Annotated in this window: 50 protein-coding genes and 2 pseudogenes (2 of these 52 running past the window's edge); 30 read left to right on the forward strand and 22 right to left on the reverse strand. The window is 68.9% G+C overall.

Annotation, left to right across the window (positions count from 1 at the left end):
• The 3 genes from esxG to G6N48_RS17455 form a co-directional block, all read right to left on the reverse strand.
• On the reverse strand, positions 1–78 hold the 5' portion of the coding sequence (esxG, locus tag G6N48_RS17440) for a type VII secretion system protein EsxG (protein WP_085267136.1). It extends 216 nt beyond the left edge of the window; 78 of the gene's 294 nt are visible here — the first part of the coding sequence; its start codon is at positions 76–78; its stop codon lies beyond the left edge, outside the window.
• Between the two features lie 24 nt (positions 79–102).
• Entirely contained in the window at positions 103–1,902 is a 1,800-nt protein-coding gene (locus G6N48_RS28675) for a PPE family protein (protein WP_269475431.1), read from the reverse strand.
• A 329-nt stretch (positions 1,903–2,231) separates the two neighbouring features.
• Complete coding sequence (locus G6N48_RS17455; RefSeq protein ID WP_161494162.1) at positions 2,232–2,801, reverse strand: TetR-like C-terminal domain-containing protein; 570 nt, start codon at positions 2,799–2,801, stop codon at positions 2,232–2,234.
• A 197-nt stretch (positions 2,802–2,998) separates the two neighbouring features.
• Here G6N48_RS17455 and G6N48_RS17460 point away from each other — a divergent pair, with 197 nt between their 5' ends.
• Positions 2,999–4,294, forward strand: coding sequence for a diguanylate cyclase domain-containing protein (locus tag G6N48_RS17460; protein ID WP_139825591.1), 1,296 nt, complete (start codon positions 2,999–3,001; stop codon positions 4,292–4,294).
• On the opposite strand, the gene G6N48_RS17465 is transcribed toward G6N48_RS17460, so the two are convergent.
• A complete protein-coding gene (locus G6N48_RS17465; protein WP_085267374.1) occupies positions 4,291–5,187 on the reverse strand; it encodes an oxygenase MpaB family protein in 897 nt (298 codons plus the stop codon). The genes G6N48_RS17460 and G6N48_RS17465 overlap by 4 nt on opposite strands.
• 91 nt (positions 5,188–5,278) lie before the next feature.
• Here G6N48_RS17465 and G6N48_RS17470 point away from each other — a divergent pair, with 91 nt between their 5' ends.
• Positions 5,279–5,947, forward strand: a complete 669-nt coding sequence (locus tag G6N48_RS17470) for a TetR/AcrR family transcriptional regulator (RefSeq protein WP_372511388.1) — start codon at positions 5,279–5,281, stop codon at positions 5,945–5,947.
• On the opposite strand, the gene G6N48_RS17475 is transcribed toward G6N48_RS17470, so the two are convergent.
• Both G6N48_RS17475 and G6N48_RS17480 read right to left on the reverse strand, forming a co-directional pair.
• Positions 5,901–6,449 carry a hypothetical protein gene (locus G6N48_RS17475; protein WP_085267378.1) on the reverse strand — a complete coding sequence of 183 codons (549 nt, stop codon included), beginning with the start codon at positions 6,447–6,449 and terminating at the stop codon, positions 5,901–5,903. The two genes, G6N48_RS17470 and G6N48_RS17475, sit on opposite strands and share 47 nt — an antisense overlap.
• 7 nt (positions 6,450–6,456) lie before the next feature.
• Positions 6,457–7,038, reverse strand: coding sequence for a VOC family protein (locus G6N48_RS17480; protein WP_085267379.1), 582 nt, complete (start codon positions 7,036–7,038; stop codon positions 6,457–6,459).
• A 178-nt stretch (positions 7,039–7,216) separates the two neighbouring features.
• Between G6N48_RS17480 and G6N48_RS17485 the strand changes: the two genes are divergently transcribed.
• Entirely contained in the window at positions 7,217–8,350 is a 1,134-nt protein-coding gene (locus tag G6N48_RS17485) for an alpha/beta hydrolase (RefSeq protein WP_085267375.1), read from the forward strand.
• Between the two features lie 201 nt (positions 8,351–8,551).
• On the forward strand, positions 8,552–10,753 hold the full coding sequence (locus G6N48_RS17490) for an acyl-CoA dehydrogenase (RefSeq protein ID WP_085267376.1): 2,202 nt from the start codon (positions 8,552–8,554) through the stop codon (positions 10,751–10,753).
• 170 nt (positions 10,754–10,923) lie between these two features.
• Here the strand turns inward: G6N48_RS17490 and G6N48_RS28680 are convergent, their stop codons facing one another.
• On the reverse strand, positions 10,924–11,289 hold the full coding sequence (locus tag G6N48_RS28680; protein ID WP_179969883.1) for a hypothetical protein: 366 nt from the start codon (positions 11,287–11,289) through the stop codon (positions 10,924–10,926).
• Positions 11,290–11,908: 619 nt separating this feature from the next.
• On the opposite strand from G6N48_RS28680, the gene G6N48_RS17500 reads away from it, so the two are divergent.
• Positions 11,909–12,262, forward strand: coding sequence for an ATPase (locus tag G6N48_RS17500; protein ID WP_085271650.1), 354 nt, complete (start codon positions 11,909–11,911; stop codon positions 12,260–12,262).
• 235 nt (positions 12,263–12,497) lie between these two features.
• Here the strand turns inward: G6N48_RS17500 and fadD2 are convergent, their stop codons facing one another.
• Positions 12,498–14,180, reverse strand: a complete 1,683-nt coding sequence (gene fadD2, locus G6N48_RS17505; protein WP_085271652.1) for a long-chain-fatty-acid--CoA ligase FadD2 — start codon at positions 14,178–14,180, stop codon at positions 12,498–12,500.
• Between the two features lie 67 nt (positions 14,181–14,247).
• On the opposite strand from fadD2, the gene G6N48_RS17510 reads away from it, so the two are divergent.
• Together G6N48_RS17510 and G6N48_RS28975 are read left to right on the forward strand one after the other, a co-directional pair.
• Positions 14,248–15,501, forward strand: a complete 1,254-nt coding sequence (locus G6N48_RS17510) for a DNA polymerase domain-containing protein (protein WP_085271651.1) — start codon at positions 14,248–14,250, stop codon at positions 15,499–15,501.
• A 441-nt stretch (positions 15,502–15,942) separates the two neighbouring features.
• Positions 15,943–16,043: pseudogene (locus G6N48_RS28975) on the forward strand (2-isopropylmalate synthase); the annotation flags it as partial.
• Between the two features lie 62 nt (positions 16,044–16,105).
• Here G6N48_RS28975 and G6N48_RS17520 read toward each other — a convergent pair.
• A complete protein-coding gene (locus G6N48_RS17520; RefSeq protein ID WP_085271457.1) occupies positions 16,106–17,497 on the reverse strand; it encodes an MFS transporter in 1,392 nt (463 codons plus the stop codon).
• 196 nt (positions 17,498–17,693) lie between these two features.
• Between G6N48_RS17520 and G6N48_RS28685 the strand changes: the two genes are divergently transcribed.
• From G6N48_RS28685 to G6N48_RS17565, 9 genes are all read left to right on the forward strand, one after another.
• Positions 17,694–17,822 (forward strand): hypothetical protein, encoded by a 129-nt coding sequence (locus tag G6N48_RS28685; RefSeq protein ID WP_264051439.1) that lies wholly within the window; start codon positions 17,694–17,696, stop codon positions 17,820–17,822.
• Positions 17,823–17,983: 161 nt separating this feature from the next.
• Entirely contained in the window at positions 17,984–18,982 is a 999-nt protein-coding gene (locus tag G6N48_RS17530; protein ID WP_085271456.1) for an ABC transporter substrate-binding protein, read from the forward strand.
• Positions 18,983–19,094: 112 nt separating this feature from the next.
• Positions 19,095–19,757, forward strand: coding sequence for a 5-oxoprolinase subunit B family protein (locus tag G6N48_RS17535; RefSeq protein ID WP_085271455.1), 663 nt, complete (start codon positions 19,095–19,097; stop codon positions 19,755–19,757).
• 14 nt (positions 19,758–19,771) lie between these two features.
• Positions 19,772–20,689 (forward strand): 5-oxoprolinase/urea amidolyase family protein, encoded by a 918-nt coding sequence (locus G6N48_RS17540; RefSeq protein ID WP_085271454.1) that lies wholly within the window; start codon positions 19,772–19,774, stop codon positions 20,687–20,689.
• Positions 20,690–20,705: 16 nt separating this feature from the next.
• The gene (locus G6N48_RS17545; protein ID WP_085271453.1) at positions 20,706–21,251 is read left to right on the forward strand and encodes a GNAT family N-acetyltransferase; all 546 of its coding nucleotides are present in this window, start codon (positions 20,706–20,708) and stop codon (positions 21,249–21,251) included.
• A gap of 538 nt (positions 21,252–21,789) precedes the next feature.
• On the forward strand, positions 21,790–23,196 hold the full coding sequence (locus G6N48_RS17550; protein WP_085271452.1) for a nitrate/nitrite transporter: 1,407 nt from the start codon (positions 21,790–21,792) through the stop codon (positions 23,194–23,196).
• Between the two features lie 81 nt (positions 23,197–23,277).
• Positions 23,278–24,429, forward strand: a complete 1,152-nt coding sequence (locus G6N48_RS17555) for a uroporphyrinogen-III synthase (protein WP_085271451.1) — start codon at positions 23,278–23,280, stop codon at positions 24,427–24,429.
• The gene (locus tag G6N48_RS17560) at positions 24,420–25,115 is read left to right on the forward strand and encodes a sirohydrochlorin chelatase (RefSeq protein ID WP_085271450.1); all 696 of its coding nucleotides are present in this window, start codon (positions 24,420–24,422) and stop codon (positions 25,113–25,115) included. Before G6N48_RS17555 ends, G6N48_RS17560 begins: the two co-directional genes overlap by 10 nt.
• A gap of 86 nt (positions 25,116–25,201) precedes the next feature.
• Positions 25,202–25,651: a TetR/AcrR family transcriptional regulator gene (locus tag G6N48_RS17565; protein WP_085271449.1), complete on the forward strand. Its 450-nt coding sequence runs from the start codon at positions 25,202–25,204 to the stop codon at positions 25,649–25,651.
• Positions 25,652–25,667: 16 nt separating this feature from the next.
• On the opposite strand, the gene nirD is transcribed toward G6N48_RS17565, so the two are convergent.
• Both nirD and nirB read right to left on the reverse strand, forming a co-directional pair.
• On the reverse strand, positions 25,668–26,024 hold the full coding sequence (gene nirD / locus G6N48_RS17570; RefSeq protein WP_085271460.1) for a nitrite reductase small subunit NirD: 357 nt from the start codon (positions 26,022–26,024) through the stop codon (positions 25,668–25,670).
• Positions 26,024–28,603 (reverse strand): nitrite reductase large subunit NirB, encoded by a 2,580-nt coding sequence (gene nirB, locus G6N48_RS17575; RefSeq protein WP_085271448.1) that lies wholly within the window; start codon positions 28,601–28,603, stop codon positions 26,024–26,026. The genes nirD and nirB overlap by 1 nt, the downstream gene beginning before the upstream one ends.
• Positions 28,604–28,829: 226 nt before the next feature.
• On the opposite strand from nirB, the gene G6N48_RS17580 reads away from it, so the two are divergent.
• Positions 28,830–29,270 carry an Hsp20/alpha crystallin family protein gene (locus G6N48_RS17580; RefSeq protein ID WP_085271447.1) on the forward strand — a complete coding sequence of 147 codons (441 nt, stop codon included), beginning with the start codon at positions 28,830–28,832 and terminating at the stop codon, positions 29,268–29,270.
• A gap of 115 nt (positions 29,271–29,385) precedes the next feature.
• Here G6N48_RS17580 and G6N48_RS17585 read toward each other — a convergent pair whose 3' ends face one another.
• On the reverse strand, positions 29,386–30,147 hold the full coding sequence (locus G6N48_RS17585; protein WP_085271446.1) for an isocitrate lyase/PEP mutase family protein: 762 nt from the start codon (positions 30,145–30,147) through the stop codon (positions 29,386–29,388).
• Between the two features lie 80 nt (positions 30,148–30,227).
• Here G6N48_RS17585 and G6N48_RS17590 point away from each other — a divergent pair, with 80 nt between their 5' ends.
• The 5 genes from G6N48_RS17590 (at position 30,228) to G6N48_RS27710 (ending at position 34,391) form a co-directional block, all read left to right on the forward strand.
• Positions 30,228–30,533, forward strand: coding sequence for a hypothetical protein (locus G6N48_RS17590; RefSeq protein WP_085271459.1), 306 nt, complete (start codon positions 30,228–30,230; stop codon positions 30,531–30,533).
• A 79-nt stretch (positions 30,534–30,612) separates the two neighbouring features.
• Entirely contained in the window at positions 30,613–31,443 is an 831-nt protein-coding gene (locus tag G6N48_RS17595; RefSeq protein ID WP_085271445.1) for a hypothetical protein, read from the forward strand.
• Between the two features lie 45 nt (positions 31,444–31,488).
• Positions 31,489–33,405, forward strand: coding sequence for a fumarate reductase/succinate dehydrogenase flavoprotein subunit (locus G6N48_RS17600; protein WP_085271444.1), 1,917 nt, complete (start codon positions 31,489–31,491; stop codon positions 33,403–33,405).
• Positions 33,405–34,151, forward strand: coding sequence for a succinate dehydrogenase/fumarate reductase iron-sulfur subunit (locus tag G6N48_RS17605; protein WP_085271443.1), 747 nt, complete (start codon positions 33,405–33,407; stop codon positions 34,149–34,151). Before G6N48_RS17600 ends, G6N48_RS17605 begins: the two co-directional genes overlap by 1 nt.
• An 84-nt stretch (positions 34,152–34,235) precedes the next feature.
• A complete protein-coding gene (locus tag G6N48_RS27710; RefSeq protein WP_169718462.1) occupies positions 34,236–34,391 on the forward strand; it encodes a hypothetical protein in 156 nt (51 codons plus the stop codon).
• A 26-nt stretch (positions 34,392–34,417) separates the two neighbouring features.
• Here G6N48_RS27710 and G6N48_RS17610 read toward each other — a convergent pair whose 3' ends face one another.
• Entirely contained in the window at positions 34,418–34,906 is a 489-nt protein-coding gene (locus tag G6N48_RS17610; protein WP_085271442.1) for a flavin reductase family protein, read from the reverse strand.
• A 90-nt stretch (positions 34,907–34,996) separates the two neighbouring features.
• Entirely contained in the window at positions 34,997–35,995 is a 999-nt protein-coding gene (locus G6N48_RS17615) for an isopenicillin N synthase family dioxygenase (RefSeq protein ID WP_085271441.1), read from the reverse strand.
• 201 nt (positions 35,996–36,196) lie between these two features.
• Here G6N48_RS17615 and G6N48_RS17620 point away from each other — a divergent pair, with 201 nt between their 5' ends.
• Positions 36,197–38,032, forward strand: a complete 1,836-nt coding sequence (locus G6N48_RS17620) for an acyl-CoA dehydrogenase (protein WP_085271440.1) — start codon at positions 36,197–36,199, stop codon at positions 38,030–38,032.
• A gap of 284 nt (positions 38,033–38,316) precedes the next feature.
• Here G6N48_RS17620 and G6N48_RS17625 read toward each other — a convergent pair whose 3' ends face one another.
• Complete coding sequence (locus tag G6N48_RS17625) at positions 38,317–39,663, reverse strand: acetyl-CoA C-acetyltransferase (RefSeq protein ID WP_085271439.1); 1,347 nt, start codon at positions 39,661–39,663, stop codon at positions 38,317–38,319.
• Positions 39,664–39,800: 137 nt separating this feature from the next.
• Here G6N48_RS17625 and G6N48_RS17630 point away from each other — a divergent pair, with 137 nt between their 5' ends.
• Both G6N48_RS17630 and G6N48_RS17635 read left to right on the forward strand, forming a co-directional pair.
• Positions 39,801–41,165, forward strand: coding sequence for a 3-oxoacyl-ACP reductase (locus G6N48_RS17630; RefSeq protein WP_085271438.1), 1,365 nt, complete (start codon positions 39,801–39,803; stop codon positions 41,163–41,165).
• Positions 41,166–41,169: 4 nt separating this feature from the next.
• Positions 41,170–42,012, forward strand: a complete 843-nt coding sequence (locus G6N48_RS17635; protein ID WP_085271437.1) for a MaoC/PaaZ C-terminal domain-containing protein — start codon at positions 41,170–41,172, stop codon at positions 42,010–42,012.
• A 2-nt stretch (positions 42,013–42,014) separates the two neighbouring features.
• Here the strand turns inward: G6N48_RS17635 and G6N48_RS17640 are convergent.
• From G6N48_RS17640 to G6N48_RS17650, 3 genes and pseudogenes are all read right to left on the reverse strand, one after another.
• A pseudogene (locus G6N48_RS17640) lies at positions 42,015–43,235 on the reverse strand (chloride channel protein); the annotation flags it as partial.
• A 16-nt stretch (positions 43,236–43,251) separates the two neighbouring features.
• A complete protein-coding gene (locus tag G6N48_RS17645; protein ID WP_085271435.1) occupies positions 43,252–43,920 on the reverse strand; it encodes a TetR/AcrR family transcriptional regulator in 669 nt (222 codons plus the stop codon).
• Positions 43,921–43,995: 75 nt separating this feature from the next.
• The gene (locus tag G6N48_RS17650; RefSeq protein ID WP_085271434.1) at positions 43,996–45,138 is read right to left on the reverse strand and encodes a glycoside hydrolase family 3 N-terminal domain-containing protein; all 1,143 of its coding nucleotides are present in this window, start codon (positions 45,136–45,138) and stop codon (positions 43,996–43,998) included.
• A 135-nt stretch (positions 45,139–45,273) separates the two neighbouring features.
• On the opposite strand from G6N48_RS17650, the gene G6N48_RS17655 reads away from it, so the two are divergent.
• From G6N48_RS17655 to G6N48_RS17670, 4 genes are all read left to right on the forward strand, one after another.
• Entirely contained in the window at positions 45,274–45,510 is a 237-nt protein-coding gene (locus tag G6N48_RS17655) for a DUF2613 domain-containing protein (RefSeq protein ID WP_085271433.1), read from the forward strand.
• 87 nt (positions 45,511–45,597) lie between these two features.
• Complete coding sequence (locus tag G6N48_RS17660; protein WP_066947240.1) at positions 45,598–45,771, forward strand: DUF2613 domain-containing protein; 174 nt, start codon at positions 45,598–45,600, stop codon at positions 45,769–45,771.
• A gap of 142 nt (positions 45,772–45,913) precedes the next feature.
• A complete protein-coding gene (locus G6N48_RS17665; RefSeq protein ID WP_085271458.1) occupies positions 45,914–50,122 on the forward strand; it encodes an alpha-(1->3)-arabinofuranosyltransferase in 4,209 nt (1,402 codons plus the stop codon).
• 88 nt (positions 50,123–50,210) lie between these two features.
• Positions 50,211–51,686: a lipase maturation factor family protein gene (locus G6N48_RS17670; RefSeq protein ID WP_085271432.1), complete on the forward strand. Its 1,476-nt coding sequence runs from the start codon at positions 50,211–50,213 to the stop codon at positions 51,684–51,686.
• A gap of 3 nt (positions 51,687–51,689) precedes the next feature.
• On the opposite strand, the gene G6N48_RS17675 is transcribed toward G6N48_RS17670, so the two are convergent.
• Positions 51,690–53,336 (reverse strand): acetolactate synthase large subunit, encoded by a 1,647-nt coding sequence (locus G6N48_RS17675; protein WP_085271431.1) that lies wholly within the window; start codon positions 53,334–53,336, stop codon positions 51,690–51,692.
• An 89-nt stretch (positions 53,337–53,425) separates the two neighbouring features.
• Here G6N48_RS17675 and G6N48_RS17680 point away from each other — a divergent pair, with 89 nt between their 5' ends.
• Entirely contained in the window at positions 53,426–54,844 is a 1,419-nt protein-coding gene (locus tag G6N48_RS17680) for an NADP-dependent succinic semialdehyde dehydrogenase (RefSeq protein WP_085271430.1), read from the forward strand.
• A gap of 52 nt (positions 54,845–54,896) precedes the next feature.
• Here the strand turns inward: G6N48_RS17680 and G6N48_RS17685 are convergent, their stop codons facing one another.
• The 3 genes from G6N48_RS17685 to G6N48_RS17695 all read right to left on the reverse strand — a co-directional run.
• A complete protein-coding gene (locus G6N48_RS17685; RefSeq protein ID WP_085271429.1) occupies positions 54,897–55,835 on the reverse strand; it encodes a R2-like ligand-binding oxidase in 939 nt (312 codons plus the stop codon).
• Positions 55,836–55,862: 27 nt separating this feature from the next.
• A complete protein-coding gene (locus G6N48_RS17690; protein ID WP_085271428.1) occupies positions 55,863–56,552 on the reverse strand; it encodes a TetR/AcrR family transcriptional regulator in 690 nt (229 codons plus the stop codon).
• Between the two features lie 79 nt (positions 56,553–56,631).
• On the reverse strand, positions 56,632–57,671 hold the 3' portion of the coding sequence (locus G6N48_RS17695) for an acyl-CoA dehydrogenase family protein (protein WP_085271427.1). It continues 658 nt past the right edge of the window; the window shows 1,040 of its 1,698 coding nt (coding positions 659–1,698); the start codon falls outside the window, past its right edge — the gene reads right to left on this strand; its stop codon occupies positions 56,632–56,634.

The following is a 57,671-nucleotide window of genomic DNA, read 5'->3' on the forward strand; positions in this document are numbered from 1 at the left end:
GCGCATCAACCCCGCCTTAGCCCCAAACGCCGACTGCGCCGCCACCAACTGCGGAATATGCGCATCCAACAAACTCATCACAATCCCTCTCGTCGTTGCGATTCAGCTTCCTGACGCCCCGTCATCCCGTTCAGGAGTGCCCTTCGGATCCCAGGTGCCCGGCATCATGGGCATCCTTGGGCTACCGCCGAACTCGTCACCAGCAAGTGTGGTCAGGCCCGCCGCGCCCGCGGCCGAAGCCTTGTGGGCCGTGCCGGCAAACCCCAGGTTTCCGCCCCCTTGGCCGGAGGCTGCGGTTTGGTCGGCCGTCGGCGCACCCCAATCGGGGTCCACGTCGACGTTCATGTCCATGAATTCGTCGCCGTAGTTACGCTGGCGCGCCCGTCGCCGCCGCCGTGCCGGCGCCGCCTCTCGCGCGGCCACTGCGGCTGGCACCGCCGCCAAGGCGCCGCGTCTTGGCGTCTTCCTTTGCGCGACGGCGCTTGAACTGGCACTCATCCCGGATTCGGTCCCTATGCCGGGAGGCACCGCGTATGGGGGTACGAAACCGGCCGCAGCCGCGGGCGCAGGCGGTGGTGGCGGCGGCGGGGCCGGGGCCGGCGGCGCCGCGGGGCTGGGCGAGGGCGGTGCCGGAGCTGTCGCGGGCGCGGCGGCCGGGACGGCGACCGAGGTGAGCCCTATCGCCGGCAACGCGGCGGGCGCGGCGGCGGCCGGTGCGGCCAGGGCAGGCGCCACGTGAGCTATGCCGGCCAGCCCGGCCAGGCCCCCCAAGCCCCCCAGAGCCGCGGGGGTGATGGCTGAGGTTGCAGCCAGTGCCACCGCCGGGTTGGTGACTGCATAGGAAAGTACTTCCTCAATGTGGGTGGGGATGTCGAAAAACAACCAGCTACCGGCCCATTGAAAGGCCTCCACCGGGTTTTGCGTCAGGTCGACCGCGAAATTTTGAAAATCCTCAAAAAGTTCAAGGCTTCGGGCGAGCCAGAATGACGCTTGCCCGGGATTCGTATATGTGTCATAGGTGGCTCCATTGATGGTGCCACCTACGGGATCCCAAGATTGGCCGAAGTGCTGCAAGATGTTCACGACGATGTTATCGATCGGAAGGTTGACCGTCGGGTCGTGCGCGACCTGAGTGTTCGAGATACCGACGCTTTGCAGCAAGTTAACCAAACCCTGCGGCAGCCCGAGAGGGTTGTTCCCATAGCCGTTGCCGAGCAGAATGCCCGAAATCTGCGCCTGGAACCCCCCAGGGTCCGCCAGGAATATCTGGACCTGCTGTTCGATCCCCTGGACGATCGACTGAACGAAGTTGGTGGCCTCCGACAGCACGTTGCTCAGGGCCGCCGGGTCGGCTTGCGCGTCGGTCTTCACGATCTGCGGCGCCGCGGTGGTCTGCGGCGTCGACGCCACCGCGGCGCTGGAGACCGCTTGATAGGTCGCCATCGTCAGGGCGGCCTGCACCCACATGCGCATATAGTCGGCTTCGTTGACCGCTATCGGAATCGTGTTGATGCCGAAGAAGTTGGTGGCCAATAGCACCCCGTGGACCACATGGTTGGTGGTCAGCTCGGCCATCGTCGGCATCGCCGCCAACGCGGCGGTGTAGCTCGCGGCCGAGGTCTCCAGTGAGGCGGCCGCGGCCGCGCTATTGGCCCCGGCCTGCATCAACCACGCCAGATACGGCACGTATGCCGCCGCGTACGCCGCGGCGCTGGGCCCCTCCCACACGCCGCCCTCCACCGACGCCAGCAGCGCACTGAGCTCCTGCGCCACCGACGCGTATTCCGCGCTCAGAGAATTCCAGGCGCCCGCCGCCTCCACCAACGCCCCAGGCCCGGGGCCGCTGCTCAACAACGTCGAGTGCACCTCCGGCGGTGCGGCCATCCAGATTGGCGCCGTCACGGTTACTGCCCCGCGATCGTGTCGCACGGCGCCACCGGAACGGCCTCCATTCTGGCGGCCAGCGGTGGGACCGTCGCACCCGCGGCGGCCAAGCCCTCTGGCAGCACCCGCAAAGCCATGGCAGTACTCCTCACCTCTCCTGCGACGAGCTGGGCGAACCCCAAGCAGCTTACTGAAAATGGTTTTCGTTATCAACCCAAATGAAGTCCCGGTGCCGCCCGCCGGAACTCGCGCCGGGCAATTCGAACCGCGACCGCCGGTCGGGGACGGCCCCTAATCCAGCCGGGGAGTAGGCGGGCTGCACCTCGGCGCGGTACCCGGTCCCGGCACTAGCAACGGGCAGCGGCCGCGGCCTGGGCTGCGGACTTTTCGATAAGGGCGTCGTCGATGGGCCTACCGCTGATGAACGCGCGGAAGTACATCGGCGCGACGAGGACTTCGACCACGGTCTCTGCGCGGGCCGCGGACGTGTCGGGGCAGTCGCGCGCGCCGTCCAGAATGTCCCTCACCGCACCGAACCGGTTCGCCCAGAACCGGGAGATCAAGTCGTCGAGCTCCGGGTCCTCGGCGCGCGCCGCGATGAAACCGGCGATCAGCCGGCGAGTGCCGAGGTCGCCCAGCGCCGCCGCGACCCGCCTGGCCAGCAGGCGCAGGTCGCGGTCGAGATCGCCGCTGACCGTCACCGGAGGGGCATCCTCGGCCAGCTCCAGGCCCGCGTCGATGACCAGCTGCGCTTTGCTCGGCCAGCGGCGGCCGACGGTTGCCCGGTCGACTCCTGCCAGCGTTGCCACGGCGGCCGGCGTCACGGCGGCGTAGCCCTTGAGTGACAGCTGGCGGCGCACCGCGTCGAGCACGGCCGCGCGGATCCGCGCGCTGCGACCGCCGGGCCGCGCGCGCACCGTGTCCGCGCCGTGTCGGCCGATCGGATCACTATTTGGAATCCAGGGCCCCCAGTTGCCTAAGATCGCATGTGTTGCGATAGTACGATCGTTCGCCCATTCTGCGGTAAAGCGGGTGTTTCTGCGTCCGGAGAGCCGGTGGCGCCGCCGAGAAAGAAACCCCCAGCGATGGGCCGACTTCGGGATGAGGAGTTCGGGTGCTGACGTCGTGGATCGCCGATTGCGTGTACCCACCGCTCCCGCGCGCCAGCTCCCCGACGCCCGGGACCATCACGGTGCCCGCGGCGCTCGCGGACAGCATGAGCGACTGCGTCGTCGGGGTCGACGCCGACGGACTGATCGTGCACTGGAACAGGGCGGCCGAACGCACCTACCGGCGGCCCGCGGCCGACGTGATGGGCCAACCGGTGGCGGAAGCCCTCGGGACCGCGATCGATCTGAGCGGGCTCGCCGAAAAGGGTTTGTTCTCCTACACCGACCTGCACCGCGCGAGCGACGGCACGGCCGTTCCTGTGCACGTCGCGGCGGCGCCCGCCGAGACCGGAGCCGTTCTGGTCTGCACCGACCTGCGGCGGCCCCAAGCGAACGAACAGCGCCTGCAGACCGTCGTCGAGCGCCTCGACGAGGGAATCGTCCTGTTGTCGCCGGACGGCGATCTCGTGTCCATCAATCCGGCCGCGTTGCGGATTCTGGGCATGAAACCGGGTCAGCTGGCGACCGACTTCCAGGCGCGCGCCAGTCAGGTTCCGCTTTTCGACGCTTCGGGCGAACCGCTCGCCAGGGAGAAGCGGCCCAACCTGCGCGTGCAGGAAACGGGCACCGCAATCATGGACACGGTGTACGGCGTCGACTGGCCCGACGGTCAGCGCCGCTGGCTGTGCATCAGTTACCAGGCGCTGCACCCCGAAGATCCCGCCGGGTCAGACATTCTCGTCACGCTCCGCGACGTCACCGCGCGGCACGAGGCTACCCTGGCGCTGACGCACCAGGCCAACCACGACGCGCTCACCGGACTGCCGAACCGCGCGTGTGTCATCTCGACCATCAACGCCGCCCTCCAACCCGATGCCGAAAAGGTGCTGGGCGCAGTCCTTTTCATCGATATTGACGATCTCAAGGCCGTCAACGACGCACTCGGCCACGGCGCGGGTGACGATCTGCTCAGGCAGGCCGGACGGCGACTCAAGGCCGCCGTCGAGGGCTACGGGATGGTCGGTCGGGTCGGCGGCGACGAATTCGTGGTCGTCATCGAACGGTCCCTGCGCCCGGGGGAGATCGACGACATCTGCCGCAGTCTTGCCGCGGCCCTGGATGGTCCGGTCGCGATCGCCGGCGCCACCGCGCCGAGAATTCGTGCGAGCGTGGGTGTGGCCTGTGTCGATCCGGCGGCCACGCGCTCCGCCGAAGAGCTGCTCAGCGACGCCGACCGCGCCATGTACCGCGCCAAAGCCGAGAAAAGCGCATCGCGGGTGCGGCGACGCACCGCGAGTTAGACCAGCGGGCGCCCCGTCCGGATGCGGCGGTCGACGTCCCACAGCAAGACGTTGAAGGGGAACTGGCGGACGAAACGTGGCATCGCGCGGTTCAGCGATCGCAGCACCGCCATCAGCCGGTCGAAGCGGCGTTGCCGGGCGGTGTCCCACGGCAACCGCATCTCGTCGCGGAACCGTTGCGGCAGAAAGCCTGTGGTGATCAGCAACCCGAAGCCGTCCAGCAGGCGCTGCAGCCGGCACGGCAGGGGCAGTCCCCGAACACGGCCCGCGGCGATGGGGTACAGATAGTCCCGCACGGCGTCGTCGATCTGCACCTTCGCCAGCGACTCGTTCCAGTAGCGGTCGAACGCCGCACGGTCCTTCGGCCACATCGCCGGCGGCACCTGCAGCGTCGTGCCCAGCGCCATGCCTTCGCCGTAGTGGCGGTCGGCGTCCTGCGCGCCCAACTCGCCGACGAAGATGCGGTAGACGTCGACGGACCCCTTGTACAGGCAGGCGCCCACCCACAGCTGAAGGTCGGGGTCGAAGGCGTTGTAGGGCACCGGGTCGCCGGGCAGCGAGTACACCTGGGCGTGCGCCCGGTTGACCGCGCGCCGGAAGGCCGCCTTCTGCGTTTCGCTGCCGCGGGTGGCAACCGCGAGATAGGTGAAGGTGGTGCGCGCGCGTTTGATCGGATGCAGGTCCACCCGGCCGCTCTCGACGCGACTCTGCATCACGCCGTAGCCGACGCCGGGCCGCGCCAGCTGCATGATCACGTTCGCGGGGCCGGCCAGCAGCGCCACGCCCATCAAACCCTCGTCGATGCCGGACGCCCGCCCCCGCGCGCTCCGGTGCCGCCGGGGCGGGTCGGCGACGGCGCGCTCGACATGACCTAGTGGCTCGTGGACCGCCATAAGGGACCTCCCAGGCGCTGTTTGCGCTAATTGTGCGAACGCGTGTTTCCTGATGTTGTCCGCGTCGGGCGCCGGTGTCAAGATGGTGGTCATGCCCGAGGCTTCCGGCGCGCGGCCCTATCGCGGCATCAACGCCGCCGAGCGGCTGGCCGCCCGGCGGCGCCGGTTGCTGACCGCGGGCCTCGAACTGCTGGGAGCCGAACCGCCGGACCCTTCCGCGCTGACCGTGCGCGGCATCTGCCGCGAAGCTGGGCTGGCGGCCCGCTACTTCTACGAAAGCTTCGCCGACAAAGACGCACTGGTTGCCGGGGTGTTCGACTGGGTGATCGCCGACCTGGCCGCCACCACGCAGGCCGCGGTGGCGGCGGTACCGGCGCACGAGCAGAGCCGCGCCGGGATGGCCAACATCGTGCGGACCGTCGTCGGCGACGCCCGGATCGGGCGCCTTCTGTTCAGCTCACAGCTGGCCCACCCGGTGATCATGCGCAAACGCGCCGAATCGAGCGCCCTGTTCGCCATGCTGTCGGGCCAGCATGCCGGCGACGCGCTGTCAGCAAACGACCGCATCAAAGCCGGGGCCCACTTCGCGGTCGGCGGTGTCGGGCAGACGATCAGCGCATGGCTGGCCGGCGACATCCGGCTGGAGCCGGACCGGCTCGTGGATCAGCTGGCGACGCTGCTCGACCAATTGGCCGACCCACGCCTCTACGGGCTCAGGGAAACAGCGGCAGATGCCAGAGCCGCATCCCCGGATCCATGAGCCACAGGCGCGTCATCGTCAACCGCAGGATGCGCAGCGCGCCCGTGACCATGAACACCGCGAGTGGAATCTCGATGAGCAGGGCTGTGACAAGCGACAGCCAGACATCTTTGGGTCCGGCGGTCATGAGGTCGAACCACGCGTCGCACAGCAGCAGCACCCCGGAGGTGAAGGCCGCCAGCAGCAGCACCTGGCGGCGCAGGTAGCCCAGCACGGCCGTGGCGAGCATGAAGACGACCAGCAGGACATCGAATCCCACCCAGGTGGCGGGCCAGTTGTGGGCGACGTAGTTGTCCGGCAGCGTCCACGACAGGTATCCCAGCCACGGCACCATGGCCATGGAGCCACCGATCATGAGGCTGACCCGGATGCGCCGGACCCGGTCCAGGAACGCGGGGTCGATGACGTCGCTGAGGGGTTGTTCGAGCCGCTTTATCAGCTCGCGCCGCTGCGCCGGCGTCAACGCAGCGATCTGGGCGTCGGTCAGGATGCCGGAAGTCATCGACGAATCAGCGACCGACATTCACCGGCGACCGCCGATCGGCAGACGTCTTCGGCGCCACCTGGGCATCGCTGCTGCCAAATTCTCTTGTCCAGCAAGCGAATTCCAGGGTAATGCCATCGGGGTCCTGGAAGTAGAACGAACGCACGTATACGCCGGGGTGCAGCGTCGCGGACACTTGCCGCTCGCTCTCGTCGTGGTTGAGCACCGGCCCCACCCGCACGCCCTTGTCCTTGAGCCGCTGCCGGTAGGTGTCGAACTTCTCGGCCGGCACGTGAAATGCCAGGTGATTCATGGTGCTGACCGCGCTCATGATGTCGCCGATGCCGGGGATTGCGCCCGGCGAGGAGATTCCCGGCACCCGGTCAGGGGCGTCGGCGAACCAGAAGAAGGCGACGCAGTCGCCGTTGCCTGCGTCGAAGAAGAAGTGCTGCCCGGCGTTGCCGGGCAAATCCAGCGATTTGATCAGCGGCATCCCGAGGATGTTGGTGTAGAAGTCCACGGTGCGCGCCATATCGGAGCACACCAAGGCGACGTGGTTGATGCCGCCGAGTTCGAATTCGCGGTTGGGATTATGCGGCTTAATCATCTTGCGGCTCCTCACGGTCCCCTGCGGAGATCCTGGCCAAGATCAGATCCTGAATCTAACATCAGATTCACCCTCGGCCCAGGGAGGTGCGCCAAGTGTCGACCACGCCGGCCCGCGGTGGTGCCGAAATCCCCATGGCAGCAGGGCCCTTCATTCCCCGCGAAGGGGGGACGCACGAGTGACCCGTCATTCCGGTGCCGCCGGGGTGGTACGCGAATTCGTCGGTCTGCCGTCACGCACCGCCGGGCGCGCCGGGGCGGGCGGACACCCCTGTCAGGGCCTGTACCACCGCGGCGTGGGGCGCAAGCCCAAGGTGGCGATGATCGCCACCCACTACCAGATCGACTTCTCGGAGCATTACCTCGCCGACTACATGGCCACCCGCGGCATCGGCTTTCTGGGCTGGAACACCCGGTTCCGCGGTTTCGAAACCAATTTCCTGCTCGACCACGCGCTGGTAGACATCGGCGTGGGGGTACGCTGGCTGCGCGAGGTTCAGGGAGTGGATACCGTTGTGCTGCTGGGAAACTCGGGAGGCGGTTCACTGATGGCCGCTTACCAGTCGCAGGCGGTCGACCCGAACGTGGCCCCGCTCGAGGGGGTGCGGCCCGCGGCCGGCCTGACCGAGCTGCCCGCCGCCGACGGCTACGTGGCCAGCGCCGCGCACCCCGGCCGACCGGATGTGCTGACCGCCTGGATGGACGCGGCCGTCATCGACGAAAATGATCCTGTGGCAACAGATTCCGACCTCGACCTGTTCAACCAGCGCAACGGGCCGCCCTACTCACCGGAGTTCCTCGCCCGCTACCGGCGGGCGCAGACCGCCCGCAACGACGCCATCACCGACTGGGTCGAGAGTGAGTTCAAACGCGTTCGCGCCGCCGGTTTTTCCGACCGACCCTTTTGCGTGATGCGCACCTGGGCCGATCCCCGCATGGTCGACCCCGCGATCGAACCCACCAAGCGACAACCGAACACGTGTTATGCGGGCATCCCGGTCAAGGCGAACCGCTCCGCGCACGGGATCGCCGCGGCGTGCACGCTGCGCAACTGGCTGGCGATGTGGAGCCTGCGCTGCGCCCAGACCCGGGCCGAGCCGCACCTGGCGCGGATCACCTGCCCGTCGCTGGTGATCAACGCCGAGGCCGACACCGGGGTCTTCCCGTCCGACGCCGAGCGCATCTACGCCGCACTCGGGGGTACCGACAAGGCGCGGGCCTCGATCGACACCGACCATTACTTCACCACTCCGGGCGCGCGCAGCGAGCAGGCCGACACCATTGCCAGGTGGATCGCCAAGCGATGGCGCTGAGAGTTCCCGCCCCCTCGGCGCCAGGGACCTCGATTCCGTTGTGAGCCAGTTCCGTTGGCTGGAGCTCCGCCGGTGCACCGAGGGCGCGACGATCGACGCCGGCTGCGCGACGGCAAAACGCTGGCCGCTGTGGTTTACCAACCGACCGGTTGTTAGTTTTGAAGGCGCTTAGCACAAGGAATTCGAAAGGGAAGGCGACCAATGCCGATCGCGATAACCCCTGAGCATCAAGACCTGGCCGAATCGGTGCGGTCGCTGGTGGCACGCGTCGCGCCGTCAGAGATCCTGCACGCGGCGATGGAGAATCCGGTCGAGAATCCCCCGCCGTACTGGCAGGCCGCGGCCGAACAGGGCCTGCAGGGTGTGCATCTTGCGGAATCCGTTGGCGGCCAGGGGTTCGGGATCCTCGAGCTTGCGGTCGTGCTGGCCGAGTTCGGCTACGGCGCGGTGCCGGGCCCGTTCGTCCCGTCCGCGATCGCCGGCGCGCTGATCAGCGCGCACGACCCCGACGCCAAGGTGCTCTCGGAGCTGGCCTCGGGCGCCGCCATCGCCGCCTACGCCATGGACTGCTGTGGGTTGACCGCCACCCGCCAGGGTGACGCGCTGGTGATCCGTGGCGAAGTGCGCGCGGTTCCCGCCGCGGCTCAGGCATCGGTGCTGGTGCTGCCGGTCGCCATCGACAGCGGCGAGGAATGGGTGGTGTTGCGCGCCGAGCAACTCGAGGTCGAACCGGTGAAGAGTCTCGACCCGCTGCGTCCCATCGCGCATGTGCGGGCCAACGCCGTCGAGGTCGGCGACGACGTCGTTTTGAGCAACCTGAGCAGGAGCACCGCGCACGCGCTGATGACCACGCTGTTGGCCGCGGAAGCCGTCGGCGTCGCGCGCTGGGCGACCGACACCGCATCGCACTACGCCAAGATCCGCGAACAGTTCGGCAGGCCGATCGGGCAGTTCCAGGCCATCAAGCACAGGTGCGCCGAGATGATTGCCGACACCGAGCGGGCCACCGCCGCAGTGTGGGACGCCGCCCGGGCGGTAGACGAGGCGAGCCGCAATAATTGGGACACAACGAGTTCCCATGTCGAGTTCGCCGCGTCCGTGGCGGCGACGCTCGCGCCCGCTGCCGCCCAGCGATGCACGCAGGACTGCATCCAGGTGCACGGTGGAATCGGCTTCACCTGGGAACACGACACCAACGTCTACTACCGGCGCGCGCTCATGCTGGCCGCGTCCTTCGGCCGCGCCTCGCAATACCCGCAGAAGGTGGTGGACGCCGCGACCACCACGGGCATGCGGTCCGTGGACATCGACCTCGACCCCGACACCGAGAAGTTGCGGGACGAGATCCGGGCCGAGGTCGCCGCATTCAAGGCGATGGAGCGCGAGCCGCGCGGCGTCGCCCTCGCCGAGGGCGGGTGGGTGCTGCCCTACCTTCCCAAGCCCTGGGGCCGCGCGTCCGGCCCGGTGGAGCAGGTCATCATCGCCCAGGAGTTCAGCGCCGGACGGGTCAAACGCCCGCAGATGGGCATCGCGACGTGGATCATCCCGTCGATCGTCGCCTTCGGCACCGACGAACAGCAGCAGCGGTTCCTGCCGCCGACCTTCCGCGGCGAGATGATCTGGTGCCAGCTGTTCTCCGAGCCAGGCGCCGGGTCCGATCTGGCCGGGCTGACCACCAAGGCGACCCGGGCCGACGGGGGCTGGCGCATCACCGGCCAGAAGATCTGGACCACGGCGGCGCAGTACTCGCAATGGGGCGCGCTTTTGGCCCGCACCGACCCGAACGCTCCGAAACACAACGGCATCACGTACTTCCTGCTGGACATGAAGAGCGAGGGCGTCGAGGTCAGGCCGCTGCGCGAACTCACCGGCAACGCGATGTTCAACACCGTCTACATCGACGACGTCTTCGTGCCCGACGAGTGCGTGCTCGGCGAAGTGAACAGGGGCTGGGAGGTCAGCCGCAACACCCTGACCGCCGAGCGTGTGTCGATCGGCAGCAGCGAGGCGAACTTCCTGGCGACGCTCGGCCAGTTCGTCGAGTTCGTCCGCGACGGACAGCTCGACCCGGTCGCGCAGCACCGCGCCGGGCAGCTGATCGCCGAGGGGCATGCCGCCAAGGTGCTGAACCTGCGTTCGACGCTGCTGACCCTGGCCGGCGGTGACGCCATGCCCTCGGCGGCCATCTCCAAGTTGCTGTCCATGCGCACCGGCCAGGGCTACGCCGAGTTCGCGGTGTCGTCCTTCGGCGCCGACGCCGCGATCGGTGATACGGACGAATTGTGCGGCAAGTGGGGCGAATACCTACTGGCCAGCCGTGCTACCACGATTTATGGGGGCACCTCCGAGGTGCAGCTGAATATCATCGCCGAACGGTTGCTCGGCCTGCCGCGCGACCCCTAAACCGGCCCCGCCCGGCGCTGCGCGGCCCACCGTGCCGTGGGCACAAACGGGCCATGCCGACCTGACTTTCGCCAGGCCGGCATGGTTACCCCCCCATTTCGTGCGCCAGCCAGCCTTTTATGAGATCGGCACGTCCAGGCTGGCCGGCTTACACGCTCTTCAGCGGCGGCTCACCACCACCAATTCCAGAAATGCCGGTGGCCCCAGAAGCCACGGCCCCACCAGCTGTTGCCCCAGCCGCCGCCGCGACCCCAGCCGCCCCCGCGTCCCCAGCCGCCGTGACCCCAACCGCCCCCGCGTCCCCAGCCGCCGTGACCCCAACCGCCCCCGCGGCCCGGGCCCCCGTGGCCCCCCCAGCCGCCGCCGTGGCCAAAGCCGCCGTGTCCGCCGCCGAAGCCTGGGCGTTCGGGAAGTAGTCCGGGGCCGCCGTGGGGACCTGCCACGGCAAAGGTCGTCCCGGGGCCGGGCACGGGAGCGGCTTGCGCCACGGGGCCGCCGCCGAACAGCAGCGCGGCCGCCATCGCCCCGGTGCCCACCGCACCTGCTGCCGCAGAGCGTAACGATCGAGAAGAAAACATCGGAGCCCCTTTCGAAGAAGTCATGCCGTGTTGCGCTCCACGGTAACTCATAAATACCTAGGCAAACAATAGTTATTCGGCAAATTGGTGCGGCTAATTTCCCACGTCCGGAGTGGGTATAAAATAGAGTAATTCTGTATATCAGTAATTGCTCGCTGCTCGGTTTCAGCGGATGCGGACCTACTGATGTCATGACCGGCCTGCAGTCATTTTGCCTGATAGATGCCGCTATACTGACCTACTGATCGCCGAATTCTGTCGCCTCAGTATATCCGCTTCAGCGCATTTTGCATTTCCTGAAAAGGTTGATTTATGCAAATGACAACCCCTGGCCAATGCATTCCCGCAACGCGGCTCTGCACCCATCGGCGGAAGTGATCAAGCTAACTGCTTTCATTGGTCGTGAATAGCGGCGCGCTGCGTACCCGCCAGACCCCGGGACATCTTCGCACCCCTTACCCGCCGTTGCCGGCGGCCGTTCGGCGACGCGACTTCTCCTGACATCGGTGAGACAATCGGGCTATACGCTCGGATGCTGATTTACTGACTGGCCCATCACCGGAGGACGATCGCCGCCGTGAACTTCAATCCCAACCACGTCGGACCCGGCGCCGGATCGTTTCGCGCCCCCTCGTCGTCCTCTTCCCGGGACGCCGCCCCCACCGAACGGCTCACCGGGCTGGGACAGCACGGGGGGCACCGATCGATCAACCAGCCGGCACAGCCGGTCCGCGCCCAGCGCACGCGCCGCACCGTCGACCTGCCGGCGGCCACACACCGCGCACTCGACATCTGGCAGCGAGAAGCAGCCGACCGCCTCGGTGTCGCCAGGGTGACAGGGCAGGAAGTGCTCACCGCGCTCATCGACCAGTTGCTGGCCGACCCCAAACTCACCGCGCAGATCACCCGCAGCATCCAGGAACGGCGCTGAAACTCCTGTCGGCTGGGCGCATGGCGGCGACCCGCTTCGCCCGGCTACGCCGCCCTCGCGATCGCCACGGGGTTCGATGGTGACGACCCGCTTCGCCCGGCTACGCCGCGCTCGCGATCGCCACGGGGCCCGATGGTGACGACCCGCTTCGCCCGGCTACGCCGCGCTCGCGATCACCACGGGGTTCGATGGTGACGACCCGCTTCGCCCGGCTACGCCGCGCTCGCGATCACCACTAGTTCTGATCGTCTAGGTCCATCTCGCGCAGCTCGCGCTTGAGGATCTTGCCGGTCGGGTTGCGGGGCAGCTCATCGAGGAAGACCACTTCCCGCGGCACCTTGTACCGGGCGAGATGGTCGCGCACGTAGCCCTTGATGGTGTCCTCGTCGACGTCCGCGCCGTCCTTCTTCACCACGAACGCACGCAGCCGGTGGCCCCACTCCTTGTCCTCGACGCCGATCGCCGTCGCCTCGACCACCTCAGGGTGGCCACTGATCAGGTCCTCGACCTCGGCGGGGAAGACGTTCTCCCCGCCGGAGACGATCATCTCGTCGTCCCGGCCACTGACGTAGAGCAGCCCGTACTCGTCGAAATATCCGACATCCCCGGATGACAACAGCCCGTCGATGATCTGCTTGTTGCCGCCACCGGTGTAGCCCGCGAAGGGGAAGGTGTTGCCGACGAAGATCCGGCCGACCTCACCCTGCGGCAACTCCTTGCCGTTGTCGTCGAAGATCTTGACCTTCACGCCCTTGACTACCGGGCCGACCGTCGCCGCGTTGCGTTCCAGGTCCTTGGGCCCGGCGATCGTCGCGAACGCAATCTCGGTCGACCCGTACATGTTGTACACGACCGGACCCAGGTCCTTCAGGGCTCGGGCCGCCAATTCGGCGCCCAACTGCGATCCCGAGACGAACACGATTTTGAGGCTGGACAGGTCCGGCTTGGACTCCATCTTCTCGATCGAGTCGAGGATGCGCGAGAGCATCACCGGCACCACCACCATGGCGGTCGCCTTGTACTTCTCGATGTCCTCCAGGACCAGGGGCGGCTTGAACTTGCGCCGCAGCACCAGCGTCGAGCCCAGGAACATAGCGATGGTCGCGTGCAGGTAACCGAGCGCGTGGAACATCGGCGACGGCAGCGACGTCACCTCGCCGGCCTTGAACGGGACGTGCGAGAGGATGCCGCCGACCGGCGCCAGCGTCGGCGGGGTGCTGCGGTTGGCGCCCTTTGGAGTACCCGTGGTGCCGCTGGTCAGGATGATGATCGACGCATGCCTGGCCGCCTTGGGGGCGGGCGACTTACTGCTGCGACCGATCAGGTCCTCGAGCGTCTCGTCCTTGCTGCCGGACGGCTCGTCGGCGTCTGGGTTGACGCCGAGGGCACGCAACTTGCCCAGCGGCGGGTCGGCCTTCGCGACGGCCTTGCAGTATTCGTCGTCGTAGATGATGAGCTTGGCGTCCTCGCGCTCCGACACCTCTTTGATCTGCGGGCCGGAGAATTCGCTGTTGAGCAGGATGATGCGGGCACCTACGCGAGCGCACCCGTAGTTGGCTATGACGAACCACCGGTGGTTTCGGGCCAGGATCGCAACGCCGTCGCCGGCCTTGATGCCCATGTCGAGCAGGCCGTTCGCGACCGAGTGCGCAGCCTCGTCGAGCTGCTTGTAGGTGAATTCGCCGTCCTCGTCGATCACCGCCGCGCGGTCGGGGGTGCGCCGGGCGTTGAGCGACGGCAGCATCCCGAACTCGCCCCACTTGTAGATGTCGGCGGCCATCGCGGCGTAGTTCTGCGGCGGCTCGAGCCGGAACGCGCCCGACTCGATGATCTTGCGCAGGTAGTGCAGCTCGGCCGTGCCGCGCTCGACGTACTGCTGAACTGTGGCGAACCCGGGCAGGCCAGGGAGGTTAGGCATGAAATCCACCATATGTGACGTCCGTCTCAGCGCGGCCAGAAACCTCTGGCGAATTACCATCGACTGCATGTCCCGTCCGGTTTCGCTGGAGGTGGCCGGGCACGAGGTCACCATCACCCATCCGGACAAGGTGGTGTTCCCCGGCGAGGTCGGGCCCGAAACAACGAGCCGTTTGCCGCGCTCCCGCAGCAAGCTCGACCTGATTGACTACTACCTGTCCGTCGCCGACGGGGCCCTGCGTGGGGTGGCCGGGCGGCCCATGATCCTGAAGCGCTTCGTCAAGGGCATCGGTGAGGAGGCCGTCTTCCAGAAGCGCGCGCCCGCCAACCGGCCCGACTTCGTCGACGTCGCAGAGCTGCGTTACGCGCGGGGCACCTCAGCCGCCGAGGCGGTCATCCACGACGCGGCCGGATTGGCCTGGGCGGTCAATCTCGGTTGCGTCGACCTCAACCCGCATCCCGTGCTGGCCGGCGACCTCGATCACCCCGACGAGCTCCGGGTCGACCTGGACCCGATGCCGGGGGTTTCCTGGCGTCGGATCGTCCACGTCGCGCTGGTGGTCCGGGAAGTGCTGGAGGACTACGGGCTGACGGCCTGGCCCAAAACGTCCGGGTCGCGCGGTTTCCACATCTACGCCCGGATCGCCCCGCGCTGGGACTTCCGCCAGGTGCGGCTGGCCGCTCAGACCGTTGCCCGCGAGGTCGAGCGGCGGGTACCCGACGCGGCCACCAGCCGCTGGTGGAAGGAGGAGCGCGAGGGCGTCTTCGTCGACTTCAACCAGAACGCCAAGGACCGCACGGTGGCTTCGGCCTATTCCGTGCGGGCGACACCGGATGCCCGGGTGTCGACGCCGCTGCTCTGGGACGAGGTCGCCGACTGCGACCCTGCTGCGTTCACCGTCGACACGGTGCCCGCCCGCCTTGCCGCCATCGGCGACCCCTGGGCGGGAATGGACGACGCCGTCGGCGAGCTCGACCGCCTGCTGATCCTCGCCGAGGAAATGGGCCCCCCGGAGCGGGCGCCGAAAGGCACCGGCAAGCGAACCGATGGCCGGCGCCAGTCGGCGATGCCGCTCATCGAGGTGGCCCGCACCAAGACGAAGGACGAGGCCATGGCCGCGCTGCAGACCTGGCGCGACCGCCATCCCGCGGCGGCCGAGCGTCTCGAGCCGGCCGACGTCCTGGTCGACGGGATGCGCGGGCCCAGTTCGATCTGGTACCGGATCCGCATCAACCTCCAGCACGTCCCGACCGGTGAGCGCCCGCAGCAGGAAGAGCTGATTGCCGACTACAGCCCGTGGGACACCTACCGCAAGCGCTAGTGGTGATCGCGAGCGCGGCGCAGCCGGGCGAAGCGGGTCGCCACCATCGGGCCCCGTGGCGATCGCGAGCGCGGCGCAGCCGGGCGAAGCGGGTCGCCACCATCGGGCCCCGTGGCGATCGCGAGCGCGGCGCAGCCGGGCGAAGCGGGTCGCCACCATCGGGCCCCGTGGCGATCGCGAGCGCGGCGCAGCCGGGCGAAGCGGGTCGCCACCATCGGGCCCGTGGCGATCGCGAGCGCGGCGCAGCCAGGCGAAGCGGGTCGCCACCATCGGGCCCCGTGGCGATCGCGAGCGCGGCGCAGCCGCGAAGCGGGTCGCCACCATCGGGCCCCGTGGCGATCGCGAGCGCGGCGCAGCCGGCGAAGCGGGTCGCCACCATCGGGCCCGTGGCGATCGCGAGCGCGGCGCAGCCAGCGAAGCGGGTCGCCACCATCGGGTCTAGTGGCGATCGCGAGCGCGGCGCAGCCGGGCGAAGCGGGTCGCCACCATCGGGCCCCGTGGCGATCGCGAGCGCGGCGCAGCCGGGCGAAGCGGGTCGCCACCATCGGGTCTAGTGGCGATCGCGAGCGCGGCGCAGCCGGGCGAAGCGGGCGCGGCAGCGGGACTAGATCCCGACCCGTGCGACGGCGTTGCTCTTGCGTAGGTAGCAGAACCACGTGACGCCAAGCAGCAGCAGGAAGAACACGACGTAGAACTGCAGGGCGGGCTCGATGGTGCCGAAGTGCGACTTCGACCACGCGTACGCCAGCGGCACGATGAATCCGCCGAAGGCGCCGACCGACGAGATGATGCCCAGCGCACCGGCGGCCTGGCGGCGCATGTGCACCATGGTGTCGGGGTCCCCGCCGGCGAGTTCCCCCTTGATCTTGAAGATGCGGGAGATCATCCGGTAGGTCGAGCCGTTGCCGATGCCGGTCGCCACGAAGAGGAACATGAAGCTGGCGAAGAACATCGGCAGGTTCTTGGCGTTGACCGACCACAGGGCGGCCGAGGCGCCGACGGCCAGCATGACGAAGCTGACCGCGGTGATGCGGGCGCCGCCGATCCGGTCGGCCAGCTTGCCTCCGAGCGGGCGCATGATCGATCCGATTCCGGCACCGAGGAATGCCCACGCGAGCGCGATGTCGCCGCGGCCGAACACCGTCTTGAGCAGGGTCGGGAAGGCCGCCGAGTAGCCGATGAACGAGCCAAAGGTGCCGATGTAGATCAACGACATGATCCAGGTGTCGGGATGCCGCAGCGACTGAAAGACCGGCTTCACGTCGGCCTTCGCCTCGCTGATGTTGTTCATGAACAGGAAGGCGCACACGGCGGCCGCGACGGCCAGCGGCACGTAGAACAGGCCGGCCCGCGACAGCGCGATCCCGCCGCCCGCGACCACGATGGGCGGGATGATCTTCTGGACCACGGCGACGCCGATGTTGCCGCCGGCCGCGTTGAGCCCCAGCGCCCAGCCCTTGTCCTTCTCCGGGTAGAAGAACGAGATGTTGGCCATCGACGAGGCGAAGTTGCCGCCGCCGAAGCCGGCGGTCGCGGCGATCGCCACCAGCGCCGCGAACGGTAGGCCCGGATGGCTCACCGCCCACGCCAGCAGCAGGCACGGGATGAGTAGCAGACCCGCGGAGACGATCGTCCAGTTACGGCCGCCGAAGACCGGCACCGCAAACGTGTACGGCAACCGCAGGAATGCACCCACACCGCTGGGCACCGCGACCAGGCAGAGCGCCTGGCTGGCGGTCAGGGCCCAGCCGGACGCCGACGGATGGCCGTGGGCACCCGCCGTCATATGGACGACGACGATGCTCCACAGCATCCACACGCTGAACCCGACATGTTCGGCGAAGATCGAGAAGATCAGGTTGCGGCGCGCGACCGCCTTGCCGGTCGACGCCCAGAACTCGGGGTCTTCCGGCCGCCAATCGTCGATCCAGTGCCGCCCCGCGTGATGGGGGCGCGGCTCGGACGGCTGTACTACCGGTGAAGTGGTCGTGGTCATCTTGCGGGCCCCCTTCGACGAGGCGCGTGGATCCGAGACCGGCGACGGCCCAGGATAAGTGGCGCTTGCACCTGACCACTCGACGCTAAAGACGCCCTGTTACCGGCCTGCGTTTCCGCCGTTACGCTGTGAATACATCGAGATCGCAATGGGTTGTCCGGCACTGTCAGATCGGCCGGTGCGGGACAGTCGGCCCATGCAGGCGACTGAGGCGCCCCCGGGCCTGCGGGAGCGCAAGAAGATCAGGACTCGTCAGGCAATCAGCCGCGAGGCGATCGGTCACCGAATCGGGCGCGACCCTGCGGATTTCGAGCTGCGCCTCTAGGTCGGCGCGTTGACGGGCGCCATGATGGCGGCCCATGACGGCGCACCCAAGACGCCCGGAACGGTCGGGCGGTCTGGACTTCCTGGACGCGGGCATGCCGCCGGAGTGAGCCCACCGCACGGCGGCACGGCTGCGAGGAAGGAACGCGATACTCTCACGCGATGCGACAGCGATGGAATCGCCGGGGATTCTTGCAGCTCGCAGGGGCCGCGGGTGTCGTCGCGGTCGCCGGAGCGTCACCCGCATGCTCGTCACACAAATCGGATTCGGCAGCCTCGCCCAGCGGTTCGGTGACCATCACCCATCTCTTCGGCCAGACCGTCATCAAGGAGCCGCCCAAGCGCGTTGTCAGCGCCGGCTACACCGAGCAGGACGACCTGCTCGCCGTCGGGGTCGTGCCGATCGCGGTGACCAACTGGTTCGGGGACCAGCCCTTCGCGGTGTGGCCGTGGGCCGCGCCGAAGCTCGGCGGGGCGCAGCCCGTGGTGCTCAGTCTGGACAACGGCATTCCGGTCGACCAGATCGCCGGGCTCAAGCCCGACCTGATCGTGGCCGTCAACGCCGGAGTGGACGCCGACACGTATCAGAAGCTCTCGGCGATCGCCCCCACGGTTCCGCAGTCCGACGGCGACGCCTTCTTCGAGCCATGGAAGGAGCAGGCAACCACCATCGGCCAGGCGGTGTTTCAGCCGGCCCAGATGAAGTCCCTCGTCGACGCCGTCGACCAGAAGTTCACCGACGTCGCCAAGAAGAATCCGCAGTGGACGGGCAAGAAGGCGCTGCTGATGCAGGGCACGCTGTGGCAGGGCACCGTCGTCGCGACCATGGCGGGCTGGCGCACCGACTTCCTCAACCAGATGGGTCTCGTCATCGCCGACAGCATCAAGGCCTTCGGCGCCGATCACCGCGCCGTCATCCCGCGCGATCATGTCAAACAGGTGCTCGACTCCGCCGACGTGGTGATCTGGACGACCGAAAGCCCGGATGATCAAAAGGCAGTGCTGGCCGACCCCGAAGTGGCGGGATCGCTTGCCACGGCCCAGAACCGCCACATCTTCACCACCAAGGAGCAGGCGGGCGCGATCGCCTTCGCCTCGCCGCTGAGCTACCCGTTGGTCGCCGAGCAGCTGCCCCCGCAGATCGGCAAGATCCTCGGCTAGGCTCAGGCCGGATCTCTGCTGTGTGAGCGTTCGCTAAGGCACCTCTGGCAGTGCTCAGAAATCCCCGGAGATCCCCTCGCCCCGCCGCGGGTCGCGGGGTTACCGTCGAGTAATGAGCGTGACGGATATGTCAGCGGACCTGCCGACGGGACTCGTCGGCAACACCGTCCTGGACTACGGCGACCGGGCACTGATGGTCCAATGCGGCAGCACCGCAGAGGTTCTGGCGTGGGTGGCCGCCTTGGAGTCCGCGGCGCTGCCCGGCGTGGTCGACATCGTGCCCGCCGCACGCACGGTACTGGTCGAGCTCGACGGGCCGCGCCGTCAGGGAGTCGTCCGCCGGCGCCTCCGCGCGATGCGCGTCACCGCCCAGGAGGCGGCCCCCGCCGACCGGCGCGCCGACGTGGTGATCGACGTCGCCTACGACGGGCCCGACCTCGCCGAGGTCGCCGCGCACACCGGACTCACTCCGGCACAAGTGGTCGACGCCCACACCTCGACGCTGTGGCGGGTCGGATTCAGCGGATTCGCACCGGGTTTCGCGTACCTGGTCGAGGGCGACCCGCGGCTGCGGGTGCCGCGCCACCGCGAGCCTCGGACCTCGGTGCCGGCCGGGTCGGTGGCCCTGGCCGGCGAATTCAGCGCGGTGTACCCGCGGCGCTCACCCGGCGGATGGCAACTCATCGGACGCACCGACGCGGTCCTGTGGGATCTCGCGCGGCCGGTCCCCGCGCTGCTGACGCAGGGCATGTGGGTCCAGTTCAGGGCGGCCTGAGGGGAGCATCGGCCATGGCGACACTGGAAATCCTGCGCACCGGGCCGCTCGCGGTCATCCAGGACCTCGGGCGGCCGGGGCTGGCCCACCTGGGCGTCAGCCGATCCGGTGCCGCCGACCGGCGCGCCCACACACTGGCCAACCGGCTGCTCGCCAATCCCGACGACCGCGCCACCATCGAAGTGACGTTCGGCGGATTCGCCGCGCGGGTGCGGGGCGGAGCCGTCGACATCGCCGTCACCGGCGCCGACGCCGAGCCCACCGTCGACGGAATCAAGTTCGGCACCAACAGTATTCACCATGTCCGCGACGGTCAGGTGATCGCACTGGGCGCCCCGTTCGCCGGGCTGCGGACCTACCTCGCGGTGCGCGGCGGCGTCGGCGTCGAGCCCGTGCTGGGCTCACGCAGCTACGACACCATGTCGGGGATCGGCCCGCCGCCGCTGAAGCCGGGTGACCGGTTGCCGGTCGGCGAGCACACCAACGACTACCCCGAGCTCGACCAGGCACCGGTGGCCGCGATCACCGGTGACCTTGTCGAACTGCTCGCGGTGCCGGGCCCCCGCGACGACTGGTTCACCGACCCCGACGCCCTGGTACACACCGAGTGGGTGGCATCCGACCGCAGCGACCGGGTGGGGATGCGGCTGGCCGGCCGCCCCCTGCAGTACCGCTTCCCGGACCGTCAGCTGCCCAGCGAGGGAGCCACCAGCGGCTCAATCCAGGTGCCGCCCAACGGTTTACCGGTCATCTTGGGTCCCGATCATCCGGTCACCGGCGGCTATCCTGTCGTCGGCGTGCTGGTCGACGAGGACATCGACAAGATCGCCCAGGTGCGTCCCGGCCAGCCGGTAAGACTGCACTGGTCGCGGCCCAGGTCCTTGGTGGGCGCCCAATCCGGGTCGGACACCGCGAGCCAGTCCTCTTCCTAACTGGTAGACAAGGACTGTGCACGCCCTGGTCCACACCGCCCGCCTGGTCCACACCGCCGATCTGGACGGCGAGACCCGGCAACGCGTCCACGAGATGGTGACCGGCGCGTTCGACGGGGACTTCACCGACGACGACTGGGAGCACGCACTGGGCGGCATGCACGCCCTCATCTGGCGCCATGGCGCGATCATCGCGCATGCCGCGGTGGTCCAACGCCGACTGGTGTACCGCGGGACCGCACTGCGCTGCGGCTATGTGGAGGCATTCGCGGTGCGCGAGGACTGCCGCGGCCAGGGCCGGGCCCATGCGCTGCTGGACGGGGTCGAGCAGGTGATCCGCGGCGCCTACCAGGTGGGCGCGGCCAGTTCTACCGCGGCGGCGCAACGCGTGTACACGGGCCGCGGGTGGCTGCCGTGGCACGGGCCCACCGGGGTGCTGGCCCCCACCGGTCCGGCCCGCACCGCGGACGACGACGACTCGGTGGTCGTCTTTCCCGTCACAACGCCGTTGGACACCTCCGCCGAGTTGTACTGCGATTGGCGCGCCGGCGACGTCTGGTGACGACGAACGAGGCATCCACCCCGCAATCCCGATAAGTGTGGCGGAGATTACATTGGGCCGCGTCGCGTGTTCCGGCCGACGCCCCCTCACCCGGACACGATGAATCCGACTGTCTCTCAGGGTTTTACCAGATAACCGGGACTCAACTTACAGGCGTTATGCCGCCAAATGAGTTGACTGGCCAACGTCCTCGATGTGAACATCAAATTACGGCGGGGCGCCCCAATTCGCACGGGACCTCGGAAGGTACGTCATGGGTTCTGACGGCCGGCCCGAACGCTCCCGGTTCGGCCGGCACAGTGGTACGGCCCGATGGGGTAATGTGGTTGTGCGTCAATCGGTTTGGCGCTGACAGTGGTTGCGCTCCGGCCAGCAGTCATGCCCCTCGGCCTGGCGGGAATCGCGAGCGCACGAAGACTTGACCTGACGACGAACGCGCTGAGCGTTCACGAAGGTCGGCGACGACGACGTCGCCGGATCAGGGCGCCACACCATGGCCCCTACGGGCAAAGACCTGTCCAGGAGAGGTGAACACCGCATGGGTCGCAACCATCGCATCGCTGAGTGGAATCCGGAAGATGCAGCGGCCTGGGAAGGCGGCAACAACAGGATCGCCCGGCGCAACCTGCTCTGGATCGTCGCCTGCGATCACATCGCCTTCGGGGTGTGGACCCTGTTCCCGGTCATGGCGCTGTTCATGCCGCAGAGCGTCTACGGGTTCTCCGCAGCCGACAAATTTCTGCTGGGCGCCACCGCCACCCTGGTCGCGGCATGCCTGCGGATCCCCTATTCGCTGGGCATCGCGACGTTCGGTGGACGCAACTGGACGGTGTTCTCGGTCGTGGTGTTGGTCGTGCCGACCGTCGGCACCATCTGGCTGCTGGCCCACCCCGGCCTGCCATTGTGGCCTTATCTCGTGTGCGCCGCGCTGACCGGGATGGGTGGGGCCAATTACGCCGCGTCCATGACCAACACCAATGCCTTCTACCCGCACCGCCGCAAGGGCTTCGCGCTGGGGTTCAACGCCGGCGCCGGCAACCTCGGCGTGCCGATGATCCAGCTGGTCGGCCTGCTCGTGCTCGCCATCGCCGGACACCGTCAGCCGTACTGGGTGTGCGGGCTCTACCTGGTGCTGCTGACGGCGGTCGCCGTGGGCGCGGCCCATTACATGGACAACCTGGACCACGCGACCTACGACACGAGTCACCTGCGGTCAATCCTCTCCGAGCGCGACACCTGGCTGCTGGCCATGCTTTACCTGGGCACCTTCGGCTCGTGGATCGGCTTCTCCTTCGCCTTCGGCCAGGTCCTGCAGATCAACTTCGTCGGCACCGGGCAGACCCACGCCCAGGCCTCGTTGCATGCCGCCGAGTTCGCGTTCATCGGGCCCGCTCTCGGGTCGGTGGCCCGCATCTACGGCGGCAGGTTGGCCGACCGGGTCGGCGGCAGCCGCGTCACCCTGGCGGTCTTGGCCGGCATGGCACTCGTGACCGGATTCCTGGTCGCCATCAGCACCCAGGACGAGCACTCGTCGGGCCTCACTACGACGGCCACCATGGCCGGCTACGTGTGCGGCTTCATGATCCTGTTCATCCTCGCCGGGCTGGGCAACGGCTCGGTGTACAAGATGATCCCGTCGGTGTTCGACGCGCGCAGCCACCGGCTCGGGCTCGACGAAGCCGAGCGGCGCCGCTGGTCGCAGGCGACGTCGGGCGCGGTGATCGGATTCGTTGCGGCGTTCGGCGCCCTCGGCGGCGTGGGCATCAACCTCGCGCTGCGCCAGTCCTACATCAGCACGGGCACCGATACGCTGGCGTTCTGGGCATTCCTGGCGTTCTACGTGGCGGCCGCGGTCGTGACTTGGCTGAGGTACGTGCGCCGGCGGGTCGCGGATACCGCGGCCGCGCCCGGAACACAGGCGCCATCGGAACCCGCACGGGTATGACCCGGCTGCAGTGGCAAGCGGGCAATGCGTAAGCAATTGCCAGGTAACGCAATCGAAATCTAGTGGGCATACACAGGTGACATGGGCCAGCCAGAATCAGCGCCGCTGACCGGTTACCGCATCGCGGTGACGTCGGCTCGGCGCTCCGAGGAGCTGTGCGCGCTGCTGAGCCGCCAGGGTGCGGAGGTGTGCAGCGCGCCCGCGATCAACATGATCGCGCTGCCCGATGACGACGAACTACATTGCAACACCCGGGCATTGATCGCCCAGCCACCCGACATCCTGGTGGCACACACCGGCATCGGCTTTCGCGGCTGGTTGGCCGCCGCCGAGGGCTGGGGCCTGAACAACCAACTGCTCGAAGCGTTGTCGTCGGCCCGGGTTGTCTCGCGCGGACCCAAGGCGACCGGCGCGCTGCGCGCCGCAGGCCTGCGCGAGGAGTGGTCCCCGGAATCCGAATCCTCCCAGGAGGTGCTCGAATACCTTCTGCACAGCGGCGTGTCCGGGATGCGCGTCGCGGTTCAGCTGCACGGCGCCGCCGACGCCTGGGATCCCTTCCCGGAGTTCCTGGGTGGGCTGCGGTTGGCGGGAGCCGAAGTGGTGCCGGTTCGGGTGTACCGCTGGAAGCCGACGCCCCTCGGGGGCATCTTCGACCAGCTGGTGACCGGGATCGCGGCGCGACAGTTCGACGCGGTCACGTTCACATCGGCACCCGCGGCGGCCGCGGTGCTGGAACGCGGTCGCGAGCTGGGCATCGAAGACCAGCTGCTGGAGTCTCTGCGCACCGACGTGCACGCGATGTGCGTGGGTCCGGTGACCTCCAAGCCATTGATTCGCAAGGGCGTTCCCACGTCGGCGCCGGAGCGAATGCGCCTGGGCGCCTTGGCCCGTCACGTCGCCGAAGAACTACCGCAACTGGGCTCGTGCACCGTGCGGGCCGCCGGCCACACCGTCGACATCCGCGGAACCTGCGTGGTGGTGGACGGCACGATCAAGGTGTTGTCGCCATCGGGCATGGGCATCCTGCGGGCGCTGGCCAAACGTCCGGGGGACGTCGTCGCCCGCGGCGACCTGCTGCGCGCGCTGCCCGGAAACAGCAACGACCCACACGCCGTCGACACGGCGGTGTTGCGTCTGCGAACGGCGCTGGGCGACAAGAACATCGTGGCGACGGTCGTCAAGCGAGGTTACAGGTTGGCCATCGACTACCCGCGAGGGCCGGCATGGAACTGATCCTGGTCGCGCACGGCACCCGCCGCCCCGGTGGCGTCGCCACGATAAGCGACCTCGCCGCTCAGGTCGGCACGCTCCTCGGCACCACAGTGCGGGTAGCGTTCGTCGACGTTCTGGGACCCACGCCCGGTGACCTACTGTCGCAGTCGAGGGCGACCGGACGACCGGCGATCGTGGTGCCGGCTTTCCTGTCGCGGGGTTATCACGTCCGCAAAGACCTGCCCGCCCACGTCGCCGCCAGCGGCCACCCCGACGTCGTCGTCGCACCCGCGTTGGGACCGGGCGGCCAGATTGCGCGGATCTTGGCGGATCAGGTCGCGAAATGTGGTTGGCAGCAAGGTGATTCGGTGGTTCTCGCGTCGGCGGGTACTTCGGACGACCTGGCACGATCGGACCTGCACACCACCGCGACGCTGCTGTCGGCGCTGACCGGGTCGCGTGTGACCCTCGGGTTCGCCGGCTCCGGCGGATTGAGCGAGATCGTCGCCGGGGCGCGGCGAGCGGGCACTGGCCGCGTCGTGGTCGCCTCCTACCTGCTGGCCGACGGCCTCTTCCAAGAGCAGCTGCGTTGCTGCGGCGCGGATCTGGTCAGCGAACCACTGGGTGCCCATCGCGGGCTGGCACGGCTCGTGGCCGACCGATTCCGCCGGGCGATGCCCCGGCGGAGCGACCGCCTGGTCGCCTGATCGGGCCGCGGCTCGCAGATATTCCCGTCGACGCTTTCCGGCCCGCCACGCTTGATCTTTGCCGCATCACCGGCAATCCTGACACCATGCCTCGCCGCGAAGAGCCCGCGCGTGGGCTCCTTGACCCGGTCGCGAAGATGCTGCGGCTGCCTTTCGGCACACCGGAATTCATCGACCGGATCGTCACCGGGGGCGTCAACCAGGTGGGTCGCCGGACCCTGCACATGCTGATCACCACGTGGGATGCGGCCGGTGGCGGCCCCTTCGCGGCCAGTGCGGTCGCGTCGACGGGAATGGCCAAGACCGCGGAGATGGTGCAGGGCATGTTCATCGGACCCGTTTTCGGCCCGATACTGAAGGTCCTGGGTGCCGACAAGGCCGCCACACGTGCGTCGCTGTGCGCCTCTCAGCTGGTGGGCCTCGGCATCATGCGTTACGGCATCCGCTCCGAGCCGTTGCACTCGATGTCGGTGGATGCCCTGGTCGACGCCATCGGCCCGACGATGCAGCGTTACCTCGTCGGCGACATCACCTGACGGCGTCCGCCGCGGCTCACGCGGTGGCGCGGCCGACCTGGACCATGCCCTCGGGCGTGACGCGGACCCGGAAGACCGGGACGGAAACGTCCGGATCATCCAGGCAGACGCCGTCTTCGAGCGCGAACGCCTGCTTGAGGATGGGCGACTGCACGGCCACTCGCCCGCCGCGATCCCCGACGATCCCGCGCGAGAGCACCGCCGCATTCGAGAACGGGTCCACATTCCCGATGGCATACACCGACCCGTCGTCGAGGCGGAACAGTGCCGCCTGCGAGCCGTCGTCGAGAAGCACGCCCACACCCCGGCCCGGGATCAACCGGTCATAGGCGCACGCCGTCGTCCACACGTCAACGTCGTTGAGAAGAGTCATCATCCCTCCTGAACCTGGGTGCGGACCCGCGGCATGCCGATGGACACGGGTATCTTGCGCCCGGCGTGCTCGGTGAACTCCACCGTCGAGTCCACGACGTCCGGGGCGTTGACGAAGGAGACGAACCTCGACAGCTTGTCGGGGTCGTCGAGCACGCCCTTCCATTCGCAGCTGTAGTTCTGCACGTGCCGCTCCATGGCGGCCTCGAATTCGGCTGCCAGGCCCAGCGAGTCGTCGCACACGACCTCGCGCACGTGATCGAGGCCGCCGTCGAGGGATTCGACCCAGGGTGCGGTGCGCTGCAGCCGGTCGGCGGTGCGGATGTAGTACATCAGGAAGCGGTCGACGTAGCGCACCAGCGTGGCGGTATCCAAGTCACCGGCCAGCAGCTGGGCGTGCTTGGGCGACATGCCGCCGTTGCCGGCGACGTAGAGGTTCCAGCCCTTCTCGGTGGCGATCACGCCCACGTCCTTGGCGCGGGCCTCGGCGCACTCGCGTGCGCAGCCCGACACGCCCATCTTGATCTTGTGGGGCGCGCGCAGGCCGCGGTAGCGCAGTTCCAGATCGATGGCCAGCTGCACCGAGTCCTGCTGCCCGTAGCGGCACCAGTCGGTGCCCACGCAGCTCTTGACGGTGCGCAATGCCTTGCCGTAGGCGTGGCCGGACTCCATGCCGCCGTCGACGAGCCGCCGCCAGATCTCCGGAAGCTGGTCGACGCGGGCGCCGAACAGGTCGATCCGCTGGCCGCCGGTGATCTTGGTGTAAAGCCCGAAGTCCTGAGCGATCTGACCGATCAGGATCAGGTGCTCGGGCTTGATGTCGCCGCCGGGAACCCGCGGGACCACCGAGTAACTGCCGTTCTTCTGGATGTTCGCCAGGAAGTGGTCGTTGGAATCCTGCAGCGAGGCCTGCTCGCCCTCCAGGATGTGGTCCGAGCCGGTGGAGGCCAGGATCGACGCCACCACGGGTTTGCAGATGTCGCAACCCTTTCCGCGGCCGAAGCGGGCCACCAGGCCCGAGAAGGTGCGGATCTCGGTGGCGGAGATGATCTCGAAGAGCTCGGCGCGCGACTGGTCGAAGTGCTCGCACAGCGCCTTCGACTGTTCCACGCCCTCGGATTCCAGGAGCTGCTTGAGCAGCGGCACGCACGAACCGCACGACGTGCCAGCCGCAGTGCACGACTTGAGGGCGGGCACGTCGGCGCAGCCGTCCGCGATCGCGCACTTGAGGTCGCCCTTGGTGACGTTGTTGCACGAGCAGATCTGAGCCGAGTCGGGCAACGCCCCCACACCCAGCGCCGCTCCGCCACCGGAGTTCGCCGGGGCGATCAACGCCAGCGGGTCGCCCGGCAGCTCGCTGCCGACCATGGGCCGCAGCACCCCGTACGACGAGGCGTCGCCCACCAGCACGCCCCCGAGGAGGGTCTTCGCGTCGTCGGACAGCACCAGCTTGGCGTACGTCCGGTTCACCGCATCGTTGATGGCGACCTCGAGGCAGTTCTCGGTCGCGCCCATCGCGTCGCCGAAGCTGGCCACGTCGACACCCAGCAGCTTGAGCTTGGTCGACAGGTCCGCTTCGCCGAACTCCGCGGCACCCCCGAGCACCCGGTCGGCCACCACCTCGGCCGAGGTGTAACCCGGCCCGACCAGGCCGTAACACCGGCCCTCGATCGCGGCCACCTCACCGATCGCGTAGATGTCCGGATCGCTTGTCCGGCAGGCTAAGTCAGTGAGCACGCCACCCCTCTCGGCGCGCTCAAGCCCTGCGGCCGTCGCGAGTTCGTCGCGCGGGCGGATGCCGGCGGCGAAGATCACCAGGCCGGCGTCGACGACGTCCCCGTCGGTCAGCCGCACCCGCACCGACGACGAGCCGTCGGCGTGTTCGACCGCTTCGATGGCTTCGGTGCCCGTTCCGACGTGCACCGCGATGCCGAGGTCAGCGACCATCCTGGCCAGCAACGCGCCGCCGGCCTCGTCGATCTGCTGAGCCATCAGCCGCGGCATCATCTCGACGACGTGCGTCTCCAAGCCGAACTGGCGCAAGGCATTCGCCGCCTCCAGCCCCAACAGGCCACCGCCGATCACGACGCCCGCGGGCGTGTTGCCGCTTGCCGCCGTGCGCTGGGCGTCGGCGCGGATGGCATCGAGGTCGTCCAGGGTGCGGTAGACATGGCACGCCGGCAGGTCGTGGCCCGGCACCGGCGGCACGAAAGCGTACGACCCGGTGGCCAGCACCAGGGTGTCGTAGCTGTGCCGTTCCCCGTCGGAGGTGACCACCGACTTCGACGCGCGGTCGATCTCCGTGACCCGCGCGTTCAAGAGCAACCGGACCCGGTCATCACCCTCGTAGTCGTTCCCGGGCAGCGCCAGCAGCTTCCTGTCCCAGCTCTCGGTGTAAGAGGTCAGGCCCACGCGGTCATATGCCGCGTCCGCCTCCTCCGCGAGAACCGTGATGTGCCATGCCCCCCCGGCGTCACGCGCACGCAGTGCCTCGACCAGCCGATGCCCCACCATGCCGTGTCCGACTACGACGATGTGACGGACCGCACAGTGAGCGCGCGAAATCCCGTCTGCAGTCATGCCTTTGAGGGTAGCGGCCAGAAATTACCGAGATTGCGCCCAATGTGACGCAGCTATGACCAGGATCTCACAATTCACAGGAGCAGTTGTGAGAATTCGTTCGCTCCCAGTGAACCGCGAGGTGGAACTTTAGCCTGGTGGGCTCAAGTTTGTACAGACAGCAGGCCGGTAGTGCGCCGGTCACAGCTAATTCACAACGAAGTTCAAGGAAGCAAAGGAGAGCCCCATGAGCAACCTCGCATTGTGGTCGCGACCGGCCTGGGACACGGACCGGTGGTTGCGCGACTTCTTCGGCCCCGCCGCGGCGGCCGACTGGAACAAGCCGGTGAGCAGCGGTTTGCGGCCCGCTGCCGAGATCGTCAAAGACGGTGAGGACGCCGTGGTGCGTGTCGAGCTTCCGGGCGTCGACGTCGACAAGGACGTCAACGTGGAAGTCGACCGGGGCCGCCTGGTGATCCACGGCGAGCACCGTGACGAGCACGCCGAGGAGGCCGGTGGCCGCACCCTGCGGGAGATCCGCTACGGATCGTTCCGCCGGTCGTTTCAATTGCCGGCGCACGTCACCGGCGAGGCCGTCTCGGCCTCCTACGACGCCGGCGTGTTGACGGTACGGGTCGCCGGCGCCTACGCCGGCTCGCAGGCCCAGCGCATCGCGATCACTAAGTAACGCGGCGACATCCGGTCGGATCCGGCGGGGTGGCGAGCTCCGCCGGATCTGTCGGTCGGGCTGTTCGAACTCGTTTTCGACTGAAGGCCAACAGCTTTCGGGATACAGCGCACCGCTAGCCCCAACGCGCAAGCACTTCCCGGACCCGGCCGGCCAGCGCGGCCTGCAGGAAGGGGCCGAAGCTGATCCGGCCGACGCCCAGCGGGCCGAACGACGCCGGGTCGTCGTGGTCGGGGGCCGCGATCGCGTTGACCGGCAGCGGCAGCTCGGCAGTCAAGCGCCGCAACGTGTCCGGGTCGTGGCGGCCCACCGGGTACAACACGTCGGCACCGGCCGCGGCGGCCTCCCGAAGTCGCGCGACCGCCCTGTCGACGCGATCCGAGTCATCGCCGTCCCGACGCAGGAACACATCGGTGCGGGCGTTGACGACCATGTGGACCCCCGCCGCGTCGGCGGCCGACCGCAGCGCACCCACCAATTCGGCATGCTCGCCCGAAGTCCGCAGCCGCTTTCCCTCCGAGTGCACCGTGTCTTCGATATTCAGCCCGACTGCGCCCGCGCTCAGCAGGCCGTCGATCAGCCGCGCGGCCGGCAGGCCGTAGCCGGATTCGATGTCCACCGACACGGGCACGTTCACCGCGGCGGTGATCTGCCCGACGCGGGCCAGCACGTCGTCGAACGACATGCCTTCGCCGTCGGGTTTGCCGATCGAATCGGCGAGCGGATGGCTTCCCACGGTCAGCGCGGCGAAGCCCGCATCGACGGCCAGCCGCGCAGACCAGGCGTCCCACACGGTCGGCAGCACCACCGGGTCACCGGGCCGGTGCAACGCCAGCAGCGCCGCGGCGCGGGCCGCCAACGCGGTGTGATCCGTCACGCCGTGGATAGTATCGGGGGCGTACTGTGATCCGAAACACCGTCCGGCCCGCTTCCGGCCCCATCTGGCAAGGAGATCCGTTGTCCGGCACTACAGACACGGCTGAACTCGCCGAGCTTCACGACCTCATCGGCGGACTGCGAAGGTGCGTGCGCTCGCTGCGGGCCCGCTACGGTGACAGCCCCGCGATGCGCCGCATCGTCATCGACGCCGACCGGATCTTGTCCGACGTCGAATTGCTCGATTCCGACCTGTCCGAACTGGACCTGGCACGCGCCACCGTGCAGCAGTCCGGCGAGCGGATCCTCATTCCCGACACCCAGTACGACACCGAGTTCTGGCGCGACGTCGACGACGAGGGTGTCGGGGGTCACAGCAGGTCCTGACAACCCAAGCCCCCCGGAACAGGGGGCGTTCTGTCTGTGTACCCTTCGAGCAACAGCCCTGTTCGAAGAGGAACACTTGATGAGCGCACCCACGGCGAACCGTCCTGCGTCCGGTGTCTTTTCACCCACGCGTGCCAGCATTCAGCAGCGGACCTTACGCACCGACCGGTGGTGGCTGTCGCCGCTGCGGATCGACCTCGGCTTCGCGGCGTTCGTCATCTACGCCACGGTGCGGGCGTTCATGCAGGACAACTACTTCGTTCCGAAATATCACTACCTGACGCCCTTCTACTCGCCGTGCGTCAGCACCGGCTGCGCGAAGGAAGCCAGCGAGTTCTGGCCGCAGGTCCTGCCGAACGTGTGGTGGCTGCCGTACGCGGCGCTGACGCTGCCCTTCCTGCTGCTGTTCCGATTGACCTGCTACTACTACCGGGGCGCCTACTACCGCACGGTGTGGCAGTCGCCCAGCGCGTGCGCGGTGGCCGAGCCCCGCGTGCACTACACGGGTGAGACCCGGCTCCCGCTGATCGTCCAGAACAGCCACCGCTACTTCTTCTACGTGGCCGCAATCATCTCGGTCATCAACACCTACGACGCCGTCGTCGCGTTCCACTCCGACAGCGGACCGGGCGGATTCGGCTTCGGCCTGGGCAACCTGATCCTGCTCGGCAACGTGGTGATGCTCTGGGTTTACACGCTCTCCTGCCATTCGTGCCGGCACATCACCGGTGGTCGGCTCAAGCACTTCTCGAAACACCCTGTGCGGTACTGGATCTGGACTCAGGTGAGCAAGATCAACACCCGGCACAAGCTGTACGCGTGGATCACGCTCGGGACGTTGATGGTCACCGACTTCTACGTCGCACTGGTGGCCAGCGGCACCATACCCGACTTGAGATTCGTTGGCTGAGAAGGCTTTTGAAGAACTACCAGAACATAGCTGAGCGAGGGTTTCATGGTTGAGGTCGAACGGCACGCCTACGACGTGGTCGTGATCGGTGCCGGCGGCGCGGGTCTGCGCGCGGTCATCGAAGCTCGCGAGCGCGGCCTCAAGGTCGCGGTGGTCTCCAAGTCGCTGTTCGGCAAGGCCCACACGGTCATGGCCGAGGGCGGCTGCGCGGCATCGATGGGCAACACCAACCCCAAGGACAACTGGAAGACCCACTTCGGCGACACCATGCGCGGTGGGAAGTTCCTGAACAACTGGCGGATGGCCGAGCTGCACGCCAAGGAGGCGCCCGACCGGGTCTGGGAGCTGGAGACCTACGGCGCGCTGTTCGACCGCCTCAAGGACGGCAAGATCAGCCAGCGCAACTTCGGCGGGCACACCTACCCGCGGCTCGCCCACGTCGGCGACCGCACCGGGCTGGAACTGATCCGCACCATGCAGCAGAAGATCGTCTCGCTGCAGCAGGAGGACTTCGCCGAGCTCGGTGACTACGAGGCGCGCATCAAGGTGTTCGCCGAGTGCACCATCACGGAGCTGCTCAAGGACGGCGACGCCATCGCCGGGGCCTTCGGGTATTGGCGCCAAAGCGGCGCCTTCATCCTCTTCGAGGCCCCCGCCGTGGTGCTGGCCACCGGCGGCATCGGCAAGTCGTTCAAGGTGACATCCAACTCCTGGGAGTACACCGGCGACGGCCACGCGCTGGCGCTGCGGGCCGGCGCGACGCTGATCAACATGGAGTTCATCCAGTTCCACCCGACGGGCATGGTGTGGCCGCCGAGCGTGAAAGGCATCCTGGTCACCGAGGGCGTCCGCGGCGACGGCGGGGTGCTGAAGAACTCCGAGGGCAAGCGGTTCATGTTCGACTACATCCCGCCGGTGTTCAAGGGCCAGTACGCCGAGACGGAACAAGAAGCCGACCAGTGGCTCAAGGACAACGACTCGGCCCGCCGCACCCCCGACCTGCTGCCCCGTGACGAGGTCGCGCGCGCGATCAACTCCGAGGTGAAGGCCGGCCGCGGCAGCCCACACGGCGGCGTGTTCCTGGACATCGCGTCCCGGTTGACCCCGGCGGAGATCAACCGCCGCCTGCCGTCGATGTACCACCAGTTCAAGGAGCTGGCCGGGGTCGACATCACCAAGGAACCCATGGAAGTCGGCCCGACGTGCCACTACGTGATGGGCGGCGTCGAGGTCGACGCCGACACCGGAGCGGCGAAGGTCCCCGGTCTGTTCGCCGCCGGCGAGTGCTCCGGCGGCATGCACGGCTCCAACCGGCTGGGCGGCAACTCGCTGTCGGACCTGCTGGTCTTCGGCCGACGGGCCGGCCTGGGCGCCGCCGACTACGTGCGCGCGCTGAGCAGTCGGCCCAGCGTCCACGACGACGCCGTGGAGACCGCGGCGGCGAGGGCGCTGGCCCCCTTCCAGGGCCCGACGAACGGCGCGGCGGCCGAAAACCCCTACACCTTGCAGCTCGAGTTGCAGCAGTCGATGAACGACCTGGTGGGCATCATCCGCAAGGCCGACGAGGTCTCGGAGGCGATCGAGCGGCTGAACAAGCTGCGCGATCGGTTCAAGAACATGCACGTCGAGGGACACCGCCAGTACAACCCGGGATGGAACCTGGCCATCGACCTGCGCAACATGCTGCTGGTCAGCGAGTGCGTCGCCAAGGCAGCGCTGCAGCGCACCGAGAGCCGCGGCGGGCACACCCGCGACGACCACCCGGCCATGGACGCGTCGTGGCGCAAGATCCTGCTGGTCTGCCGTGCGGCCGGCGGCGACCCCGTCATTCCCGATGTCGAGATCACGCGGGAAGAGCAGACGCCGATGCGGCCGGATCTGCTGGAGACGTTTGAGATCTCCGAGCTGGAGAAGTACTTCACCGAAGAGGAACTGGCCGACCATCCAGGACGGAGAGGCTGATGACCTATAACGCCACCATGCGGGTGTGGCGCGGCGACGAAGCCGGTGGCGCCCTGCAGGACTTCACGGTTGAGGTCAACGAGGGCGAGGTGGTGCTCGACATCATCCACCGCCTGCAACAGACCCAGACGCCGGACCTGGCGGTCCGATGGAACTGCAAGGCCGGCAAGTGCGGGTCGTGCTCGGCCGAGATCAACGGTTATCCCCGGCTGATGTGCATGACCCGCATGTCCACGTTCGCCGAGGACGAGGTCGTGACCGTCACGCCGATGCGTACGTTCCCGGTGATCCGCGACCTGGTCACCGACGTCTCGTTCAACTACGAGAAGGCGCGCGAGATCCCGGCCTTCGCTCCCCCCAAGGAGCTGCAACCCGGCGAGTACCGGATGGCGCAGACAGACGTGGCGCGTTCGCAGGAGTTCCGCAAGTGCATCGAGTGTTTCCTGTGTCAGAACGTCTGCCACGTGATCCGCGACCACGAGGAGAACAAGAAGGCGTTCGCCGGGCCGCGCTTCCTGATGCGCATCGCCGAGCTCGACATGCACCCGCTGGACACATTGGACCGCAAGAACCAGGCCCAGGAGGAGCACGGGCTCGGTTACTGCAACATCACCAAGTGCTGCACCGAGGTGTGCCCGGAGAACATCAAGATCACCGACAACGCGCTGATCCCGATGAAAGAGCGCGTCGTCGACCGCAAGTATGACCCTGTGGTGTGGCTGGGCAACAAGCTGTTTCGCCGCTGAGCGTCCGCGCGTACGGCGTTAGTCCGTAGCGCGACCGGGTTTCGTGACCCGACGGTCTGCAGGTGACCGGAAAGGCGGCGCAGTATGCGAGAAACCACCAGCATCAACGAGATTCGGACCGCGATCAAAGAGCTGTCCGCCCGCGCCGAGCTTGCCCGCAAGGAGGGCCGGCCCGACGACGCAGCGGAGATCGAACGGCGCATCCAGGGCTTTCGCGCGGAGCTGGGCAGACGGCCCTAGCGCGCCTGGCCGGTCCTGCGCGGGCGTCAGGCGCCGAGTCGGCGAAACCCGCTGCGGTGGAACACGATCGGCGCCACCTCGGGATCTACCGTCACCTCGCTGACCCGAAGCAGGACGATCGTGTGATCGCCGGCCGGGACCAGCTGCTCGATTGCGCTCTCCAGCCAGAGGCCGGTGCCCTTGATGAACACCGCGCCGCTTTCCTTGGACATCGTCTCCATGCCCGCGAAGCGGTCACCCGTCTTGGCGGCCAGGGTCCGGGCGGCCTCGTCGTGTGCCTCACCGAGCACGCTGATGCCCAGCATGGGCAGGTCCCTGAGCTTGGGCCAGGTGGTCGACGTGTTCTGCACGCAGAACGACACCAGCGGCGGGTCCAGCGAAACGGGCACAAAAGTGCTGGCGGCCAGGCCCACCCGGGTTCCGTCCACCTCGGCGGCGATCGCCACCACGCCGCAGGGGAAATGACCGAAAGCTTCGCGAAGTGACGTCGGAGTCAGCTTGTCGTTCGAGTTCACCGGAGATTTTCGCCCCTCGAGCCTCTAGACAGGTTGTCGATTGCGACCCTACCCGCCGAGCCACGCGCGGTCGCAGGGAGCCGGGGAATCCTACGAATAGCCGTGCGCCGCGGCCACGTCCGGGTGGGCGCGCAGCCTGCTCTTCCAGGCATTGCGGCCGTAGACCGCGAAGATCGGGTCGGACGGGTCTCGTGCCGGCGTCCACCCGTTGCCGGCGCGGGCCGCCAGGTCGGCGGGCAACGACAGCACCGGGATCTGCGCGTCCAGTCGCGGGTTGAAGAAGAACGGCACCGAGATGCGTTCGGCGCCCCCAAGGTTCACCCGGTGCTCGGTTGCCCGCAGGTATCCGCGGGTAGCAACCTCGAGGAGCTCACCGATGTTGACGATGAACGCCCCGTCGACCGGCGGGGCGTCGATCCAGCCGTCGTGGCCGGCACGCGGAGAACGCACCTGCAGGCCCCGGCTGCCCGGCTCGGCCAGCAGCAGCGTCAGAACGCCGGAGTCCCGGTGCGCGCCCACGCCTTGCGGGCTATCGGCGCGGGCCGGATACCGCACGACCTTGATCAGAGTCGCCGGCGTCTCGGCGAAGGCCGGGTCGAACACGTCGGGCGGGCTTCCGAGGGAGGCCGCCCAGTGGCGCAGCAGCTCCCGTGCCACGCCGGACAGGGCGGCCTCCCACTCGGCGATGATCCCGGGCAACTCCGGCAGCGCCGGTGGCCACTGGTTGGGCCCCTGCAGCCACAGGTATCCCGGCTTGCCCGGTCCGCCGACCGGCGGGCGCTCGGGACCGATGTCGATCTGCTCCCGCCAATCCGTAGCCCCGCGGGTGATCTCTCCGCCCAGCCGGGTGTAGCCGCGGAAATGCGGGCTGCGCACCATCGCGACGGCGTCCTTGTCCGCCTGCGGTAGGCCGAAGAGCGAACGCGCCGCGCCGAGGACCTTCTCGACCAGTTCACCGGGCACGCCGTGGCCGGTCAGGTAGAAGAAGCCGACCCGGTGCGCGGCCTCCCGGAGGAGCTCCCGCAGCGCTGCAGGGTCGGCCCGCAGGTCCACCACAGGCAGCGCGGTGACGCGCCCCACATTTGTCATGCCCTCGCCATCGCCGCAGCTCAACGGGCCGTCAACGCCGTCCGCGCGCCCAGCCCAACCGGTTGGTTAATTAGATAATGAAATTTAGCTCACATCGACTTGCGTTGATGTCACACAGAGCGATATTTTAACGGAGTTACTGGTGGGTAACTTAGACCTAGTACCCAACCACAAGTGGCATTCTCAACGAGGAGGACCGTAGTGAGCCACTACAAGAGCAACGTCCGTGACCAGGTATTCAACCTGTTCGAGGTCCTGGGCGTTGAAAAGGCTTTAGGCGCGGGTGAGTACAGCGATCTGGACCCCGAAACCGCGCACGAGATGTTGACGGAGATCAGCCGGCTGGCCGAAGGGCCCGTGGCGGAGTCGTTCGTCGAAGGCGACCGCAACCCGCCGGTGTTCGACCCGAAGACCCACTCGGTGACGCTGCCCGAGACGTTCAAGAAGTCCGTCAGGGCGGTTCAGGAAGCCGGCTGGGACAAGGCCGGCATCGACGAGGTTCTCGGCGGCATGCCGATGCCCAAGGCGCTGGTGTGGGCGCTGCACGAGCACATCCTGGGGGCCAACCCGGCCGTCTGGATGTACGGCGGCGGTGCGGGCTTCGCCAACATCCTCTACCACCTGGGCACCGAGGAGCAGAAGAAGTGGGCCATCCTGTGCGCCGAGCGCGGCTGGGGCTCCACCATGGTGCTCACCGAGCCCGACGCCGGTTCCGATGTCGGCGCCGGACGCACCAAGGCGATCAAGCAGGAGGACGGCTCCTGGCACATCGACGGCGTGAAGCGATTCATCACCTCCGCCGACTCCGGTGACCTGTTCGAGAACATCTTCCACCTGGTGCTGGCCCGCCCCGAGGGCGCCGGCCCGGGCACCAAGGGCCTGTCGCTGTTCTTCGTGCCGAAGTTCCTGTTCGACTTCGAGACGGGCGAACTCGGCGAGCGCAACGGCGTCTTCGTGACCAACGTCGAGCACAAGATGGGCCTGAAGGTCTCGGCGACCTGCGAGCTGTCCTTCGGGCAGCACGACGTGCCCGCCAAGGGCTGGCTGGTCGGTGAGGTGCACAACGGCATCGCGCAGATGTTCGAGGTCATCGAGCAGGCCCGCATGATGGTCGGCACCAAGGCCATCGCGACCCTGTCGACGGGTTACCTGAACGCGCTCGAGTACGCCAAGAGCCGCGTGCAGGGTGCCGACATGACCCAGATGACCGACAAGACCGCGCCGCGCGTGACCATCACGCACCACCCCGACGTGCGTCGTTCGCTGATGACCCAGAAGGCCTACGCCGAGGGCCTGCGGGCGCTGTACCTCTACACCGCGACCTTCCAGGACGCGGCGGTGGCCGACGCGGTACACGGCATCGAGGCCGACCTGGCCGTCCGGGTCAACGACCTGATGCTGCCGGTGGTCAAGGGCGTGGGCTCCGAGCAGGCCTACGCGAAGCTGACCGAGAGCCTGCAGACCTTCGGAGGGTCCGGCTTCCTGCAGGACTACCCGGTCGAGCAGTACATCCGGGACGCCAAGATCGACTCGCTGTATGAGGGCACCACCGCCATCCAGGCGCAGGACTTCTTCTTCCGCAAGATCGTCCGCGACAAGGGTGTGGCGCTGGCCCACGTCTCCGGTGAGATCCAGAAGTTCGTCGACAGCGAGTCCGGCAACGGCCGGCTGAAGACCGAACGCGAGCTGCTGGCCAAGGCCCTGGCCGACGTCCAGGCGATGGCAGCCACGTTGACCGGCTACCTGATGGCCGCCCAGGAGGACGTCACCAGCCTCTACAAGGTTGGCCTGGGATCGGTGCGCTTCCTGATGAGCGTCGGCGACCTGGTCATCGGCTGGCTGCTGCAGCGCCAGGCCGCGGTTGCCGTTGCGGCGCTCGACGGTGGCGCCAGCGGCGACGAGCGGGCCTTCTACGAGGGCAAGGTCGCGGTGGCGTCGTTCTTCGCGAAGAACTTCCTGCCGCTGCTGGCCAGCACCCGCGAGGTCATCGAGACGCTGGACAACGACATCATGGAGCTGGACGAGGCCGCCTTCTGAGCGTTCTCGACCGGCGATACGAACAAGCCCCCGCTTACCGGCGGGGGCTTGTTCGTCTAAAGTGACCTGCCGAACGAAAAGGCCGCCGCTGGATCCCCTCACTCCAGCGGCGGCCTTCTTTCGCTCGCCCATCTCGCCAGACAGACGGTCGATTCGAGGACGCCCCGTATTGCCGTCGGGGTCGGGGGGTCAGACCACAACACGGGGCAATCCGGTCGGACAAATACCCGCACACGGGACTCGCTAATCCGGCTGTGACGAATCTAATGAGCCGGCCGCCCCGCTCACGCCTCCAGGATTGCGGCGACACCCTGGCCGCCCGCGGCGCAGATCGAGATCAGCGCCCGCAGGGGGCCGCCTGCCTGGGCGCCCTTACGCTCCGCCTTCTTCTCGGCCAGCTGCTTGGCCGCCTGCGCGAGGATTCGCCCGCCGGTGGCGGCGAAGGGGTGGCCGGCGGCCAATGACGAGCCGTTCACGTTGAGCTTGGACCGGTCGATCGAGCCCAGCGCGGCGTCCAGGCCCAACCGCTCCTTGCAGTACTCCTCGGACTCCCAGGCCTGCAGGTGCGCGAGCACCACCGACGCGAACGCCTCGTGGATTTCGTAGAAATCGAAGTCCTGCAGGCTCAGGCCGTTGCGGGCCAGCAGCCGAGGCACCGCGTAGGTCGGCGCCATCAACAGCCCGTCGCGCCCGTTGACGTAGTCGACGGCGGCGGTCTCCGAATCGACCAGGTAGGCCAGCGGGGTCAGCGAGTGGCCGGACGCCCATTCCTCGGTGGCCAGCAGCGCTACCGAGGCGCCGTCGGTCAGCGGTGTGGAGTTGCCGGCCGTCATCGTCGCGTCGCCGGCCTTCACGCCGAACACCGGGCGCAGCGACGCCAGCTTCTCGGTACTGGCATTGGGCCGCAGGTTGTCGTCGCGGTAGAGCCCCAGAAACGGGGTGACGAGGTCATCGAAGAAGCCCCGATCGTAGGCGGCGGCCATGTTCCGGTGGCTGGCGACGGCCAGCTCGTCCTGATCGACACGCTTGATGCCCATCTGCTTGGCGGTGATGGCGGCGTGCTCGCCCATCGACAGCCCCGTGCGCGGCTCGCTGTTGGCCGGAATCTCGATGCCCAGCGAGGCCGGCAACGTGCCCACGAGCTTGAGTCGCTGCAGGTTGGACTTCGAGCGGCGCAACTTGAGCAGGGTGCGGCGCAGGTTGTCACCCAAGCCGATCGGCGGGTCGGAGGTGGTGTCGACCCCACCGGCGGCGGCCACGTCGTAGCGGCCGGCCGCGATGCCGTCCGCCGCGGCGATCGCCGCCTGCAGGCCCGTACCGCAGGCCTGCTGGATGTCGAACGCCGGCGTGTACGAGGACAACTCCGAACCCAGCACGCATTCGCGCATCAAATTGAAGTCGCGGCTGTGCTTTAGCACGGCCCCACCGACGACAACGCCCAGGCGCTGGCCGCCGAGCCCGAAGCGGTCCACCAGCCCGCCCAGGGCCGCGGTGAACATGTCCTGGTTAGACGCCTCGGCATACGCTCCGTCGGAGCGGGCGAACGGGATGCGGTTGCCGCCCAGCACCGCCACGCGGCGCCGCGGCTGCGAACTCTTCTGCTTGGTTGCCTCAGAACTTGCAGGGGCCACGGTTCATCTCCCGGTCATCGATTTGGGGGTCGGCCTTCTGGGGCCATACTACCCACTGTTCTTACTCTGAAGTAAGTTCGTCCTCGATACGGTTGACGGTAAAGGCACGTCCGACCTCGAGATGGAAGGCAGCTTCCGTGGCTCCCAAGCTATCGTCCGATCTGCTCACGCAGGTCGTCAACTCCGGTCCGGGATCGTTTCTGGCCAAGCAACTCGGTGTTCCACAACCCGAGACCCTCCGCCGCTACCGGGCGGGAGATCCGCCCCTGGCCGGATCGCTGCTGATCGGCGGGGAAGGCAGGGTCGTCGAACCGCTGCGCGCGGCGCTGGACTCCGACTACGACCTGGTGGGCAACAACCTCGGCGGTCGCTGGGCCGACAAGTTCGGCGGGCTGGTCTTCGACGCCACCGGCATCACCGAACCGGGCGGACTCAAGGCGCTCTACGAGTTCTTCACGCCCCTGCTGCGCAACCTGGGCCACAGCGCGCGCGTCGCGGTGATCGGCACGACGCCCGACGCCGCCGCCGGTCCGCACGAGCGAATTGCGCAACGCGCGCTCGAAGGATTCACCCGGTCGCTGGGCAAGGAACTGCGCAATGGCGCCACGGTATCGCTGGTGTACCTGTCGCCGCAGGCCAAGCCGGCCGCGACGGGCCTGGAATCGACCATGCGGTTCATCCTGTCGGCGAAGTCCGCGTACGTCGACGGCCAGGTGTTCTACATCGGCGAGGCCGACTCCACTCCCCCCGCTGACTGGGACCGCCCGCTGGACGGCAAGGTGGCGATCGTGACGGGCGCGGCCCGCGGCATCGGCGCGACCATCGCCGAGGTGTTCGCGCGTGACGGCGCCCGTGTCGTCGCGATCGACGTCGAATCGGCCGCCGAAGCCCTGGCCGAGACGGCCAGCCGCGTCGGGGGCACCGCGCTCTGGCTCGACGTCACCGCCGACGACGCCGTCGACAAGATCACCGAGCACCTGCGCGAACACCACGGCGGGCGCGCCGACATCCTGGTCAACAACGCCGGGATCACCCGCGACAAGCTGCTGGCCAACATGGACGAGGGTCGCTGGGACGCCGTGCTCGCCGTCAATCTCCTTGCCCCACTGCGCCTCACGGAGGGACTGATCGGCAATGGCAGCATCGGCGAGGGGGGCCGGGTGATCGGCCTCTCGTCGATGGCGGGGATCGCCGGCAACCGCGGCCAGACCAACTACGCCACCACCAAGGCCGGCATGATCGGCCTCACCCAGGCGCTCGCACCGGAACTGTACGACAAGGGCATCACGATCAACGCCGTGGCACCGGGGTTCATCGAAACCCAGATGACGGCCGCCATCCCATTGGCCACCCGGGAGGTGGGCCGCCGGATGAACTCGCTCTTCCAGGGCGGGCAGCCGGTCGATGTCGCGGAAACCATCGCCTACTTCGCCAGCCCGGCGTCGAACGCGGTGACGGGCAACGTCATTCGCGTGTGCGGCCAGGCCATGCTGGGCGCGTGACCCGATGAACCAGCCGAGCGGTCTGAAGAACATGCTGCGCGCGGCGGCCGGGGCGCTGCCGCTGGTGTCCCGTTCGGACACCCTGCCCAGCCGCACGGTGACCGTCGACGAACTGCCCATCGACCAGTCGAACGTGGCCGAGTACGCGGCGGTCACCGGCCTGCGCTACGGCAACAACGTGCCGCTGACCTACCCGTTCGCGCTGAGCTTCCCCGCCCTCATGTCGCTGGTGACGGGCTTCGACTTCCCTTTCGCCGCAATGGGTTCCGTGCACACCGAGAATCGGATCACGCAGTACCGCCCCATCGCGGTCACCGACACCGTCGGGCTGCGCGTGCACGCCGAGAACCTGCGCGAGCACCGCAAGGGGTTGCTGGTGGACCTGGTGACCGACATCAACGTCGGCAACGACGCCGCCTGGCACCAGGTCACCACGTTCCTGCACCAGCAGCGCACCAGCTTGTCCGACGAGCCGAAGCCGCCGCCGCAGAAGCAGCCGAAGCTTCCGCCACCCAGCACGGTGCTGCGGATCAGCCCGGCCACCATCCGGCGCTACGCCGCCGTCGGGGGCGACCATAACCCCATCCACACCAATCCGATCGCGGCCAAGCTGTTCGGCTTTCCGACGGTGATCGCGCACGGGATGTTCAGCGCCGCGGCCATATTGGCCAACATCGAGGCGAGGCTCCCGGACGCGGTCGAGTATTCCGTCCGGTTCGGCAAGCCCGTGGTGCTGCCGGCCACGACGGGCCTCTACATCGACGAACGCGAGGACGGGTGGGACCTCTCGCTGCGCAACATCGCCAAGGGATACCCCCACCTGACGGGCCGCATCCGGTCCTTGTAAACCCGGCCGAGCACCTTGAGCCCGTGCGCGCCGACGGCGGTGACCAGGAAGACCAGGATCAGCCACAGCGGCGGCCGCGCGAGCTCCCAGACGAAGATCGCCGACCAGATCGGTGAGCCCTGCGTTACCGCCAGCACCCCGGCGGCGCCGGCCAGCGACACCGTCGGGGTGTGCAGATGCGTTCCGGCTGCCGAGTTCACGGCCAGCACCAGCAGCGATCCCGCCGCCGCCCCGGTGGCCAGCGACGGGGTCAGCATGCCGCCGGCCCCGCCGGCGCGCAGGAACAGCGCGGTCAGCAGCGGCTTGAGGACCAGGATGGCGGCCGCCGCCGAGAGCGTCATGCCGCTGGCCAGGCTGACGGTCAGGATGCTGCGGCCGTTGCCCGGCAACTCCGGCCACCAGTGCGAACACCAGCCCATCGCCAGCCCGGCGCAGGCGAGCGACGGGACCAGCACCCAGGTCCGCAGCTGGGCCGCGGGCCGCGCCGCGGCCATGAGCCTGTTGAACGCCAGACCCACCGCCAGAGCCACCGGCGCCAATATCAGCGCCTGCCCCGTCAGCACGAACGACAGATTCGGGTTCGGCCAGTCCAGTTCGGGACGGTCGTGGGTGATCAGGGAGCCCACCGCGACGGCCAGGCTCGAGGTGAGCAGCGCGGCGCCCAGCGCCCGCGGGTGCCAGGTGCTCAAGACGATGCGCACGGTGAACAGCGCGCCGGCCACCGGAACGGCGTAGACCGCGCCGAGCCCGGCTCCCGCGGCGGACGCCAGCAGGATCTCCCGATCGCCCGGCGACAGCCGCCTCAGCCAGCCGGTGGCCAGATCTGCCAGGGCCGCGGCGAATTGACGTGGCGCCCCCTCCCTGCCGAGGGACGCCCCGGTGCCCACCAGCACGACCTGCAGCGCGGCGTCGATGCTCCACGCCAGCCGCGGCACTCGGTCCCGTTCGGTGATGGTCGGCGCGAGCGGCGGCACCTCGGCCCGGCTCCGCAGGATCCACCAGCCGACGGCCGCGACCGCGGCGCCGATCACCGGCCCCAGCGCCCGCCGGACGGGGCTGCTGCCGGCGATGCCGACCAGCAAGGTGCCGAACGTGTAGTGGTACGTGAGGTGTTCGACGAAGCGCAGCAACGCCGACGTCGTCAGCCCGGCCACTCCGGCCAACAATCCGGCGATGACTACCGCGCAGAAGAACTCGAGGTCGCGCCGAAGCGTTCGGGCCACCCCACGACCCTAGGGTCTAGCCGGCGGCGACGCTGGGGCCGCCCGGCTCGCGCCGCGCCGCTAAGGCCCCGGTGGCTCCGGCGGCTTCGCGTTCCTCCGGCGCGCCCCGCAGACCGTGCCAGAACAGGTTGATCATCAGCCCGGCCGCCTCGTCGACATCGATGTCGCCGGTGGACAGGCGGGTCGCCAGCGCCTCGCCCGCACCCACGAGCGCCACGGCCATCATCTCGTGCTCGCGTTCCGAGCGGGGGGTGCGGCTGCCGGCCCGTACCAGGCCGGCGACCAGGTCGATGATCCGCTCGCGGCCCTCACGCACCATGTGGGCGAACGACTGCGAGGCGGTGGCCTGGGTGTACATCACGATCCACGACGCTCGGTTGGCGTCGATGTAGCGCAGATAGGACACGATGGTGTTGCGCAGCATGTCGTTGGGACTCTGCCCGAAGTCCATGTCGGCGCGGACCGCGTCGATGAACCGGCCCATCTCGCGGTTCAGGCAGGCGCCGAACAGGTCCTCCTTGGAGCCGTAGTACAGGTAGAGCATCGGCTTGGAGATCTGCGCCTCGGCGGCGATCGCGTCCATCGAGGTCTCGTGGTAGCCGTTGACCGAGAACATCTGCACGGCCGCGTCAAGCATCTGCTGCTCGCGGACGGCACGAGGTAGCCGCTTGGTACCACCTGCCATCGTCAGCCTTCCCGGTTCGCCGATCTGACCCCAGGGTAAGCAATGCGGCCCGGCAGCACACGCCGGTCCCGCGCTTCAGTGGCCGCAGGCCGGGCTACGGCCCTTCATCGACGCCACCCGCGCCAGCGACTCGTCGACCCGCTGCGTCGGCAGATCGCCCGCCGCGACGGCCTGCTGCAGCCGGTCCAGAACCGCCGGCACCTCGTCGGTGGTCACCCACAGCGCGACGTCGGTCCCGGCCTGCAAGGTGCGCAGCACCGCCTCCGAGACCCCGAAGCGGTCCGAGATCGCCGCCATGCTGGACAGGTCGTCGCTGAACACCGGCCCGCCGAACGGCGGGCCCCCGTAGCCGGTGCCCTGGCGCAGCAACTGCACCGCCGCGGGGCTCAGGCTGGCCGGCGTGTCGCCGGTGAGCCCCGGGACCTGCAGGTGACCGATCATCACCGCGACGGGGGCCGCGGTGACCAGCGTCCGGTAGGGCACCAGGTCGTTGTTCCGCAGATCGCTCAGCGGCGGCGTGACGACACCACCGGTGTGCGAGTCACCCGAGCCGTGCCCGTGGCCGGGGAAGTGTTTGAGCACCGGCAACAGGCCGGCGTCGCGCAGACCTTGGGCGTAGGCCCCCGCGTAGGCCGTGACGGTCGCGGGGTCGCCGCCGAACGACCGGTCGCCGATGACCCCGTCGGTGGCGTCGGTGACGTCGACGACCGGAGCGAAGTCGACGGTGATTCCCAGGTCGCGCATCTTCTTGCCGCGCTCGGCCGCCAGGTCGTGCACCTGGGCCACGCTCTGGGTCTGCGCCAGCTGCCGCGGCGACGGCGACTCCCCGATCAGCGACCGAAGACGCGAAACCCGGCCGCCCTCCTCGTCGACACTCACCGCAAGCGGCAGGGGCCCGGCTTTGCCGGCGATCTCGGCCAGCGGGCCCTTGAAGATCGCCAGGTCCGTCCAGCTGCCGATGAAGATGCCGCCGACGTGGTAGTCGTTCACGACGTCCCGCGCGTCGTCGGCGTTCTTGACCCCCACCATCAGCAGTTGGGCGAGCTTGTCCCGGATGGGCAGCTGCGCGGTGGGATCGCCGCACACCGGCGGCGCGGGGGCGGCCGCCGGCTTGCCGGCCGAGGCGGACGGGCCCGCCGACCGGGCGGGGTGGTGGCCACAGGCCACAACCAGCGCCGACGAGGCTGCGAGCACGGCCAAGGTGCGCGGGAAAGGCATCGCGCCATGCTTTCACGACAACCGCGCGCCCCCGTGATCCGGGGCGCGGCCCGCTAAGGTGTTTCCTGCGCGGCTTTGGGGAATCCCCGGCTCGACGGGGTGGCATGAGCCGGCCGGGAGCAGCGGGGGTCGACGATGGCGGGAATCGGGCTGGCCGCCGCGGCCAGCGTCGTGGCGGGCCTGTCGATCGGTGCCGCGCTGACCGTCGGCGCGACGCTGGCGGCCGCCGACCAGCGTTCCGCGCCGGCACAACGACCGAACGCCCCGTCGTCGCCCCTGCAGGTGCAGTACGGCGACCGGTGCTTCCACGGTCACTGCCTGCCCTGCGACAGCGTCGAGGGCTGTCTGGACAAGCTGGCGGATGAGCGCTAGTCACGACCCGGCCGGCGAAAGCGCTTCTGCTAGGTTGGCGCTAGGTCGCCGCCCGCACACCATGACCGAAATCCCGAGGAGCTTTCGATGAACCGGATCATTGCGCCCGCCGCCGCGAGCGTGGTGGTTGGTCTGCTGCTGGGCGCCGCCGCGATCTTCGGGGTCACGTTGATGGTGCAACAGGACACCAAGCCGCCACTGCCCGGGGGTGATCCGCAGTCGTCGGTGCTCAACAGGGTCGAATACGGCAACCGTAGCTAGCGGCGAAGCCGGGCGCAGCGGGTCGCCGCCCACAGACCCCGGCGATCGCCAGCGCGGCGAAGCCGGGCGCAGCGGGTCGCCGCCTCGTGGTTCAGCGGCGCAATCCCGGGCCGCTGCGGCGCCAGCCCCGTCAGCCGAGGCACTGTCGCGCCGATGGCTCGCGCTGGTCGCGGCGATCTCGCTGGTGTTGACGTTCGCGCAATCCCCGGGCCGGGTCTCCCCCGACACCAAACTCGACCTCACCGCCAATCCGCTGCGCTTCCTGGCCCGCGCCACCAACCTGTGGAACAGCGAGCTGCCGTTTGGCCAGGCCCAGAATCAGGCCTACGGTTACCTGTTTCCGCACGGCACCTTCTTCCTCGTCGGACATCTGTTGGGGGTGCCCGGCTGGATGGTGCAGCGTCTGTGGTGGGCGTTGCTGCTCACGGTCGGCTTCTGGGGGCTGATCCGGGTCGCGGAGGCACTGGCGATCGGCGGTCCGGCGTCGCGGGTGATCGGGGCGGCGGCGTTCGCGCTGTCGCCGCGCGTGCTCACCACGCTGGGATCCATCTCGTCGGAGACGCTGCCGATGATGCTGGCACCGTGGGTGTTGCTGCCGACGATCCTCGCGCTGCGCGACTCGTCTGATAAGTCGGTGCGGGTGCTCGCCGCGCGGGCCGGCGTGGCCGTCGCGCTGATGGGGGCGGTCAACGCGATCGCGACGCTGGCCGCGTGCCTGCCCGCCGTCATCTGGTGGGCCTGTCACCGGCCCAACCGGCGGTGGTGGCGCTATACGGGGTGGTGGCTGCTGTCGCTGGCGCTGGCGACACTGTGGTGGGTGGTGGCGCTGGCGATGTTGCACGCCATCAGCCCGCCGTTCCTGGATTTCATCGAGTCGTCCGGCGTGACCACCGAGTGGTCGTCGCTGACCGAGATACTGCGCGGCACCGACAGCTGGACCCCGTTCGTCGCGCCCACGGCGACCGCGGGCGCGCCACTGGTGACGGGATCGGCGGCCATCCTGGGCACCTGCCTGGTCGCGGCCGCCGGGCTCGCCGGCCTGGCCTCGCCGGGAATGCCGGCGCGGGGACGGCTGGTGACCATGCTGCTGGCCGGGGTGGTGCTGATGGCCGCCGGCTACAGCGGCGGGCTGGGTTCGCCGTTGGCGCATACGGTTCAGGCCTTCCTGGACGCCCGGGGGGCCCCGCTGCGCAACGTGCACAAGCTGGGCTCGGTGATCCGGATCCCGGTGGTGCTGGGCGTCGCGCAGCTCTTGGGCCGGGTGCCGTTGCCGGGCACCGCGCCGGCGCGGGAATGGCTGCGGGCGTTCGCCCACCCGGAGCGCGACAGGCGGGTGGCGGTGACGATCGTCGTGGTCACGGCGCTGGCGGTCAGCACCTCGCTGGCGTGGACCGGCCGGCTCACCCCGCCCGGCACGTTCAGTGCGATTCCGGGGTACTGGCACGACGCCGCCGCCTGGCTCGACGAACACAACACGGGGGCGCCCACACCCGGGCGCGTGCTGGTGGCACCGGGGGCGCCGTTCGCCACCCAGGTGTGGGGCACCAGCCATGACGAGCCGCTGCAGGTGCTCGGCCGCAGCCCGTGGGGGGTCCGCGACTCGATCCCACTGACCCCGCCGCAGACGATCCGGGCCCTGGACTCCGTACAGCGGCTGTTCGCCGCCGGGCGCGCGTCGGACGGGCTGGCCGATACCCTTGCGCGGCAAGGTATCTCGTATGTGGTTTTGCGCAACGACCTGGATCCCGACACGTCGCGGTCGGCGCGGCCGATCCTGGTGCACCGGGCGGTCGAGGGGTCGCCGGGGCTGCTGAAGGTGGCGCAGTTCGGCGACCCGGTGGGCCCCGGCACCGTCGCGGGCTTCGTCGCCGACAGCGGGCTGCGGCCGCGCTATCCGGCGATCGAGATCTACCGGGTGGTGGGCGCGGGCGATCCCGGCGCGCCCTATCTCGTCGACGTCGACAAGCTGGCGCGGGTGGACGGCGGACCGGAGGTGTTGCTGCGCCTCGACGAGCGGCGGCGGCTGCTCGGGCAGCCGCCGCTGGGCCCGGTGTTGATGACGGCGGACGCGCGCGGCGCGGGGCTGGCGGCACCGCTCGTGACCGTCACCGACACCCCGGTGAGCCGCGAGACCGACTACGGCCGTGTCGACCAGCACTCGTCGGCGACCCGCGCGCCCGGCGACGCCCGGCACACCTACAACCGCGTGCCCGACTACCCCGACCCGGGCGCCGCCCCGGTGTGGGGGGCCTGGTCCGGCGGCCGGATCACCGTGTCGAGCTCTGCATCGGATTCCACCGCCATGCCCGACGTCGCGCCCGCGACCTCCCCCGCCGCCGCGGTCGACGGCGACCCCGCCACGGCGTGGGTGTCCAACTCGTTGCAGTCAGCCGTCGGGCAGTGGCTGCAGGTCGATTTCGACCACCCCGTGACCAACGCCGCGATCACCCTGACGCCCAGTGCGACGGCCGTCGGCGCCCAGGTCAGGCGCATCCTGATCGAGACCGCGACGGGCAGCACCAGCCTGCGGTTCGACGAGACCGGCAAGCCGCTCACCGCGGCGCTGCCCTACGGCGAAACCCCGTGGGTGCGCGTCACCGCGGCCGGGACCGACGACGGGTCGCCCGGCGTGCAGTTCGGCATCACCGACCTGTCGATCACCCAGTACGACGCGTCCGGGTTCGCGCACCCGGTCGACCTGCGCCATACCGTGCGGGTCCCCGGCCCGCCGCCCGGGTCGGCCGTCGCGGGTTGGGACCTCGGCTCGGAGCTGCTCGGCAGACCCGGCTGCGCCGGTGCCGAAGGGGGCGTGCGCTGCGCGGCGTCGATGGCGCTGGCGCCGGAGGAACCGGTCACCCTCAGCCGCACCCTGAGCGTCCCGGTTCCGGTTTCGGTGACGCCGACGGTGTGGGTCCGGCCGCGGCAGGGCCCCAAGCTCGCCGACCTCATCGCCGAGCCCGGCACCACCCGGGCCAGCGGCGAGTCCGACCCGATGGACGTCCAGGGCTCGGCCTACGCGGCCACCGACGGCGACCCGGCCACCGCGTGGACCGCGCCGCAGCGGGTGGTCCAGCACAAGGACGCCCCCACGCTGACGCTCACCCTGCCGCGGCCCACCGAGGTCGCCGGGCTGCGCCTGCTGCCCAGCCGGTCGGCGCTGCCCGCGCCTCCCACGATGGTCGCCGTCGACCTGGGCGACGGCCCCCAGGTGCGGGAACTGCAGACCGACGAGGCGGGCCGTCCGCAGACCCTGCAGCTGAAGCCCAAGGTGACCGACACCGTCAGCATCAGCCTGCTCGCCTGGCGCGACGTCATCGACCGCAACGCCCTGGGCTTCGACCAGCTCAAGCCCCCGGGGCTGGCCGAAGTGGCGGCCCTGGGCGCGGACGGAAACTCGATCGCTCCCGCCGACGCCGCTCGCAACCGCTCCCGCGAGATCACCGTCGACTGCGCCCACGGCCCGGTGATCGCCGTCGCGGGCCGGTTTGTGCACACGTCGATTCGCACCACGGCGGGCACGCTGCTGGACGGGCGACCCGTCGTGGCGCAGCCGTGCGAACGCGAGCCCATCGCGCTGCCGGCCGGCCCGCAGGAGTTGCTGATCAGCCCCGGCGCGCAGTTCGTCGTCGACGGAGCCCGCCTGGGCGTCGCGGGATCCGCCGAAATGCCAACTGCGCGTTCGGTTCCCGTACCTACTGGAGCCTGGGGTCCGCAGCGACGGGAGGTGCGGGCACCGGCGTCGTCGACGCCACGCCTGCTGGTCGTTCCCGAAAGCATCAACCCGGGCTGGGTGGCACGCACCGCCACCGGCACCCGGTTGACACCGGTCGCGGTCAACGGGTGGCAGCAGGGCTGGGTAGTGCCCGCCGGTGACCCCGGGACCGTCACGCTGACCTTCGCCGCCGATTCGCCGTACCGGGCGGGCCTGGGGGTCGGGTTCGCGTTGCTGCCGCTGCTGGCCCTGCTGGCGCTGTGGCGAACCAGGCGACGGGGTTCGGACGACCCACCGGCGCGACCATGGCAGCCCGGGCCGTGGGCGGCCGCCGGCGCGCTGGCCGCCGGCGCGGTGATCGCCGGGACGGCCGGGGCCGTCCTCGTCGGCGCCGCCCTCGGGCTGCGCTATGCATTACGGGATCGCCACGGCACGGTGCCCGACGGGCTCATGGTCGCGCTGAGCGCGGGCGGGCTCATCCTGGCCGGGGCGCAATTGTCACGGCATCCCTGGCGCTCGGTCGGGGGTTACGCCGGCCACTCGGCGAATGTGCAACTGCTGGCCATGCTTTCGCTGGCGGCGCTCGCCGCGGCGGCGGTGGCCATGCCGGAGGGCGTGCGGCGGGCTCGGTCGAAATAGCCGGCGCAACGGCTGGCTAACCGGTTTACCGGCTGGTTGACTGGATATGCGGGGTGGTGAAACAGCTACCTTCCAAGGAGCTACGTCCATGGGATGGTTCTCGGCACCCGGGTACTGGCTGGGCAGGCTGGCGCTGGAACGCGGTCTCGCGGCCGTCTACCTGCTGGCGTTCGTCGCGGCCGCCACCCAGTTCCGCGCGCTCATCGGCGAGGACGGGATACTGCCGATCCCCCGCTTCCTGGCGGGGCAATCGTTTTGGCGCACACCCAGCATCTTTCACCTGCGCTACTCCGACCGGCTGTTCGCGGTGGCCTCGTGGTCCGGCGCCGCGCTGTCGGCGGCCGTCGCGGCGGGCGCGGCCGACGCGGTGCCGTTGTGGGCGGCGATGCTGATGTGGCTGGCGTTGTGGGCGCTCTACTTGTCGATCGTCAACGTGGGGCAGACGTGGTACGCGTTCGGCTGGGAGTCGTTGCTGCTGGAAGCCGGGTTCCTGATGATCTTCCTGGGCAACGAGCGGGTGGCGCCCCCGCTGCTGACACTGTGGATGGCGCGGTTCCTGTTGTTCCGGGTTGAGTTCGGCGCGGGTCTGATCAAGATGCGGGGCGACTCGTGCTGGCGCGACCTGACATGCCTGTACTACCACCACGAGACTCAGCCCATGCCGGGGCCGCTGAGCTGGTTCTTCCATCATCTGCCCAGACCACTGCACCGAGTCGAGGTGGCGGGGAACCATTTCGCCCAGCTCGTCGTGCCGTTCGGGTTGTTCGCCCCGCAGCCGGTGGCAGGCGGGGCCGCCGCGATCATCGTGGTCACCCAGCTTTGGCTGGTGGCGTCGGGCAACTTCGCCTGGCTCAACTGGGTGACGATTCTGCTGGCGTGCAGTGCCATCGACGACTCGTGCGTTTCGGCGGTGCTCGGGGTGCCCACGCACGCGCAGGCGGCCGGGCCCCCGCTGTGGTTCGCGGCCGCGGTGGTCGCGTTCACCGGCGCCGTGCTGTGCATGAGCTACCTGCCGCTGCGCAACATGCTGTCCTCACGCCAGCGAATGAACCTCTCATTCAATGCTTTTCATCTGGTGAACACCTACGGCGCCTTTGGCAGCATCGGCCGCACCCGCCGCGAAGTGGTGATCGAGGGCACCGGGGAAGCCGACCTCACCGCGCAGACGGCCTGGAAGGAATACGAGTTCAAGGGCAAGCCCGGGGCGGTGCGCAGGCTGCCGCGCCAGTGGGCGCCCTACCATCTGCGTCTGGACTGGCTGATGTGGTTCGCCGCCATCTCACCGGGCTACGCCCAACCCTGGCTGGAGCCCTTCATGCAGCGGCTGCTGCGCAACGACCCCCCGACGCTGCGCCTGTTGCGGCACAATCCTTTTCCCGACAGTCCCCCCCGCTACGTGCGCGCGCGGCTGTACGAGTACCGTTTCACCACGGCGGCCGAGCTGCGGCGCGACCGGGCGTGGTGGCATCGCACGTTGATGGGCGGTTACGTCGCACCCATGGCCCTGCCCACCGCGACGTCACAGCGCACCGGGATCCGCGCGCACCGGCCGCTTGGCGGCTGAACGTCACAGCGTCTCGTCGAGCTCACCGAGGCGATCGGTCAGCCGGAGGTTCTCCGAGTAGTCGACCGGACAGTTGATCAGCGAGACCCCGTCACCGGCGAGGGCCGCCTCGAGTGTCGGCAGCAGTTCCTCGGCGCTGTTGATCTGATATCCCTTGGCGCCGAAGCTTTCCGCGTATTTCACCACGTCGGGGTTGTTGAACTTCACGTAATAGTGCGAGCCGAGCTCGAGGTCCATCTTCCATTCGATGAGGCCGTAGCCGCCGTCGTCCCAGATCAACACCACCAGCGGTATCCGCTCGCGAACCGCGGTCTCGATCTCCTGCGAGTTCATCATGAACGCGCCGTCGCCCACCACGGCCAGCACCTTGGACTCCGGCCGCGCCAGCTTGACGCCGAGCGCGCCCGGCAACGCAAAGGCCATGGTGGACAAGCCGTTGGAGACCAGGCAGGTGTTGCGTTCGTACGTCGGATACAGTCGCGCCATCCACATCTTGGTGGCGCCGGTGTCGACCAGGACCACGTCGCTGCGGCCCAGCGCCGCGCGCGTGTCGGCCACCACCCGCGCGGGCGCCAGCGGATAACGCGAATCCTGTTGTCCGCGCGCGAATTCCTCAGCGAGCAGGCCGGCTCCGGGCACCTGCGGCTTGGCTTCGTAGGCGTGGCCGGCCAGCCCGTCGGTGAGTGCGTCGAGCGAGGCGCTGATATCGCCGATGATCCCGACGTCGACCGAGTAGTGCGCGTCGACCTCGGCCGGGAACCGATGCACGTGGATGATCTTCTTGTCGCCCTGCGGGTTGATGCGCACCGGGTCGAACTCCTGCAACTCGTAGCCGACGGCGATCACCACGTCGGCGTTGTCGAACCCGAAGTTGACGTAGTCGTGGCGCATGAACCCGAGGGTGCCGATGCTGTTGGGGTGGTCGTCGGGCATGACGCCCTTGCCGTGAAAAGTGTTCGCCACCGGGACACCGCACTGCTCGGAGAAGCGCACCAGGGCCTTGGTCGCGTCGGACCGAGCGGCACCGTGACCGGCCAGCACCACCGGCCGCTGTGCGGCGCGCAGGATGTCGAGGGCGCGGGCCACCTGGCCGGGCGCCGGGGCGTCCGCGTGGACGACGTTGCGCGGCAGCGGCGTCAGGTCGTAATCGGTTTCGTCGGCGTCGACGTGCTCGGGCACGGCCAGGTACACCGCCGCGGGGCGCTCGGTCTCGGCGACCTTGAACGCTTTGCGCACCATCTCCGGTATGGCGCGGGGAGTCGGCACCCCGGCCGCCCACCGGGTGATGGGAGCAAACATCGACACCAGGTCGACGTACTGGTGGGACTCCTTGTACTCGCGGTCCTGGCCGACCTGCGCGGAGATCGCGACCAGCGGGGTGCTGTTGGTGGTGGCGTCGGCGACGCCCAGTTGCATGTTGATCGCCCCGGGGCCCAGGGTGGTCGACACCACGGCCGCGCGGCCGGTGACGCGTCCGTACATCTCGGCCATGAACGACGCGGCCTGCTCGTGCCGGGTCAACACATAGCGAATGCTCGAGGATGCCAAGGCTTGCACGAAGCGGATGTTCTCCTCACCCGGCAGTCCGAAGACGACGGACACCCCCTCGTTTTCCAGGCACTTGACCATCAACTCGGCCGCTTTACTCATCCGGCACCTCCCTCAGGGGAACGATAGTGGCAGGCTAGGTGTTGGACCTTTCACCAACCAGGAACTCTCAGCAAGCGAAGGATGTCAGCGTGCCTATCGCCACCATCAACCCGGCCACCGGCGAGACAGTCAAGACCTTCACCCCCGCCACGGACGAGGAAGTCGACGCGGCCATCGCCCGCGCCTACGCCCGATTCCAGGATTACCGCCACAACACCACCTTTGCCCAGCGCGCCCAGTGGGCAAACGCGACCGCCGACCTCCTCGAGAAGGAGGCCGACGACGTCGCCGCGATGATGACCCTCGAGATGGGCAAGACCCTGAAGTCGGCCAAGGCAGAAGCGCTCAAGTGCGCCAAGGGTTTTCGCTATTACGCCGAGAATGCCGAGAAGCTGCTCGCCGACGAGCCCGCCGACGCCAAGGCGGTGGGCGCGAAGCGCGCCTACATCCGCTACCAGCCGCTGGGGGTGGTGCTGGCCGTGATGCCGTGGAACTTCCCGCTCTGGCAGGCCGTCAGGTTCGCCGCGCCGGCGCTGATGGCCGGCAACGTCGGCATCCTCAAGCACGCGTCGAACGTCCCGCAGAGCGCCCTGTACCTGTCGGACGTCATTGCCCGCGGCGGCTTCCCCGAGGGCTGCTTCCAGACCCTGCTCGTCTCCTCGAGCGTCGTCGAGCGCATCCTGCGCGACCCGCGGGTCGCGGCGGCCACGCTGACCGGCAGCGAACCGGCCGGCCAGTCGGTCGGCGCGATAGCCGGCGACGAGATCAAGCCGACCGTGCTCGAACTCGGCGGCAGCGACCCGTTCATCGTGATGCCGTCCGCGGACCTCGACGAGGCCGTCAAGACCGCGGTCACCGCGCGGGTGCAGAACAACGGCCAGTCGTGCATCGCCGCGAAGCGGTTCATCGTCCACACCGACATCTACGACGCGTTCGTCGACAAGTTCGTCGGGCGGATGGCCGGGCTCAAGGTCGGCGACCCGACCGACCCGGACACCGACGTGGGCCCGCTGGCCACCGAGTCGGGCCGCGACGAGATCGCCAAGCAGGTCGACGACGCCGCGGCCGCGGGCGCCACGATCCGCCTCGGCGGCAAGACTCCCGACGGGCCGGGATGGTTCTACCCGCCGACGGTGGTCACCGACATCACCAAGGACATGGCGCTCTACACCGAGGAGGTGTTCGGCCCGGTGGCGTCGATGTACCGGGCGTCGGGCATCGACGAGGCGATCGAGATCGCCAACGCCACCACGTTCGGGCTGGGGTCGAACGCCTGGACCAACGACGAGGCCGAGCAGCAGCGCTTCATCGACGACATCGAGGCCGGCCAGGTGTTCATCAACGGGATGACGGTGTCCTACCCCGAGCTGGGGTTCGGCGGCGTGAAGCGGTCGGGCTACGGTCGCGAGCTCGCGGGCCTGGGCATCCGGGAGTTCTGCAACGCCAAGAGCGTCTGGGTGGGCTCGGCCTCGGCGGGCGGCTCCGCCGGCGACTCGAAGGTCGAGTAGAGCTCCGCCCGGCCCGGCCCGCGGCGGGCCGCAACCGGCGCGGCCCTTCGGGTCAGACGGCGGCCAGCGCCCGGGCGTCCTCGTCGGCGAACGTGTCCTCGAGTTGCAGCGGCGAGTAGTCGAGGTCGATCTCGCCGACCGGCCGGCCGCGGGCACTGGAGATGGTGCCGAAGCGCCGCATGCCCTTGTCGGCGGCGTACTGCGTCATCTCGTCCGGTGAGATCCCGAAGGGCACGTCGTCCCCGTACAGGGCGAAGCCCTCCTCGGTCACCTTCAGGGCCAGCGGGATGAGCTCGTTCATGCGCGCCTCGAAGACGCCCCAGTTGGCGTCGTCGGCTGCCACGTGGCGGCGGCAGGTGAAGGTGCCCCAGGCCATGTGGCGCCGCTCGTCGTCGCTGATGTGGCGGACCAGCGCCTGCATGCCCGGCAGGATCCCGCGGCCTACGCAGATCTTGTGCCAGGCGTAGTAGCCGGTGAGCGCCAGCATGCCCTCGACGATGTGGTTGTAGGTCACCGACGCCCGGACCTGGGCGGCCGGGGACGGGTCGACCGACAGCGCGTGCAGGGAATCGGGCAGCTCCTCGTAGAACATCTGGCGGTAGGCCGGCAGGTCGTCGAGGTAGCAGTGCAGGTCGTCGGTGACGCCGACGGCGTCCAGCCACATCCGGAACACCTGCGTGTGTTTGGCCTCCTCGAAGGCGAACTGCGTCAGGTACATCTCGTCGCCGAGGCGCCCCTCGGCCCGCATCGCGGACATGAACGGCTGGATGTCCTCGGTCACCGCCTCCTCCCCGGCGACGAACTCGGCGCACAGCCGCGTGGCGTAGTCGCGTTCGAGATCCGTCAGTCCCTCCCAGTCGGCGCGGTCGCGGGAGAAGTCGATGCTCGCGGGGTCCCAGAACTTCGCGTTGCCGCCGGCAAAGAGCTTGAGTGGCAGGCCCTGCCAGTTCAGACCGCCCGCGGTGAGCGCGCCCAGTTGCGTCCTTCTCATGTGACCTCCTCGGATCGTTTCGGTGCCTCAGATCGTTTCCGGGGCCTCGGATCGCTGCGGGGCCGCGCTGACCGCCGGGTGGGAGAACGCCGCCCGCAGCACCGCGACCAGCCTGCGCACGGCCAGCGCCGGCTGCTCGGGTGTGGGCTCGTCGAGCCCGAGGATCGGGTCCAGCCCACGCATGTAGGGCGCGAGCGCCAGATGCGGAAAGATCAACAGCAGCAGGGACAGCATCGCGTCGGTGTCGGCGTCGGGGCGCAGATCGCCGCGTGCCTGCGCATCGCGCACCAGCGGACGCAGCACCTCCAGATAGTGGCGGTGGATGACGCTGCGCACGCTGACTCGGGCGTCGGTGTCGACCTCCAGGGTCGCCGCGGCGTGCAGCGCGCGCTCGCGTGGGTGTTCGGCGAAGTACGCCACCCAGGCGTCGAGCAGGTCGGTGAGGAACTCGAAGAAGGGCCGGCTCGGGTCGAGAGCGCGGATCAGGTCCTCCATGTAGGCGCGCACCCGCTGGCTGCCGATGTCGGCGATGAAGGCGAACAGGTCGCGCTTGTCGGCGAAGTACTGGAAGAGGCTGCCCTTGGCCACCCCGGCGCGGCGGGCGATCACATTGAGGCTGCCGCCGGAGAAGCCGTGCGCCCCGAATTCGCTCTCCGCGGCGTCGATCACCGCGGCGCGCCGCGCGGGGTCGACGCGCGCCCACGTCACCGTCGGCATTGCGGCCTCCTTGCATCAATGACCACTGGTCATCTTACTGTGAGCGAGCTCACAGTCAAGGGCCCGCGGACCCCGGCCATCAGGGCCGCATCTGGTAGGCGCCGCTGAGCGGCAGCACATACTCCTTCCAGACCTGGTCGTAGCGCGCGGGGTCGTGGGCCGGGCGGCGGACCATCCGCATCGCCAGGCGGGCCTGTGCGTCCGTCGTCGCGGGCTTGTCGCTGAGTTCCACGGCGTACCCGTTGAAGTCGCGGACCAGCACGGCGAAGATCTCGTCGACCAGCGTCGGGTCCACCCCCGACAGCCCGGCCTCCTCGAGGATGAGCTGGGCGTAGGGCACGGTCGCGAACAGCTGGCCCACGGCGAACGCGAAGTCGACGTCGCGCTGCTGCGCCGCGTCGGGGGTGGCGCCGGCCAAAAGCTCCGCCAAGCCGTCGATCTGTTCGCGCAGCAGGGCGACATTGGGCAGGTGGGCGTAGCTCTCGAACGGCTTGCGCCAGTCGTGGAAGCGGACCTTGCCCAGGCCACCGGTCGGCCCCTGCGCGAACAGGAACGTGTCGTCGGCCGCGTCGTCGCGGCGGCCGATCAGGGGCAACTCGCCGCTGGGCGCGAACAGGAAGTTCGGCATGAACTTGCCGAGCAGGCCGATGTTGATGTGGACGGTGCCCTCCAGCCGGGGCAGCAGCCCGATCTCGCGGGTCATCGCCTCGAAGATGGTGTCCTTCTCGACGCCCTTGGCGGCGATGACATCCCAGAGCGCGGTGATGACGCGCTCACCCTCGCTGGTGATCTTGGCCTTGGTGAGCGGGCTGTACAGCAGGTAGCGACGGTCGGTCGGCGACGCGCTGCGCATGTAGTCGCAGGCGCGGGTGGCGACCAGCCTCATCGCGGCGAGCCGCACATAGGCGTCGGTGAGCAGCCGCCGCACGTGGGTGAAGTCGGTGACGACGGTGCCGTACAGATAGCGGTTGGACGCGTGGGTGACCGCCTCGTACATGGCGTGGGTGCACATGCCGACTGCGCCCCAACCGAGGTTGTACTTACACACGTTGACGGTGTTGAGCGCGGCGTGGAAGGCGCCGGGTCCACGGTGCAGGATGTCGGCCTCGGTGACCGGGT

Origin of the sequence: Mycobacterium parmense (assembly GCF_010730575.1) — a bacterium.
Classification (GTDB): domain Bacteria; phylum Actinomycetota; class Actinomycetes; order Mycobacteriales; family Mycobacteriaceae; genus Mycobacterium; species Mycobacterium parmense.

Excerpts from the sequence above, each read along its gene's own strand:
- G6N48_RS17660 (WP_066947240.1), top strand. The coding sequence starts at position 45,598 with ATGAACCGGATCATTGCGCCCGCCGCCGCGAGCGTGGTGGTTGGTCTG.
- G6N48_RS17645 (WP_085271435.1), bottom strand. The coding sequence starts at position 43,920 with ATGGCAGGTGGTACCAAGCGGCTACCTCGTGCCGTCCGCGAGCAGCAG.
- G6N48_RS17535 (WP_085271455.1), top strand. The coding sequence starts at position 19,095 with ATGAGCGTGACGGATATGTCAGCGGACCTGCCGACGGGACTCGTCGGC.
- G6N48_RS17565 (WP_085271449.1), top strand. The coding sequence starts at position 25,202 with ATGCCTCGCCGCGAAGAGCCCGCGCGTGGGCTCCTTGACCCGGTCGCG.
- G6N48_RS17520 (WP_085271457.1), bottom strand. The coding sequence starts at position 17,497 with ATGACCACGACCACTTCACCGGTAGTACAGCCGTCCGAGCCGCGCCCC.
- G6N48_RS17550 (WP_085271452.1), top strand. The coding sequence starts at position 21,790 with ATGGGTCGCAACCATCGCATCGCTGAGTGGAATCCGGAAGATGCAGCG.
- G6N48_RS17615 (WP_085271441.1), bottom strand. The coding sequence starts at position 35,995 with ATGACAAATGTGGGGCGCGTCACCGCGCTGCCTGTGGTGGACCTGCGG.
- G6N48_RS17580 (WP_085271447.1), top strand. The coding sequence starts at position 28,830 with ATGAGCAACCTCGCATTGTGGTCGCGACCGGCCTGGGACACGGACCGG.
- G6N48_RS17595 (WP_085271445.1), top strand. The coding sequence starts at position 30,613 with ATGAGCGCACCCACGGCGAACCGTCCTGCGTCCGGTGTCTTTTCACCC.
- G6N48_RS17670 (WP_085271432.1), top strand. The coding sequence starts at position 50,211 with ATGGGATGGTTCTCGGCACCCGGGTACTGGCTGGGCAGGCTGGCGCTG.
- G6N48_RS17605 (WP_085271443.1), top strand. The coding sequence starts at position 33,405 with ATGACCTATAACGCCACCATGCGGGTGTGGCGCGGCGACGAAGCCGGT.
- G6N48_RS17690 (WP_085271428.1), bottom strand. The coding sequence starts at position 56,552 with ATGCCGACGGTGACGTGGGCGCGCGTCGACCCCGCGCGGCGCGCCGCG.
- G6N48_RS17685 (WP_085271429.1), bottom strand. The coding sequence starts at position 55,835 with ATGAGAAGGACGCAACTGGGCGCGCTCACCGCGGGCGGTCTGAACTGG.
- G6N48_RS17560 (WP_085271450.1), top strand. The coding sequence starts at position 24,420 with ATGGAACTGATCCTGGTCGCGCACGGCACCCGCCGCCCCGGTGGCGTC.
- G6N48_RS17600 (WP_085271444.1), top strand. The coding sequence starts at position 31,489 with ATGGTTGAGGTCGAACGGCACGCCTACGACGTGGTCGTGATCGGTGCC.
- G6N48_RS17530 (WP_085271456.1), top strand. The coding sequence starts at position 17,984 with ATGCGACAGCGATGGAATCGCCGGGGATTCTTGCAGCTCGCAGGGGCC.
- G6N48_RS28685 (WP_264051439.1), top strand. The coding sequence starts at position 17,694 with ATGCAGGCGACTGAGGCGCCCCCGGGCCTGCGGGAGCGCAAGAAGATC.
- nirD (WP_085271460.1), bottom strand. The coding sequence starts at position 26,024 with ATGACTCTTCTCAACGACGTTGACGTGTGGACGACGGCGTGCGCCTAT.
- G6N48_RS27710 (WP_169718462.1), top strand. The coding sequence starts at position 34,236 with ATGCGAGAAACCACCAGCATCAACGAGATTCGGACCGCGATCAAAGAG.
- G6N48_RS17465 (WP_085267374.1), bottom strand. The coding sequence starts at position 5,187 with ATGGCGGTCCACGAGCCACTAGGTCATGTCGAGCGCGCCGTCGCCGAC.
- G6N48_RS17650 (WP_085271434.1), bottom strand. The coding sequence starts at position 45,138 with ATGCCTTTCCCGCGCACCTTGGCCGTGCTCGCAGCCTCGTCGGCGCTG.
- G6N48_RS17470 (WP_372511388.1), top strand. The coding sequence starts at position 5,279 with ATGCCCGAGGCTTCCGGCGCGCGGCCCTATCGCGGCATCAACGCCGCC.
- G6N48_RS17490 (WP_085267376.1), top strand. The coding sequence starts at position 8,552 with ATGCCGATCGCGATAACCCCTGAGCATCAAGACCTGGCCGAATCGGTG.
- G6N48_RS17480 (WP_085267379.1), bottom strand. The coding sequence starts at position 7,038 with ATGATTAAGCCGCATAATCCCAACCGCGAATTCGAACTCGGCGGCATC.
- fadD2 (WP_085271652.1), bottom strand. The coding sequence starts at position 14,180 with ATGCCTAACCTCCCTGGCCTGCCCGGGTTCGCCACAGTTCAGCAGTAC.
- G6N48_RS17540 (WP_085271454.1), top strand. The coding sequence starts at position 19,772 with ATGGCGACACTGGAAATCCTGCGCACCGGGCCGCTCGCGGTCATCCAG.
- G6N48_RS17510 (WP_085271651.1), top strand. The coding sequence starts at position 14,248 with ATGTCCCGTCCGGTTTCGCTGGAGGTGGCCGGGCACGAGGTCACCATC.
- G6N48_RS17475 (WP_085267378.1), bottom strand. The coding sequence starts at position 6,449 with ATGACTTCCGGCATCCTGACCGACGCCCAGATCGCTGCGTTGACGCCG.
- G6N48_RS17635 (WP_085271437.1), top strand. The coding sequence starts at position 41,170 with ATGAACCAGCCGAGCGGTCTGAAGAACATGCTGCGCGCGGCGGCCGGG.
- G6N48_RS17555 (WP_085271451.1), top strand. The coding sequence starts at position 23,278 with ATGGGCCAGCCAGAATCAGCGCCGCTGACCGGTTACCGCATCGCGGTG.
- G6N48_RS17655 (WP_085271433.1), top strand. The coding sequence starts at position 45,274 with ATGGCGGGAATCGGGCTGGCCGCCGCGGCCAGCGTCGTGGCGGGCCTG.
- G6N48_RS17675 (WP_085271431.1), bottom strand. The coding sequence starts at position 53,336 with ATGAGTAAAGCGGCCGAGTTGATGGTCAAGTGCCTGGAAAACGAGGGG.
- nirB (WP_085271448.1), bottom strand. The coding sequence starts at position 28,603 with ATGACTGCAGACGGGATTTCGCGCGCTCACTGTGCGGTCCGTCACATC.